Source organism: Ramlibacter sp. AN1133 (genome assembly GCF_037890035.1).
Lineage (GTDB): Bacteria > Pseudomonadota > Gammaproteobacteria > Burkholderiales > Burkholderiaceae_C > Ramlibacter.
In genome coordinates this window covers 56244-113914 of the sequence record NZ_JBBKTQ010000003.1, presented here as the reverse complement: position 1 = coordinate 113914, position 57671 = coordinate 56244, and the positions used below count along the sequence as shown (strand labels likewise).

The following is a 57671-nucleotide window of genomic DNA, read 5'->3' as shown; positions in this document are numbered from 1 at the left end:
GCGCTTGATCTGGGCGAGGGCGCGGATGATCTCGCGCGGCTGGCGCTCGCCGGAGATGTCGAAGTTCTGCAGCGAGCGCTGCGTCTGCGCGCCCCACAGGCGCTCGGCCGGGACCGCGATGGGCCCGAAGGTGTCGTGTTCGATGCGGGTGGCCATGGAGCCACCGTAGCAGCTTTGGCCGCCGCCGTGGCTCGACCGTTCCGGCGTGCCGATCCTGACGAGCATCAAACAGGAGTGCGGGCCTCCTCCGTTTGGGTCAAGCGCCGCCGGAGCTGCTTGCGTACCGTGCTCCAATCGGAGTCGGGGTGGAAGAGTGGACGAAAGAACGCATTCGATGGGCCGGCAGCTGCCCGGGACGGCAGCCGTGCGCGGCGCATGGGGCCTGGCGGTGGTGCTGGGCCTGGGCGCGTGCGCCGAGGGCGAGATCCACCGCATCCCCCGCCCGTCCCACCCCACCTTCAGCGGCGCCGGCACCCTCGCCCGCGCCGAGCGCGAATCCGAGATGAACCGCCAGTGGCAGAACAAGCCGCTGGCCGAGCTGCTGGACGCCTACGGCCGTCCCAGGATGGTGATGAACATCCCGGGCGGCGGCATGCCGCCCAGCTTCGCCGTGGTCTACGGGACCGATCCGGGCAGCGGCTGCATCGACGCGTTCGCCGTCAGCTCCCGGGGAAACCCGGTCGTGCGCATCTATCACTGCCGCTAGCTCAAGCGGACCCCGGTTCAAAGCCCCCACGGCCGGGCACGGGTCATTTTCCCCAACGCTGGGGGATTCGCCCACCCAGCCCCGGGCCTAGGTGCCGTCCCTAAGGCCCTTTGGTGCCGTCGGGGCAGCACTTTCGCACTGTTTCGCCGCGCAACAAGTTGGCACGTCCTATGCACCTTTGCTTGCACATAAGGAGCGAGGACGATGAAGAGGAGCCGCCTGGACGGGGCCTTGAACATTTTCAAGGCCACCGCGCTTTTGATCGGGGTTGCCGGGGCGCTCGCCACTCAGGCGGGCGCCCTGGATTATTTCGGCCCGCCCCCCGCCGATGATCCATCCGCCTACCGCGACCCGCCGCCGGACCCCGACGCCGCGCTCAAGTCGCTGTATGTGCTGCCGGAGACCAACCTGGGGGCGTTCGCGCTTCCGGGCGGGGCGTTCAGCGGCAAGGTGGAACAGCGCGCCGAAAACGTGCTGCCCCCTTCGCTCCAGAGCTCCATCATGTACCCGACCAACGGGTACGCGAGCCCCATGTTCGGCGCGCAGCCCTGGACGCAGAAGCTCCTGATGTTCGAGGAGTTCGGTCCCGAGAAGCTGGACGCGGCCGCCGAAGCGGGCACCGCGCCCTTCCCGGTCCCGAGCACCGGCGCCGCGCCGGAGCAGGACCCGGACGACGTGTACCGCAGCGGCCCTGCGAGCACCTCGCTCGACGGCTTCCTCAAGCAGCCGAGCATCTTCCCCTTCCCCACGCGCCAGGCCAACATCACGGCCCTGAACCCGTGGAAGTCGCTGGTGGAGACCTTCCTCGAGCGCCCGCTGGACAAGCCGCCGGCCGAAGGCCGCCCGCCCGGGGAAGGCTGGGCCCACCAGCGCTGGAACGAGTTCTACCCGCAGAACTTCTTCAAGACGGTGCAGGCCGGCGCCCGCGTCAACGGCGGGGTGCGTGACAGCAAGCAGCTGCACCAGTACAAGTATGGTGAGTTCGGCCCCGGCGGCCTGTACCACAACACGACCGGCCTGCCCGGCTTCGACGGCACGACCCGGGGGATCCCGATCAAGATCCACCCGAACATGCCGGTGCAGGACCACAAGTCGGTGTGGACCTTCGACGGCACGCTGCCGCCCAAGCTGCTGATGGCGCGCTACGGTCAGCCGATGCTCATGCGCCACTACAACGCGCTGCCGATCGACCCCGCCGCCAACCGCGGGTTCGGCCTGCACACGATCACGACCCACGAGCACAACGGCCACAACCCGGCGGAAAGCGACGGCTTCGCCAACGCCTTCTTCTTCCCGGGCCAGTTCTACGACTACCGCTGGCCCCTGCAGCTCGCCGGCTACGACACGATCAACACCTCGGCCACCGACCCCCGCGCGGGCTTCCCCTGCGCCGAAGGCGAGACGCTGTGGGTGAACGATGCCAACCCGGGCGTCAAGACCTGCCAGAACGGCAGGATCGCGATCCGCGGCGACTGGCGCGAGACGATGTCCACGCACTGGTTCCACGACCACATGGTCGATTTCACGGCGCAGAACGTCTACAAGGGCAACGCCGTGATGATGAACTACTACTCGGCGCTGGACCGCGGCAACGAGGCCATCAACGACGGCGTGAACCTGAAGATGCCCTCCGGCTCCGCCATGCCCTGGGGCAACCGCGATTACGACGTCAACCTGGTCGTGGCCGACAAGGCCTGGGATGCCGAGGGCCAGCTGTGGTTCAACCCCTTCAACACCGACGGCTTCCTGGGTGACCGGATCACGGTGAACTGGCAGTACGCGCCCTACCTCGACGTGCGGGCGCGCCGCTACCGCTTCCGCATCCTCAACGGCTCGGTCTCGCGCTACTTCAGCATCGCGATCGTGCGCGAGGTGCAGGGCACGGGCGGCGAGCTGCCCGGACCGGCCGGCTCCGGCGTGTCGTACCAGCGCGTGCCGTTCCACATGGTCGCCAACGACGGCAACATCCTGGAGCACGCGGTTCCCTTCGACGGCTCCATGGACCTCATGGGCGACGGCAACCCCGGCAAGTACAACGGCCAGCTGCCCACGCACGCGATCGCCGAGCGCTACGACATCGTGGTCGACTTCGCGCGCCACGGCATCCAGCCGGGCGACAAGCTGTACATGGTCAACGTGAAGGAACACGCCGACGGCAAGGGCAGCAAGCGCGACGTGCCGCTGGGCGAAGTGCTTTCCGGCTCCTACCAGGCCGTGACCACGACCGACAGCAACGGCAGGGAGATCTGGACCAGGGGCGATCCCACCGTCGGCAAGTTCATGGAGCTGCGCGTGCAGGCCTACGCCGGCACCGACCAGTCCATGGACCCGTACGAGTTCGAGCCGCCCAAGCCCTCCAAGGCCGCCGGCAAGAAGATGATCCCGCTGTGGCTGGATCGCTCCAACCCGGCCGACATCGCCAAGCTGCAGAACGCGCGCCGCCGCGACTTCCACTTCGGCCGCTCCAACGGCACCGACCTGGCGCCGTGGACGATCAAGACCGACGGCGGTGCCGGCTTCGGCGCCGACATGCGCCGCATCTCCGCCGCGCCGCAACTGGCCAACGGCCCGACCGACGCCGGCTACAGCGGCGCCGGCACGCTCGAAGTGTGGACGCTCAGCACCGGCGGCGGCTGGGGCCACCCCGTGCACATCCACTTCGAGGAAGGCATCATCCTCAAGCGCGGCGGCAAGGCGCCGCCCGAATGGGAGAAGTGGGCCCGCAAGGACGTCTACCGCATCGGCAACGAGCCGGAGAGCACGTCGACCGTCGAACTGGCCATCCAGTTCCGCGAATTCGCCGGCACCTACGTGGAGCACTGCCACAACACGCAGCACGAGGACAACTCCATGCTGCTGCGCTGGGACATCGAGAAGCCGGGCCAGTTCCAGCTGATGCCCACCCCGCTGCCCACCTGGGACGGCGTGACCTACGCGCCCTCCGTCGGCCTGCCGACGTTCCGCACCGGCCAGGGCAGCGCGCTGCAGCCGATCCTGCCGCCGGCGAACATCGAGACCTTCGGCGCGATCATCCGCCCCGAGATCAAGGAGCCCCTGGTGTCGCTGCCGGCGATGTCGCTGAAGAACGTGCCGCCGCCGGCCCCGCCGGAGACCGCCCTGGCCGAATTCGTGGCCGACAGGAAGGCGCTGGTGGAGCTGGGCAAGGCCCTGTTCTGGGAAACCAAGGTCGGCAGCGACAACAAGATGGCCTGCGCGAGCTGCCACTTCAACGCCGGCGCCGACAAGCGTTCGCGCAACGAAGTCAATCCCGGCCTGAACCGCCGGACCGCGGACCTGCAGCTGGGCGACGCGGACTTCAGCTTCCAGCTGATGCCCGGTCCCAACTACCAGATGCAGCCGACGGACTTCCCGTTCACCAGGTTCGTGGCGGGCTTCAGCGGCAACGACCCGGCCAAGCGCAGCGGCCACAACGACGTGGCGGGCTCCGCGGGTGTGTTCAACGCCGACTTCACGGCCCCCAACGTGGACAAGACCAAGAGCGGCGGTGCGCAATCCGACGTGTGCAGCACCAATGCCGACGCGGTGTTCCACTCCGGCTCGGTCAACACGCGCCAGGTGACGGGCCGCAATGCCCCGAGCGTGATCAACGCGGTGTACAACTTCCGCAACTTCTGGGATGGCCGCGCCACCAACGTGTTCAACGGCGGCGACCCGTTCGGCGCCAAGAACCCGAACGCGATGATCTGGAAGATCGACAACGGCGTGATGAAGCAGGTGGCGGTGGCGCTGCCCACCGGTGCCCTGGCCTCCCAGGCCGTCGGCCCCGCGCTGTCCTCGGTGGAAATGAGCTGCGCCAACCGCACGTTCATGGAACTCGGCGAGAAGCTGCTGAACCAGCCGATCCTGGCGGCCCAGACGATCTCCGCGAGCGACAGCGTGCTGGGCGCCTACGCCACGACGGACCTGGCGAAGCGGCCCACCTACCGCGCGCTGGTGCAGCAGGCCTTCAACCCGGCCTTCTGGATGTGGCCCACCGTGGACATCACCGAGTTCGATGCCAAGAAGATCGCCTCCATGGACCTGCGTGCGAAGCCCTTCAAGCGCAAGTTCAAGAAGTCGACCGGCCAGATGGAAGCGAACTTCTCGCTGTTCTTCGGTCTCGCGATCCAGGCCTACGAGCAGACGCTGGTCTCCGACGACACGCGCTTCGACCAGTACGCCATCGGCGACGCGACCAAGCTCACGGACAGCGAGAAGCGCGGCTTCGACATCTTCATGAACAAGGGCAACTGCCACGCCTGCCACACCGGCGCGGAAACGACCGGTGCCTCCTTCCGCAACGTCACGGCGGTGCGCCTGGAGCGGATGGACATGCGCGACGGCCGCACCATGACCTACGACAACGGCTTCTACAACATCGGCGTGAGCCCGACCAGGGAAGACCTGGGCATCGGCGCACGCGACCCGTTCGGCAAGCCGTTGTCCGAGTCGATGTTCATGACGGAAGCGCTCGACAAGGACGCCGCCGCCGCGACGCTGGGCAACGAGCTGTTCGCGTGGCAGTACATGATCCCGGAGCGGACCAACCGCGTGAACGTCCAGGGCGCCTTCAAGACGCCGGGCCTGCGCAACGCCGAACTGACCGGGCCGTACTTCCACAACGGCAGCAAGGCGACGCTGATGCAGGTGGTGGACTTCTACAACCGCGGCGCCGACTTCGGCCGGGACAATGTGTTCAACCTGGCGCCGGCCATCGTTCCCCTGGGCCTCACGGAGCAGGAGAAGATCGACCTCGTGAGCTTCCTGCTGTCGCTGACCGACGACCGGGTGCGCATGGAGCGGGGGCCGTTCGACCACCCGTCCCTGTGCGTGCCGAAGAGCCACGTCGAGAGTTCGCTGGTCACGACCGCATCGTCCGTGAGCAACGCGGCCGACGACATGATGTGCCTGGATGCGGTGGGCTCGGAGGGTCGCACGACCCCGCTCACGCCGTTCCTGGAACTCTCGCCGTACCAGCATTGACATCGCAGGGTGCCGGCCTGCCCCGCCCGGGCCGGCCGGCACGTGGATCAAGGATTGATTGGATTTGGAGGCAGCTATGCGTTTGACGGGAAAAGCTCTCATCGGGATTCTCGTTCTGGGTGCAACGGGCCTGGCGTGCGCCGACGGCCTGAAGTGGGAACCGAAGGCCACGCGCGCCACGCTCGTTCCGGCCGGTGTGGTCGGTGGCCAGGCGTTGAACGTGTGCCGCGCCACCATCGGCACGCTGGTGGCGGTGGGTGAATTCGGCAGCGACCGTTCCGGCGAGTGCCGCGTCGCGGTGGCGGGCCAGCAGCAGTCGGTGCTGGAGTTCGAGGTGCTGGCGCAGGCCTTGAAGCCGGACGTGGGTTTCAGCTGGGTTCCGGGCCACGCCACGGGCTATCCCATGGGTTCGGTGATCGGGGGCGTGGCCGGCGACGGCCGGCGCACCCTGGTGTGCGCGGCGGTGCAAACCTCCGACGGCACCGTGCACCCGGGCTTCATCGCCGACGACAACTGCGTCTACACGGCCGACGGCGTCGCGCGGATGTCGGAGAACTACCTCGTGCTGGTGAGCGACGACCCGGACGTCACCACCAGCGCGGAAGCGCAGCCGGCCATGGAAGGCTTCGATCCGGGCGCCATCCTGGCGATCGGCGGCGTCACCAGCCTGTGCGGCCTGGCCGAAGGGATCTGCGCGCAGCCGTTGCCGCGCTGAGCGATTTCTTGTGATGGGGGAAGAGGCGCGCCGCCGGTAACGACCGGCTGGCGTGATCGCGGGGGCGCAGTCGCCCCCGCCTTTTTTCGCCCGCGTCTGTCAACGCGTGAACATTTGACACCGGCAACTGTCGCTGGCGCAGCTTCTTTCCAATTGACCCGACGCAATCGGATCGGGATGCCGGCTCCTACGCATGGCCATCGGCAAGGACCCCCGCCATGTTGACGCTCACCCGTGACGCCTTCCGCATCCGCGCCTCCAGCTTCGACCTCACGCAGACTCACACCCTGCTGCGCATCATGGTCGGGCGCTGATGTTCCCGCACGCCGCGTCCAAGTTCGCCGCCGGCGGCCAGCGCCGGCACGATCGGCTTCTTCGCCAAGGCCGGCATCCAGCCCGCGGAATTCATGGTCGGCTTCGCGGCGTTCTCCGACATCGCCATCGGCATCGCCCTCGTCCTCGGCATCTGCATGCGCTTCTCCGGCATTGCCGCCGCCGCGGTGCTCGCGATCGCCAGCTACGCCTTCGTGGCCGTCAAGGGCATGGCTGGACGTGGAACACGGGCGGCATCGAATACGACGTGTTCTGGGCGGCGTGCGGCCTGCTGGTCGCGCTTGACGCCTGGAAGGAGTACGCGAAGAACGCCCGCCCGGCGGGCCGGCACGGCCTGCGCCCCGCGCACGCCTGAGGCTCGATCTCCCCGCAGGCCAGGGCGCCCGATGGGCGCCCTTGTCGTTTCGGCACGCGGTCGCGCGAGGCCGTGATCACGGTCCATGTAAGGGCCACTGCTTCACCCCCTCAAAGCCATGACCCCGACCATCAAGGCCGCCCACCTGATCGAATCCGTCGCCGCGGCGCTGCAGTACATCTCGCAAGTTGCGCGTCGGGGAAAGCGTCAACTCAGGGTCTGTCCAGCACTTGCGACGGCGTGCGTACCGGCGAGGAAGCGAGATGACGATCGCCGCATCAGGAGCCGGTCGCCGATCTCGATGCATGGGGCTTCGACGAACCTGTACGCGACTGCGGCCATTGCGCACACGACAAGCATGGACACGAAGGCGCAGAGTGCGAAGGCCGTGCCTGCAGCCGAAACATGCGCCGAAATCCAGGCGAACAAGCCGTGATGGGAGAGCTGCCAGAGCGCGAAAGGATGAAGAAGATAGATGCCGAAGCTGTGCCGGCCGAGCCAGAATGTCAGGGGATTGTTCAGAATCCTGGGCAACCCCGCGACGGCGAGGCAGATCCAGAGGACGCACGCATACGCGACGAGGGGCTCGAGCGGGAGCAGCGCCAGAACTCCTTGTGGAAGGAAGATTCTCGACACGAACAACAGCGCGGATGCGAACAGAATCGCAGGAGAGTGACGTCCTAGGAACGCTATGGTCGTGGCAACTTCGGAGCGGCTGCGAAGATGCCGGACGAGGACAAACGCGAACACTCCCGACTGGAAGAAGACAAGGTTACGAGGAAAGTTCATCACCGTGTAGCCATCCTTGTGCAACCCTGTGCTTGCCACGAGGTGACGAGATGCGACGGCCAGGATGCACAGCACCAGCAACACCACCAGGCTGAGCCGCTGCCGGGAGGCGATTAAGGCAAAGAAGGGGAAAAGCAAATAGAAGCCCCACTCCACTCCGAGCGACCACCCGCCCCAGACGAGACTTCCATGCTTGCCCGGAAAGAAGGGGAACATGAAAAGCAGGTTGACGACGAGTTCAGACGTCCAGAGCGTAATCGAGCTCCCGTAAACAAAGAGCACCAGGAGTACGAGCACAAAATAGAACAGAGGCAAGATTCGGAAGGCGCGCCGCACATAGAAGCGCAGCAGACCTTCCTCGCTCCAGACCTTCGCGTGGTATCCCCAAAGCAAGGAAAACGCGCTCAGGGCGAAGAAGAAGGGCACCGCCCATCCAAAACTCAAGATGACCGATCTGGCTACCCCCTCCGGCAAAGGAACGTAGAGCGCCAGGAGGTGAAAGATCGCCACGGCGGTGGCGGCAACTCCCCGCAGCGCTTCCAGGCCTCGCACTCGGCCTTCTCCCATGGATTTCAATCCACCCCCCAAATGATGAGCTTAGATTGTGCCGGGCGTCAGGCGCAAACAGATGGCAGTGACCTGCTTTCCTTCCCGGGCTGAGGCGCGATCGCAACGGCCGCAGTCACTGGCCCAGGAGCCATTGGCAGTGGTGACGCCTCGGCGAACAGCCCTGCAGGTCGTTGCGTGCGGAAGCAAGCGTTGCCAACGTGGCGGGCAGAGTGTAAGGGCCTGCTCAGCAGGGGTGGGATAATGCCGAAAGCACCTGCTTCACCCCCTCAAAGCCATGACCACGACCATCAAGGCCGCCGACCTGATCGAATCCGTCGCTGCGGCGCTGCAGTACATCTCGTACTACCACCCCGCCGACTACATCGCCCACCTCGCCCGCGCCTACGAGCGCGAGCAGAGTCCCGCGGCGAAGGACGCGATCGCGCAGATCCTGACCAACAGCAAGATGAGCGCGACGGGCCACCGCCCGATCTGCCAGGACACCGGCATCGTCAACGTGTTCCTCAAGATCGGCATGGACTGCAGGCTCGAAGGCTTCGCCGGCAGCCTGGAGGACGCCGTCAACGAGGGCGTGCGCCGCGGCTACCTGCACCCGGACAACACGCTGCGCGCCTCGGTGGTCGCCGACCCGCAGTTCGAGCGCAAGAACACCAAGGACAACACGCCCGCGGTGGTCAACGTGGAACTGGTCCCGGGCAACAAGGTGGAAGTGACGGTGGCGGCCAAGGGCGGCGGCAGCGAGAACAAGAGCAAGATGGTCATGCTCAATCCCAGCGACTCGATCGTCGACTGGGTGCTCAAGACCGTGCCGACGATGGGCGCCGGCTGGTGCCCGCCCGGCATGCTGGGCATCGGCATCGGCGGCACCGCGGAAAAGGCGGTGCTGCTGGCCAAGGAAGCGCTGATGGAAGACCTCGACATGTACGAGCTGCAGGCCAAGTCGGCCCGCGGCGAGAAGCTGTCGAAGGTGGAAGAGATGCGCCTGGAGCTGTTCGAGAAGGTCAACGCCCTGGGCATCGGCGCGCAGGGCCTGGGCGGCCTGACCACCGTGCTGGACGTCAAGATCAGGATGTTCCCCTGCCACGCCGCCGGCAAGCCGGTCGCGATGATCCCCAACTGCGCCGCCACCCGCCACGCGCACTTCGAGCTCGATGGCTCCGGCCCCGCCTACATCGACCCGCCTAGCCTCGACCTGTGGCCGAAGATCGACTGGGCGCCCGACACGCAGAAGAGCAAGCGCGTCGACCTGAACACGCTGACGAAGGAAGAGATCGCCACCTGGAAGGCGGGCCAGACGCTGCTGCTGAACGGCAAGATGCTCACCGGCCGCGACGCCGCGCACAAGCGCATCCAGGACATGCTGGCCAAGGGCGAGAAGCTGCCGGTGGACTTCACCAACCGCGTGATCTACTACGTCGGCCCGGTCGACCCGGTGCGCGACGAGGTGGTGGGCCCGGCCGGCCCGACGACCTCCACCCGCATGGACAAGTTCACCGAGATGATGCTGGCGCAGACGGGCCTGATCGGCATGATCGGCAAGTCCGAGCGCGGCCCGGAGGCGATCGAGTCCATCCGCAAGCACAAGGCGGCCTACCTGATGGCCGTCGGCGGCGCCGCCTACCTCGTCTCCAAGGCCATCAGGAAGTCGAAAGTGCTGGGCTTCGGCGACCTGGGCATGGAAGCCATCTACGAATTCGACGTGGTCGACATGCCGGTCACGGTGGCGGTGGACGCCAACGGCACCAGCGTGCACACCACCGGGCCGGCGGAGTGGTCGAAGAAGATCGCGACCGGCGAATTCAAGAAGATTCCTGTCGCCGCAGCCTGAAACTGTCTCACAAGCGCCGCCGGAAACCCCGCCGTAGAGTTGCGGGAATGGACCGCGATCGACCCATCGGCGTATTTGACAGCGGCGTAGGCGGGCTCAGCATCCTGCGGGCCCTGCGCGCCGAGCTGCCCCGCGAGGATTTCGTCTACTTCTCCGACGCCGGGCACGCGCCCTACGGCGAGAAGGGCGAGGCCTTCGTCTCCGGCCGCTCGCTGGCGATCGCGGTGGACCTGCTGGAGCAGCACCGCATCAAGGGCCTCGTGGTCGCCTGCAACACGGCGACCGCCGCCGCGGTGCACCTGCTGCGCGCGAAGCACACGCAGTTGCCCGTGGTGGGCGTCGAGCCCGCGCTGAAGCCGGCGGCGGCGCTCTCGAAGACCGGCCGCGTCGGCGTGCTGGCCACGCGCGGCACGCTGTCCTCCGCCAAGTTCCACGCCCTGCTCACCTCCTTGCGCGACGAGGCCGATTTCGTGCTGGTGCCCTGCGACGGCCTGGCCGCCGCGATCGAGTCCGGCGACGAAGCCGAGATCCGCGAGCTGTGCCGCCGCTACACGGTGGAAATCTGCTGCTTCGGCAGCGGCCCCGGCGAGATCGACACGCTGGTGCTCGGGTGCACGCACTACCCGTTCGCGGCGGAGATCTTCCAGGAGCTGCTCGGGCCTTCCATCCGGCTCGTGGAGACCGGCGAGCCGGTCGCCCGCCAGACCCGACGCCTGCTTCAGGCCCAGGGCCTGCTCAATCCGCAGGGCGGCGGCAGGGTCGAGTGGCGCACCACCGGCCGCCCCGAGGCGCTGCAGGCCGCGGCATCGCGCTGGCTGGGCCTGCACGGCGCAGCCGGCGATCCCCCCGCGCACAGGCTGCCGCTCGCCGCCGCTTGCACAGCCGCGGCGCCGGCCCTTTAGGGTCTTCCCGCCCGCGCACTCCGTGCCTCGCAACGAGGCACGAAAGGGCCCAGGCGGATCCCCCAAAGGTTGGGGAGCGCACGCCCCCAACGTAGGGGAATTTCACCCGAGCTTCCGGCCCGAACGGGCCGAATGTCCGCCGTCGCCGGTGGTACGCCATTTGCGTAACCGTTGGTACACCGGCGCAACCATCCGCGCATACGGCCTGAGGAGAAGGGCCTGAAAGAGCCGGCCGGTGGGGCACTTTCGAACAAGAGGGACTCGGAATGAAATTACCCAAACGCAGCTTGGTTTCTGCGGCGGCGCTCCTTGCGTTGGCTGCCGCTCCCGCTCACGCCGTCCTCGAACGCATGGGCCCCATCAACAAGGCGTCCACCGTGGGCGGCTTCCCGGCCTGGTTCCAGGACAAGACCGGCGTGACGCTGGAGTTCTGCGATCCGCTCAACGGAGCGGAGCTCAATGGCGGCTGGTGCACGATCCTCGGCGGCACGCTGCCGGAGGTCTTCCCCACGTCCTACGGCCCCGAGCACTTCTACTACGCGGCGACCAACGACATGCGCGACGCCGGCACCGGCCTGCGCGCGAAGCTGGTGATCGCGATGGAAGCCGCGTTCGCCAACAACGTACCGGTCGATGGCGACCAGGTGACCTTCGGGCGCCTGCGCATCGTGGTGCCCAACCTGCCCTTCGACGGCGACTACCGGGTGATCACGCCCTACTCGGACACGACCTACGTCGACCAGGTCGCGGGCGGCAAGATCTTCGTCACCACCGACATCGGCCTGGCCTGCGTCAACACCTTCGAGTGCACGCTCAAGACCGCCATCGGCCCCTTCCTGCTGCCCGCGCCCTTCCCGGGCGGCAACGAAGTGCCCCCGCTGCCGGACCTCAAGACCGCGCCTCCCGGCACCGATCCGTTCTACGACGCGCTGATCGCCCTGGGCGGCACCACGGCCGACCCCGGCACCGGCAAGAAGTACCTGGCCGACCCCGGCCGCATCGGCCCCGTCACCGGCAGCACACTGCCCGACTTCATCGCCTACGAGACCAACGGCACCTTCGGCCCGCGCAACCACAACACCTTCCGCATCGAGGTGCGCGAGCCCTCCGTCACGCACGACGGCCCGGTGTTCTACACGCTCGAAGGCGCGAACAACTTCACCATCGGCGGCCGCCTCATGACCGGCACGCTGCCGGGCAAGGTCACGCCCACGCGCGCCGCCTACAAGGCCGACGCGGTGGGTACCCTCACGGTGCTGGACGTGTTCGCCAGCGCCTCGCCGACGACCCAGGCCCGACTGCCGGCCCAGCCCGTGCTGCCGCCGGCGATGCCCGTGCTGTCCTATTTCGACGTGCCGTGCGCCGGCGCCGTCACCGTCGACGGCGACGGCATGGTCGTCCATCCGCCGCCCTACGGCGCCCCCGCCGGCACCTCGCATGCGATGGCGCAGCAGGGCACCACGTTCTGGGCGCAGAGCCAGCCGGGCGGCGTGCCGCCCACGCACGTCTGCATCATGGACTCCTCGGCCCGCGATGCGACCGGCCAGACGGTCCCCGCCTACTACCTGCAGCGCGTGACGGACACCGTGACCATCAGCGCCGCCGGTTTCGACGGCCCGAACAACGGCACGCTGTCGGTCAACGCCATGTCCAGCGACCCGACCGCAGTGCTGACGCTCGTCGGCTACGGCCCGGCCGACGCCACGACACCCGGCGTGGCCACCGCCGCGGCCGCGGGCACCGGCCTCGACCTCGCCAACAACGCCGCCATGGTGACGGGGCTGATGGCCTCTCCCGCCACGCTGCAGGTTTCCTCTTCCAAGGGCGGCGCCGCCCTGCTGGCGACCGACACGGCGCTCGGCATGCCCGCCGGCACCGGCGGCACCGGCGGCACGGGTGGAACCGGCGGCGGCGGTGGCACCCCGCCCCCGCCCACCATCGGCACGCCGGTGGCCGTGAACGACACGGCGACGATGTTCGAGGACTGCTCGCCCACCACCTCCGACATGTGCGGCGCCGGCCAGTCGCTGCAGGTGGACCTGATCGGCAACGACACGATCACGGTCAATGGCCAGGTCACGCTGCTGCGCGACTTCGTGCGCCAGGGCCTCGGCACCGTCACGGTCGCCGGGCAGGCGCCGCGCCTCGGCATCGCCAACCTCACCGCCGACGGCGTGGTGACGTACATCCCGAACCCGAACGTCAACGGCGCGGACTCGATCCCGTACACGGTGACCGTCAACGGCAAGGTGTCGAACCAGGGCCTGCTGACCATCAACATCACCCCGGTGAACGACCTGCCCTTCGCGGCGAACGTCGCCGGCGGGGCGGTGCTGAACAAGGTGAACTCGATGAACCTGATGTCGGCCTCCACCGACCCGGACGGCGCCGCGGACCTGACGGACGCCGTGATCGTGAGCTGGCCGACGCAGCTGGGCGCGCGGCCGACGCCGGTCAACGGCCGCGTCACGTTCACGCCGACGGCCACGGGGACGTACAACATCGTGTTCCAGGTGAAGGACGCAGCCGGCGCGCTGTCGCCCAATACCGCGAGCGGCAGCGTCTCGGTGCTGACCGCGGAGACGATCTCGTTCACCAAGTCCGACTACACGGCGGCGCAGGCGCGCTGGGTCGTGAGCGGCGCCGACACGGTGCGCGAAGGCCAGACGCTGACGGTGGTCTACGCCGACGGCAAGACGCGCGCGAGCGGCATCACCTGCAACGGCACGGCGACCATCCCGGAGTGCGTGCTCGGAACGGTCACCCTCGACGGCGCGGGCAACTTCCTGTTCGACCAGATCTTCGCGGCCGGCACCGCGAAGGACCCGACCAGCACGAGCTACTGGTTCAAGGTCCCGACCTCGGTGAAGGTGTTCTCCAGCTCGCCGGTCCTCGGCGGCGCGGGCACGGCGACGATCCTGAAGAAATAAGCGCCTGTGGCGCCCTGTGCCATGACGCCGTCATGGCATCGCCGCGAAGAGCGGCGACCCGGAGGCACCGGCCGCAAGGCCGGTGCCTTTTCTCATGGCGCGGCCAGGGCCGCCGCGCGGCCCCGGGCCACATCGACTTTCAGCAGCAGCACCAGGCCGATGACGAACAGGACGGCGGTGCTCAGGATGGCGAGGCGCTGGTTGCCCTGCGTGGCCCAGGTGATGGCGCCGTAGCTCAGGGGCCCGACGATGCTGGAGAGCCGGATCGCGAAGGTCCATAGCCCGTAGAACTCGGCGAGCTGCCGCGGCGGCGCGAACATGCCCGCGAGCGCGCGGCCGGCCGACTGGCTCGACCCCATGCACAGGCCGGCGATGGCGGCGGCCCACCAGAACTGCCCCTTGGTCTGCGAAAGGGCCGCGATCACGCAGGTGGCGACCCAGCCCACCAGCGTGCTGCCCAGCGCGATCTTGTGGCCGATGCGGTCCTGCAGGTAGCCCCAGGCGAAGGCGCCGCCGGCGGCCGCGAGGTTCAGCACGAAGATCAGCACCATCGTCTCCTGCTGCTGGAAGCCGATCACGCTCTCGGCGTAGATCGCCGCCAGCGTGATCGCGACCGCCACCCCGCCCTGGTAGAACACGGCGCAGGCCAGCAGCCACATGAAATCGCGGTAGCGGCGGGCCGCCGCGAAGGTGCGCCGCAGCTGGTGCAGCGAGGCCGCGAAGCCGCCCTCGCGCAGCGCCTGCGCTTGCGGCCGCGCGCGTTCGGTGAGCAGCCGGAAGGTGGCGATGGAGGCCAGCCCGTAGAGCGCCGCCGTGACCAGCATCGTGACCGGCACGAACTGCGACGCCGGGATGCCGTGCCCCTGCGCCCACAGCACGTACGCCAGGCAGATGCCCAGCGCCAGCATGCCGCCGAAATAGCCGAAGCCCCAGCCCCAGCCGCTCACCTTGCCGAGCGACTCGGGCCGCGCCAGCTCCGGCAGGAAGGCCGCGGTGAGCGATTCGCCGTAGCTGTAGAAGACGTTCGAGACGACGATCAGGACCATCGCCAGCCCCACCGCGCCGGGGCGGGCGAGCGCGAGCGCCGCCGTGCTCACCACGCAGCCGAGCGTGACCACGGCGAGGATGCGCTTCTTGGCCGCCCGCAGGTCCGCGTAGGCGCCCAGGCTGGGCATCGTGACCATCACGATGAAGTAGGAGATGCTCAGGGCGAGCGTCCAGGCGAAAGTGGCCCATTCCGCCTTCTGGGCGATGCCGCCGACGAAATAGGCGGCGAAGACGGCGGTGATGACCACCGTGGTGTAGCCGGAGTTGGCGAAGTCGTACATCGCCCAGCCGAACACCTCGCGCTTGCGCACCCCGGGGTTCAGGGCGTCCTGGGAGAACAGGGCCATGGGCGGCAAGCATAGCGGAGCCTTGATCTCCATCAGTATCGCCGCCGGCGCCGGGTCTAAGTTGATCCCTGCGGCGCCCCCATGGCGCCCGCAGGACACGGACATGCAGGAGGCCGACCGCCACCCTTCCACCTTCGATCCGATCGCGTTCGCGGAGGCGCCGACGCTGCCGCTGCTGTTCGCGCGCCGCTGCGAGCGCTCGCCGGACACCGAGGCCTATCGCCAGTTCGAGGCCGCCACCGGCGGCTGGCGCAGCGTCAGCTGGGGCGAGACGCAGGCGCTGGTGGGCCGCTGGCGCGCCGCGCTCGCGCGCGAGGGGCTCGCGCCCGGCGAGCGCGTGGCGGTCCTGCTGCGCAACAGCCTCGAGTGGGTGTGCTACGACCAGGCGGCGCTGTCGCTGGGGCTGGTCGTGGTGCCGCTCTACGCCACCGACAGCGCCGGCAACCTCGCCTACATCCTGGGCCACTGCGGCGCCCGGGTGCTGCTGCTCGAGGAGGAGGCGCGCTGGCGGGCGCTGGAGGCGCTGCGTCCGCAGTTCCCCGCACTGGCGCGCGTCGTGTGCCTGGGTCCCGCCGCGGGCGACGCCACGCTGCGCCACGTGCGCGAGTGGCTGGAAGATGCACCGGAGGCGCCGGCCGCCACGGCGGAGGATCCGGGCGCGCTCGCCACCATCGTCTACACCTCCGGCACCACCGGGCGGCCGAAGGGCGTGATGCTGTCGCACGGCAACATCCTGTCGAACATCGACGGCGTGCTGCGCACGGTGCGCGTGTATCGCGAGGACCTGTTCCTGTCCTTCCTGCCGCTGTCGCATGCGCTGGAGCGCACCGTGGGCTACTACGCCGCGATCGCGACCGGCAGCGCGGTGGCGTACGCGCGCTCGGTGCAGGAGCTCGCCGAGGACCTGCAGGCGATCCGCCCCACCGTGCTGATCTCGGTGCCGCGCATCTACGAGCGCATCTACGCGCGCATGCAGCAGGACCTGCAGGCCCGCGGCGCGCCGGCGCGCCAGCTGTTCGACTGGGCCGAATCGATCGGCTGGCAACGCTTCGAGGCGGGACAGCACCGCGGCGAGCCGCCCGGCCCGCTCGCGGCGCTGATGTGGCCGGTGCTGCGGCACCTGGTGGCCGACCGGCTGCTGTCGCGCCTGGGCGGACGGCTGCGCCTGGCCGTCTCCGGCGGCGCGCCGATGTCGCACAAGCTCACGCACTGCTTCGTGGGCCTGGGCCTGCCGCTGCTGCAAGGCTACGGCCTGTCGGAAGCCGCGCCGATCGTCACCGCCAACCGGTTCGAGGACAACGTGCCGGAGTCCGTCGGCCGCCCGATTCCGGGCGTGGAGCTCAAGCTGGGCGATCGCGACGAACTGCTGGTGCGCGGGCCCAACGTGATGCTGGGGTACTGGCGGGATGCGGAGAAGACGGCCGAGGTGCTCGGCGAGGACGGCTGGCTGCGCACCGGGGACATCGCCCACATCGACGCCGCGGGGCACGTCTCCATCGTCGGGCGCATCAAGGAGATCCTGGTGACCTCCACCGGCGAGAAGGTGCCGCCGGCGGACCTGGAAATGGCGATCGCGGAGGATCCGCTGTTCGAGCAGGTGATGGTGCTGGGGGAGGCGCGGCCCTACGTGGCGGCGCTGGTGGTGCTCAATCGCGAAACCTGGCGCGCACTGGCCGCGAGCCTGCAGGTGGATGCGGACAGCGCCGAGGCGTTGCAGCAGCCGGAGGTGCGGCGCGCCGTGCTGGGGCGGCTGGAGGAGCGGGTGGCGAGCTTCCCCTCGTACGCGCGGGTGCGCCAGGTGTGGCTCACGCTGGAGCCCTGGACCACCGACGAGGGCCTCATCACCCCCACGCTGAAGTTGCGCCGCAGCGCGCTGCAGGAGCGCTTTGCGGCGACGATAGCGACGCTGTACGAAGCGCGCGCTTGAGGCGCGCTCAGTGCAGGTGGCGCGGGCGCCGGCCGCCGCCGTGGCCGGACGGGCCGCCGCCGCTGCCGCGCGGCGGCTTGCCCAGCTCGAGCGAGCTCACCAGCGCGTCGAAGCGCTTGGAGAACAGCTTGTCGATCTCGCCCACCACGCCGTCGAGTTCCGTGGGCTCGAAGTGGCGCTCCATCAGGTTCACCACGTCCTGCACCAGCAGGTCGCGCTGGACCTGCATGATGGCCGCCGGCGTCGGGCCGACGAACAGCATGAGGAAGTCGTCGCGCGACTCGTCCTCGGGACTGGCCTCTTCCTCGTCGAACTCGGCGTCGTAGAAGGTCACCTCGATGGCCGCGCCTTCCTCGGCGAGCTCGTTGAGGCTCATGCACATCTCGTCGAGCTGCTGGCGGAAGTCGAGGTCGCCCGCGACCGTCCAGCACATGGTGAGCAGGCGTTCCGGGGCGTCGAACTTGATGCCGGGCTCTTCCTCGTAGGCGCTCTCGGCGCCGTCGGCCAGCGACTTGGCGCCGGCATAGGTCCACAGGGGTTTCAGCGCCTCCTGCAGCTGGGCGTAGGTCACGCCCGTGCGCAACGGCACATCGCCGTGCACGTGGATTTCGAAGGGGGCGTCGTATTGGGACATGATGCTCTCCGGCCCTATTGTGGACCGAACCGGCAGGGTTTCATCTGGCTGGAGCCGTGAATGGATGGGGCGGCGAGGGGCTCCATGGAACCCCCGTTGGTGCCCCGACCGGGAATCGAACCCGGACGCCGCTATTACACGGCGGCGGATTTTAAGTCCGCTGTGTCTACCGATTTCACCATCGAGGCGGCCCGCCGACTGTAGCGCACGGCGGGCACCTCCGCGGCCTACGGGCAGGCCACGCCGCGCGGCGTCCAGAGGGTGCCGGAGCCGCCGTAGAACAGCTCCGTGCAGGTCGGCATGCCCGCGTTGTGCAGGATGACGCCCTCGGCGGATCCGACGACGTAGTCGACCTCGGTCGTGAAGCCGCTGCTCTGGATGTCGCCCGATAACGGCGCCCCGTTATCCAGGTAGAAGGGCATCACGTTCCACAGGCCGGTGACTCCGTCGCGACTGGCGGTGTTGCGGAAATAGGCGATCACCACGGAGCGCGGTCCTCCCCGTCCCGGGGTGACGAACTTGACCGAGCCATTCGCCACCGACTGCTGCCAGCAGGCCGAGCGCCAGGTGTCGCAGGCGGCGGGCAACTGATGGGCGCCGAACACCTTCGTGCCGACGGGCGCGATCGTGGACGGCGGCCAGCCCGGCGGCGCCGGTTCCAGTTCAGTCGTGACCGACACTGTCACGGTGCCGGTGTTGCCGCTCATGTCCTGCGCCGTGACATTCAGGACCAGCACCCAGTCATAGGGCAGCGGCGGCGCAGGGTTGCTCCACACGAGCGAGCGCCGGTCCGCCGCAAGGGTCACCGTGCTTCCCAGGATGGCCGCCGTGCCGCGCTGTTCGCGCGCATAACCCACGGCCTCGACCCGAAGCGCGTCGGCAAGTGGTTCATCGGCGGCGATCGTTACCGAAGAAGTGACAGAGATCGGGGAACTGGTCACCAGGCTGAGCGTCGGGGGGGTGACGTCGGCCGGAGTGACGTCCGGAGGAACACCCACCACGTCGCCCCCTCCACCGCCACAGGCGGCGAGCATCAAGAACGAAACCAGCGCCACGATGCGGGCGCAGCAGCGCAAGAACCTCTGAGCAGACATGGTTCCAACTCCCTGGGTAGCCAGCCTGTTCAGTATGGTCGGGTCCGTTGCGCCTGCTGTGCCTTGGATCAAGGAACGGACATCAAAAAAGGGAAGCCCTTCGGGCTTCCCTTTGCGATTGGAGCGGGAGACGAGTCTCGAACTCGCGACCTCAACCTTGGCAAGGTTGCGCTCTACCAACTGAGCTACTCCCGCATCGACTTGTCTGGAGGCGCGTACCGGAGTCGAACCGATCTAAACGGATTTGCAATCCGCTGCATAACCGCTTTGCTAACGCGCCCCATTGCCCGAGGACATCAGATGCAAAGGGACGCCGGCTGGCGTCCCTTTGACGAATCTGGAGCGGGAAACGAGGCTCGAACTCGCGACCTCAACCTTGGCAAGGTTGCGCTCTACCAACTGAGCTATTCCCGCGTCGAAGCCAAGATTATAGCCGCAGTTTTCGAGCCTCCTGACTGGAGGCTGAAAAACTGCGCCCCCGCGCAGGCGGGGGCCCAGGGCCATCAACCTCAGTGCTTGACCGCCACCGGCGTCGTCTTCTCCGCCACCGGCGCGGCCGCCTGCACTTCCTCGTCGGTCAGCGGCGTGGGCTGCCGCTCCAGCGCGACTTCCAGCACCTTGTCGATCCACTTCACCGGCACGATCTCGAGGCCGTTCTTCACGTTCTCGGGGATGTCCTGCAGGTCCTTCGCGTTCTCCTCGGGGATCAGCACCGTCTTGATGCCGCCACGCAGGGCCGCGAGCAGCTTCTCCTTCAGGCCGCCGATCGCGGTGACTTCCCCGCGCAGCGTGATCTCGCCGGTCATCGCGACGTCGGCCCGCACCGGGATGCCGGTGAGCGCGGAGACCAGCGCGGTCGTCATCGCGGCGCCGGCGGACGGGCCGTCCTTGGGCGTCGCGCCATCCGGCACGTGGATGTGGATGTCCTTCTTCTCGAACATCTCGTCCTTGATGCCCAGCGCACGGGAGCGGCTGCGCACCACGGTGCGCGCGGCCTCCACCGATTCCTTCATCACGTCGCCCAGCGAACCGGTGCGGCTGATGACGCCCTTGCCGGGCATCAGCGCCGTTTCGATGGTCAGCAGGTCGCCGCCCACTTCCGTCCACGCGAGGCCCACCACCTGTCCGACCTGGTTCTGCGCCTCGGCGCGCCCGTAGGTGTGCTTGCGCACGCCCAGGAAGTCGTTGAGGTTTTCCGCGTTGACCTTCACCATCGGCGTCATCTTCTTCAGCTGCAGGCCCTTGACCACCTTGCGGCAGATCTTGGACAGCTCGCGTTCCAGCGAGCGCACGCCGGCTTCGCGGGTGTAGTAGCGCACGATGTCGCGCACGGCCGATTCCTCGACCAGCAGCTCGGTTTCCTTCACGCCGTTGTTCTTCATCTGCTTGGGCAGCAGGTAGCGCATGGCGATGTTGGTCTTCTCGTCCTCGGTGTAGCCCGAGAGGCGGATGACTTCCATCCGGTCCAGCAGCGCCGGCGGGATGTTCATCGAGTTCGAGGTCGCCACGAACATCACGTCCGACAGGTCGAAGTCGACCTCGACGTAGTGGTCGCTGAAGGTGTGGTTCTGCTCGGGGTCCAGCACCTCCAGCAGCGCCGACGCCGGATCGCCGCGGAAGTCCTGCCCCAGCTTGTCGATCTCGTCGAGCAGGAACAGCGGGTTGCGCGTGCCGACCTTCGACAGCGACTGCAGCACCTTGCCCGGCATGGCGCCGATGTAGGTGCGGCGGTGGCCGCGGATCTCCGCCTCGTCGCGCATGCCACCCAGGGCCTGGCGGACGTACTTGCGGCCGGTCGCCTTGGCGATCGACTGGCCCAGCGAGGTCTTGCCGACGCCCGGAGGGCCGACCAGGCACAGGATCGGCGCCTTGACCTTGTCCACGCGCTGCTGCACCGCGAGGTATTCGAGGATGCGGTCCTTGACCTTCTCGAGGCCCCAGTGGTCCTCGTTGAGCACCTGCTCCGCGTAAGCGAGGTCGTGCTTGATCTTGGTCTTCTTCGCCCAGGGCAGCGCGGTCAGCACGTCGATGTAGTTGCGCACGACGGTCGCTTCCGCGGACATCGGCGACATCAGCTTCAACTTCTTGAGTTCCGCGTCGGCCTTCTTCTTGGCCTCCTTGGGCATCTTGGCGAGCTTGATCTTCTTCTCGATCTCCTCGATGTCGGCACCTTCCTCGCCTTCACCGAGTTCCTTCTGGATGGCCTTGACCTGCTCGTTCAGGTAGAAATCGCGCTGGTTCTTCTCCATCTGCCGCTTCACGCGGCCGCGGATGCGCTTGTCGACGTTGAGGATCTCGACCTCGCGCTCGATCTGCTCGAACAGGTTCTCGAGGCGTTCCTTGACGTCGGCCAGGTCCAGCACGACCTGCTTGTTGTCCAGCTTGAGCGGCAGGTGCGCCGCGATCGTGTCCGCCAGCCGGCCCGGATCGTCGATCGATGCGATCGAGGTCAGGATCTCGGGCGGGATCTTCTTGTTCAACTTCACGTACTGGTCGAACTGCTGCAGCACCGCGCGGCGCAGCGCCTCGATCTCGGCCGACTTGGCGTCCGTGCCGCCGGATTCCACCGGCATCACGGTGGCCGTGAAGTGGTTGTTGCCGTCCACGATCTTGGCGACGCGGGCCCGCTGCTGGCCTTCGACGAGCACCTTCACGGTGCCATCGGGCAGCTTGAGCATCTGCAGGATGGTGGAGATGCAGCCGACCTCGAACATGTCGGACACGGAAGGCTCGTCCTTGGCGGCGGCCTTCTGCGCGACCAGCATGATGCGGCGCTCGGCCTCCATCGCGGCTTCCAGCGCCTTAATGCTCTTGGGGCGGCCGACGAACAGCGGGATGACCATGTGGGGGAACACCACCACGTCCCGCAGGGGCAGGAGGGGCAGGTCCATCGGGTCAGAAGGCAAGGGGGTATGTCCTGACATGGCAATCCTCATAGTGACCAGCCATAGATGGCCGGTTTCGGGACATTTTCAACCCGGCAGCGCCACCATGGGGGCCGCAAGGTCGCATCGTAAGGAAAAAAGCGAAGCGGGCCGGCGTGCGATCGTTGCGAAAGCGCCCGGCCCGGGTCATCAGGCCTTCTTGGCCGCTTCGCGGTACACCAGCAGCGGAGGCTTGTTTTCCTCGATGGTGTTCTCGTCGACCACCACCTTCTCGACGTTGCTGATGTTCGGCAGTTCGAACATCGTGTCGATCAGCGACTGCTCCAGGATCGAGCGCAGGCCGCGCGCGCCGGTCTTGCGGTTCAGCGCCTTGCGGGCGATCGCCTTGAGCGCGCTGGGCCGCACCTCCAGCTCGACCCCTTCCATCGACAGCAGCTTGGCGTACTGCTTGACCATGGCGTTCTTCGGCTCGGTCAGGATCTGCACCAGCGCGTCTTCGGACAGCTCGGTCAGCGTGGTGACCACCGGCAGGCGGCCCACCAGTTCGGGGATCAGGCCGAACTTGATCAGGTCTTCCGGCTCCACCTCGCGGAACATGTCCGAGAGGCTGCGCTCCTTCTTCGTCTTGACGGTGGCGGAGAATCCCATGCCGGAGGTTTCGGTGCGCTGCTCGATCACCTTTTCCAGGCCCGCGAACGCGCCGCCGCAGATGAACAGGATGTTGGTCGTGTCGATCTGCAGGAAGTCCTGGTTCGGGTGCTTGCGCCCGCCCTGCGGCGGCACGCTGGCCATCGTGCCTTCGATCAGCTTGAGCAGCGCCTGCTGCACGCCCTCGCCCGAGACGTCGCGCGTGATCGAGGGGTTGTCGCTCTTGCGCGAGATCTTGTCGATCTCGTCGATGTACACGATGCCGCGCTGCGCCCGCTCCACCTCGTAGTTGCAGTTCTGCAGCAGCTTCTGGATGATGTTCTCGACGTCCTCGCCGACGTAGCCGGCTTCCGTCAGCGTGGTGGCGTCGGCCATCACGAAGGGCACGTCCAGCATGCGCGCGAGCGTCTGCGCCAGCAGCGTCTTGCCCGAACCGGTGGGGCCGATCAGGAGGATGTTGCTCTTGGTGAGCTCGACTTCGTCCTTCTTCGCCTTGTCCTTGTGGCGCAGGCGCTTGTAGTGGTTGTAGACCGCCACCGAGAGCGCGCGCTTGGCGGGCTCCTGGCCGATCACGTAGTTGTCGAGGTTGGCCTTGATCTCGGCGGGCGTCGGCAGGTCGCCGCGGGCCTCGCGCTGTTCGTCGCCCGCGGGAAGCTCGTCGCGGATGATCTCGTTGCACAGGTCGATGCACTCGTCGCAGATGAAGACCGACGGCCCCGCGATGAGTTTCTTGACCTCGTGCTGGCTCTTCCCGCAGAACGAGCAATACAGCGTCTTCTCGCTGGAGGAGCCTTTTCGGTCGGCCATTTTGTGTAACAGGTGAGTTGCGTCAATGATAAGGGGAAAGGGGCTAGGGCCTAGGGGTTAGGGGCCAGGGGTGTTGTAAGACCGGGGCGATCCCCCGGTTTTCCCCTAGTCCCTGGCCCCTAGGCCCTAGCCCCTGCGAAGCGGCCGTCGGGCCGCCGCCAGCGGCCTTACGGCCGCTTCGCGATGACCTGGTCCACCAGGCCGTAGGCCTTCGCTTCTTCGGCTTCCAGGAAATAGTCCCGGTCGGTGTCGCGTTCGATCTTCTCCAGCGGCTGCCCGGTGCGCTCCGCCAGGATCTTGTTCAGGGTGCCCTTGGTCCGCAGGATGTCGCGGGCGTGGATCTCGATGTCCGTCGCCTGGCCCTGCATGCCGCCCAGGGGCTGGTGGATCATGATCTTGGAGTTGGGCAGCGCGAAGCGCTTGCCCTTCTCGCCGGCCGCCAGCAGGAAGGCGCCCATGGAGGCGGCCATGCCGGTGCACAGGGTGGAGACCGCCGGCTTGATGAAGTTCATCGTGTCGTAGATCGCCATGCCGGCGCTGACGCTGCCGCCCGGGGAGTTGATGTACAGCGAGATGTCCTTGTCCGGGTTCTCGGATTCCAGGAACAGCAGCTGGGCGACCACCAGGTTGGCGGTCTGGTCGTTGACCGGGCCCACCATGAAGATCACGCGCTCGCGCAGCAGGCGCGAATAGATGTCGTACGACCGCTCGCCGCGGCCGGACTGCTCGATGACCATGGGGATCAGGCCCAGGCCCTGGGTATCAAGTGCGCTCATGGGGGGAATTTGGCTCCGTTGGTTGGCTGTACTTTAGCCTGAATGGAGTTGGGGCCTGGCAGGGCTTTGACAAGCCCCCCAGGCCCCGCCAGGACGCGGCCTGCAGGCCGCTTCTGGTCCGTTTACGCCGCCGGCGGCGCTTCGGGCGCCTCGACGGCCGGCGTCTGCTGGCCCATCAGCTCGTCGAAGTCGACCTTCTTCTCCGTGACCTTGGCCTTCGTGAGGATGAAGTCCGTCACGTTATTCTCGATCACGATCGCTTCCACCTCGGCCAGGCGGCGATTGTCGCTGTAGTACCAGCGCACGACGTCCGCCGGGCGCTCGTAGCTGGCGGCCAGTTCCTCGATGTGCTGCTTGATCTGTTCCGGCTTGGCTTCCAGGCCGTTGGCGCGCACCAGTTCGGCCACCACCAGGCCCAGGCGCACGCGGCGCTCGGCCTGCGGGCGCACGATGTCCTCGGGGATCGGCAGCTTGTCGGCGTCCTTCAGGCCACGCTGCTTGAGCTCGTTGCGCTGCATCTCGATCAGGCGGTCGATCTCGTTCTTGACGATCGAGTTCGGCAGGTCCAGCTCGGAGCGGGCGATCAGCGCGTCCATCGCGGCCTGCTTGTTGCGGGCCAGCAGGCGGAACTTCACTTCGCGCTCGAGGTTGCGGCGGATGTCGGCGCGCAGCGCCTCGACGGTGCCGTCGGCGATGCCCAGCGCCTTGGCGAAGGCCTCGTTCACCTCCGGCAGGTTCGAGCCCTCGATCTTCCTGACGGTGACCATGAAGTCGGCCGTCTTGCCCGCCACGTCCTTGCCGTGGTAGTCCGCCGGGAAGGCGAGCGGGAAGGTCTTGCTCTCGCCGGCCTTCATGCCGCGCACGGCCTCGTCGAACTCCTTGAGCATCTGGCCTTCGCCGACCATGAACTGGAAGGCTTCGGCCTTGCCGCCCTCGAAGGGCTCGCCGTCGATCTTGCCTTCGAAGTCCACGGTGACGCGGTCACCGGCTTCGGCGCCGGCGTCCTGCGGGCGCTGGGCGAAGGTGCGGCGCTGCTTGCGCAGGATGTCCAGCGTGCGGTCGATGGCGGCGTCGCTCACGTCGCTGCTGATGCGCTCGATGTCGGCTTCGGCCAGCTCGCCGATCTTCACCTCGGGGTACACCTCGAACACCGCGTCGAAGGCCAGCTCGCCCTCGGGGGCGCCTTCCTTCTCGGTGATCTTCGGCTGGCCGGCCACGCGCAGCTTGGCCTCGTTGGCGGCGGCGGCGAAGGCCTCGCCCACCTTGTCGTTCATGACCTCGTAGTGCACCGAATAGCCATAGCGCTGCGCCACGACCGACAGCGGCACCTTGCCGGGGCGGAAACCGTCCATCTTCACGGTGCGCGCCAGCTTCTTCAGGCGCTGGTCGACTTCCGACTGGATCGCGTTGACGGGCAGGGTCAACGTCATCTTGCGTTCCAGCTTGTCCAGGGTTTCTACGGTCACGGCCATGATCAATCTCGGTTGGAAAAAACGCGTGGTGCGCGGGGTCGGACTCGAACCGACACGCCCGTGAGGGCGTCAGGACCTAAACCTGGTGCGTCTACCAATTTCGCCACCCGCGCAGGTCACTGAAAGGGAAAGCGGACGGCGAGGATCGACCTCGACCGCCCGCTCGAATCCGGTCAACCGGTGATTTTAGCCGTATGCAGGTGCTACGGCCGCAGCCGGTGCGGCAGGGCGGGAATCCTCCCGCTTCACCCGGAACCACGCCGCATACATCGCCGGCAGCGCCAGCAGGGTCAGCAAGGTGGCCACCACCAGCCCGCCCATGATCGCCACCGCCATCGGCCCCCAGAACACCGAGCGCGAGAGCGGGATCATCGCCAGCACCGCGGCGGCCGCCGTCAGCACGATGGGGCGCAGCCGCCGCACCGCCGCTTCGACGATGGCGTTCCAGGCCGGCACGCCGCGGCGGCGGTCCTGCTCGATCTGGTCGATCAGGATCACGGAATTGCGCTGGATCATGCCCATGAGCGCGATCACGCCCAGCAGCGCCACGAAGCCGAACGGCCGGTTCAGCACCAGCAGCGAGCCGGCCACGCCCGCGATCCCGAGCGGCCCGGTCAGGAACACCAGCATCGCGCGGCTGAAGCTCTGCAACTGCAGCATCAGCAGCGTGAACACGATGAACAGCATCACCGGCACGCCCACCGCGATGGACGACGATCCCTTGCCGCTTTCCTCCACCGCGCCCGAGACCTGGATGCGGTAGCCCTGCGGCCAGCTGGCCTCCAGCGCCTTCAGCTTCGGCAGCAGTTCCGCCGTCACGGTGGCGCCCTGCAGGCCCTCGACGATGTCCGACTGCACGGTGATCGCGTAGTTGCGCCCCTCGCGCCAGATCACGCCCGGCTCCCAGGTGAACACCGGCCGCGCGATCTGCGTCAGCGGAATCGACTTGCCCGAGGCGGTCGGCAGGTAGGCATTGGCGATGTCGCTGATCGCGTTGCGCTCCTCCAGCGGCTGGCGCAGCACGATGTCGATCAGCTTGTCGCCCTCGCGGAACTGGCCGACCGGCGTGCCGCTCAGGATGGTGCGGCTCGCCTGCGCGATCGACTGGCTGGTCACGCCCAGCGCGCGCGCCTTGGCCTGGTCGATGTCCAGGCGCATCACCTTGACCGCCTCGTTCCAGTTGTCGTTCACGCCGCGCGTGTTGGGGCTGGCGCGCATGGCCGCCTTCACTTCGTCGGCGCGCTCGCGCAGCGCCAGCGGCTCGGGCCCGACGACGCGGAACTGCACCGGGTACGGCACCGGCGGCCCGGTGGCCAGCAGCTTCACGCGGGCGCGCACCTCCGGGAACTCCTGCGCCAGCAGGGCCGGCAGCCGCACGCGCAGCGCCTCGCGGGTGGCGAGGTCGCGCGGCTGGATGATCATCTGCGAGACGTTGCTTTGCGGGAAGATCTGGTCCAGCGGCAGGTAGAAGCGCGGCACCCCCGCCCCCACCCAGCTCGTCACGTCCACCACCTCCGGCATCGCCAGCATGCGCTTTTCGAAGCGCTTGGCGACTTCCTCGGTGGCCGCGTAGGAGGTGCCCTCCGGCGCCCACAGGTCGACCAGGATCTCCGCGCGGCTGGAATCGGGGAAGAACTGCTGCTGCACCAGCCGCATGCCGCCCACGCCGAGCGCGAACGTGAGCAGCGTGGCGGCGATCGTGATCCAGCGGTGCTCCACGCACCAGTCCACCGTGGCGCGGAAGCGCCGGTAGAAGGGCGTGTCGAAGTGCTCGCGGTGCTCCGCCGACACCGGCTTTTCCTTCAGCAGCACGGTGCCCAGGTAGGGCACGAAGAACACCGACACGAACCAGCTCAGCACCAGCGCCACGACGGTCACGCCGAAGATCGCGAAGGTGTATTCGCCCACCGTGGACTTCGCCATGCCGATCGGCAGGAAGCCGGCGGCGGTGATCAGCGTGCCGGTGAGCATCGGCATCGCGGTCACCTCGTACGCGAAGGTGGCGGCGCGGACCTTGTCGTAGCCCTCCTCCATCTTGCGCACCATCATCTCCACGGCAATGATGGCGTCGTCCACCAGCAGGCCCAGCGCGATGATCAGCGAGCCCAGCGAGATCTTGTGCAGCCCGATGCCCCAGTAGTGCATCGCCAGGAAGGTCATGGCCAGCACCAGCGGGATCGTGATCGCGACCACCAGGCCCGGACGCATGTCCACGTACCAGCGCTTCCACAGCGGCAGGCCGGTGCCGGCGCGGCGATGCAAGCCCAGGCTGATGAAGCTCACGCCCAGCACGATCACCACGGCCTCGATCAGCGTCTTGATGAACTCGTTGACGGAGGTGGAGACGACCTTCGGCTGGTCCTGCACCTGCACCAGGCGGATGCCGGCGGGCAGGCTGTCGTCGATGCGGCCCACCGACGCCTTGAGCGACTTGCCCAGGCGGATGATGTCGCCGCCCTTGGCCATCGAAACGCCGAGCGCGATCACCTCCTTGCCGCCGTGGCGCACCTTCACCTGCGGCGGGTCGACGTAGCCGCGCCTGACTTCGGCGATGTCGGCCAGCCGGAGCTGGCTGCCCGAGGTGCCGCGGATCGGCATCGCCTTGAGCTGGTCGACGGCCTCGAACTGGCCGCCCACGCGCACCTGCACCACTTCCTGCGGCGTCTGCACGGCGCCGGCCGATTCCACCGCGTTCTGCTGCCCGAGCTGCGCCAGCACCTGGTTGAAGTCCAGCCCGAGCTGCGCCAGGCGCTTCTGGGAGATCTCCAGGTAGATCTTCTCGTCCTGCACGCCGAACAGTTCGACCTTCGCGACGTCGGGCACGCGCAGCAGCTGCTGCCGCACGTCGTCCGCGAAGGTCTTCACCTCCGCGTAGCTGTAGCCTTTGTCCGCCTCCAGCGCGTAGATCACGCCGAACACGTCGCCGTATTCGTCATTGAAGAACGGCCCGATCACGCCGCCCGGCAGCGTGGCGCGCATGTCCCCGATCTTCTTGCGCACCGTGTACCAGACCTGCGGCACTTCGGCCGGCGGCGCGGATTCGCGCAGCACCAGCACCACCAGCGCCTCGCCGGGCTTGGAGTAGCTGCGGATGATGTCGGCGTGCGGCACCTCCTGCAGCGTGCGTTCGAGCTTGTCGGTGACCTGCTCGGCGACCTGCTGCGCGGTGGCGCCGGGCCAGAACACCCGCATGATCATCGCGCGGAAGGTGAACGGCGGATCCTCGTCCTGCCCGAGCTGGAAGTAGGCCGCCACGCCCAGCACCATCAGCACGATCATCAGGTAGCGCGTGAGCGCGGGCCGCCGCAGTGCCCAGCGCGAGAGGTTGAAGCGCTCCCGGTTCGGAACGTCGCTCATGCAGTCCTCAGCGCGTCGCGGAGGTCAGCGTGGCGGTCGCCAGGGCCGGCGCGCTGGCGCCGGCTCCCTGGGTGGCCAGCGCCGGCAGGGCCGAGGTCTTGTCCTGCCAGACCGTGACCTTCTGCCCCGGCGCGAGCACGTGCACGCCGGCGGAGACGACCACCATGCCCGGCGCCAGCCCGGAGGCGATCACCGCCTCGTTGCCGTCGGCGGACGCGACCTGCACTTGCTGCGACCTGATCGTCATGGTCTGCCGGTCCAGCACCCACACCGCGCTGCCCCGCCCTTCCTGGCGCAGCGCGCTGGTGGGGATGCGGATCACCTGCGCCACGGAGGGGATCGGGGCCTGCGGCAGCACGGCCACCGTGGCGCCCAGCGGCGGCTGGCGCGCCCCCTCCAGCAGCACCTTCACCGAATACGTGCGCGTGACGGGATCGGCGCTGGCGGCGATTTCGCGCACGCGGCCGGCGAGCGTCTCGCTGCCCGCCCACACCCGCACGACAACCTCGGTGCCGGCGCGCACGGCCGCCAGCTTGTCCTCCGGCACGGCGAACACCACGTCGCGCGGGCCATCCACCGCGATGCGGACCACCGGCGTGCCGGCGGCCACGACCTGCCCGGGCTCGGCCTCGACGGCCGTGACGACGCCCGACACATCCGCCACCAGGTTCGCGTAGCGCGCCTGGTTGCCTTGCGCCGAGAGCTGCGCCTGCGCCTGTTCGAGCTGGGCCTGCGCCGCCTTCAGCGCCGTCTCGCGCCGCTCCAGTTCGGCACCGCTGATGAAATTCTGCTCGCGCAGCGTCACGTAGCGCTTGTAGTCGGCGGCGGCCAGGTCGCGGTTGGTGGCGGCGGCCGCGACCTGCGCGCGCGCCGCATCCGCGGCCAGCCGGAAGTCCTGCGGGTCCAGCTGGGCCAGCAGCGCGCCGGCCTTGACGTGCTGGCCGGCCTCCGCCTGGCGCCGGACGATCTTGCCGCCCACGCGGAAGCCCAGGCGCGCCTCGACGCGTGGCCGCACCTCGCCCGCGAACTCCTGCTGCAGCGTGGGGCCGGAGGCACTCACCGTGAACACCTTCACGGAGCGCAGCGGTTCCGGCGCGGCCTGGGGCCGCGAACAGCCGGCCACGGCCGCGGCCGCCAGCATGGCGGCGCACCAGAGGGTCAGTCGGGAAGAGGAAACGAGGTGCATGCGGCGGGATGGGCGTGGGCGAAGAGACGGTAGAGGGCCTTACTGACTGACCGGTTAGTAATCTAGAAAAAAGGCTCAGCCACGTCAAGCGACAATCCGCGGCGTGACCACAGCGCCCGACGGCCGGCTCCGCCCGGTCGAGCATTACGAAAACTTCCCCGTTGCCTCATGGCTCTGCCCTCCCGGGCTGCGCCCGCCGGTCGCCGCGATCTACTGGTTCGCCCGCACCGCGGACGACCTGGCCGACGAGGGCGACGCCCCCGCAGCACGACGGTTGGCTGATCTTGAAACATATAGAAACGATTTGCAAGCCTGCTTCTCCGGCCGGCCCGGTTCCGGGCGCTGGCCGGCGGTTTTTGCTGCGCTCCGTGACGCAATCGACGCGTTCGCCCTCCCGCCGGAGTTGCTGGCACGCCTGCTCTACGCCTTCGAACAGGATGTGCGCAAGACGGCGGCGGGCGAAGGTTACGCCGACCGCGCGGAGCTGCTCGCGTACTGCAGCCGCTCCGCCGATCCGGTGGGCCGCCTCCTGCTGCACCTGTACGGCGTGCGGGACGCGCAGGCGCTCGTGCAAAGCGATGCGATCTGCAGCGCGCTGCAGCTGGTGAACTTCTGGCAGGACCTGGGCGTGGACGTGCCGCGCGGGCGCTACTACCTGCCCGCGCAGGACTGCCGCGCCTTCGGCCTCGACCCGCAGGCGCCGCACACCTGGGCCGCACACCCGCGCGCGCCGGATCTGGTGGCGCAGCTGTGCACGTGGGCGCGCGAGCTGATGCTCTCCGGCGCGCCACTGGTGCACCGGGTGCCGAGCCGGGCCGGCTGGGAGCTGCGCCTGGTGGTCCAGGGCGGCCTGCGCGTGCTGCAACGCATCGAGCGCCTGCACTTCCGCACGCTGCAGCAGCGCCCGAAGCTCGGCCCCCTGGACGTGCCCGCCATGCTGTGGCGGGCCGCGCGGATGTGAGAATCACGGCCCGAACCCCATCGACCATGACGCCGGAACAGTACGTCCAGCAGAAGGCCGCCGCTTCCGGCAGCAGCTTCTATTACGCCTTCCTCTTCCTGCCGGCGCCGCGCCGCGCGGCGATCACGGCCTTCTATGCCTTCTGCCGCGAGGTCGACGACGTCGTCGACGAGGTGAACGATCCCGCCGTGGCGCGCACGAAGCTCGCGTGGTGGCACACCGAGGTGGCGCGCGCCTTCGCGGGCGAGCCTTCGCATCCCGTGATGCGCGCGCTGATGCCCAGCGTGCCCGTCTACGGCCTCGAGCAGGAGCAGCTGCAGGCGGTGATCCGCGGCTGCGAGATGGACCTGGAGCAGACGCGCTACCTCGATTTCCACGGGCTGCAGCGCTACTGCCACCTGGTGGCCGGCGTCGTCGGCGAGGTGTCGGCGCGCATCTTCGGCCAGTCGCGGCCCGAGACCACGGACTACGCGCACAAGCTCGGGCTCGCCTTCCAGCTCACCAACATCATCCGCGACGTCGGCGAGGACGCGCTGCGCGGGCGCATCTACCTGCCCGTCAACGAACTGCAGCAGTTCGAGGTGAAGGCGCACGAGATCCTGCAGCGCAAGTACTCGGAGCGCTTCACCGCGCTCATGCGCTTCCAGGCGCAGCGCGCCCACGCGCTGTACGAGGAAGCGCTGGCCCTGCTGCCGGCGCAGGACCGGCGGGCGCAGAAGCCGGGCCTGATGATGGCGAACATCTACCGCACGCTGCTGCGCGAGATCGAGGACGAGGACTTCCGCGTGCTGAACCAGCGCATCAGCCTCACGCCCCTGCGCAAGCTCTGGCTCGCCTGGAAGGTGCAGGCGCTGGGACGCATGGAGTGAAGGTCGCCGTCGTCGGCGCCGGCTGGGCGGGCCTCGCCGCGGCCGTGGCGGCCACGCGGGGCGGGCACGCGGTGACGCTCTTCGAAGCGGCGCGCACGCTGGGCGGCCGCGCGCGTTCCCTCGCGGTGCCGCTGCCTGGCGGCGGCACGGCGCTGCTCGATAACGGCCAGCACATCCTGGTCGGCGCCTATGTCGAGACCCTGCGCCTGATGGAGTTCGTCGGCGTGGCGCCGCAGGAAGTGCTGTGGCGCATGCCGCTGGTGCTGCGCCACCCGGACGGCAGCGGCCTCGCGCTGCCGGCCTGGCCCGCGCCCTGGGATGCCGCGGCGGGCATCCTCCTCGCGCGCGGCTGGCGCTGGCAGGACAAGCTCTCGCTGCTGCGCGCGTCGCAGGCGTGGCAGCGCGCGCGCTTCCGGTGCGACCCGTCGCTGTCGGTGGAGCAGCTCGCGGCCGATCTCACGCCGCGCGTGCGCGAGGACCTCATCGAGCCGCTGTGCGTGTCCGCGCTCAACACGCCGGCTGCGCGCTCCAGCGCGCAGGTGTTCCTGCGCGTGGTCGGCGATGCGCTGTTCGGCCGCGGCCATCGCGGCTGGGGCGGCTCCAACCTGCTGCTGCCGCGGCAGGATCTCGGGCGCGTGCTGCCCGATCGCGCGCAGGCGTGGCTCGTTGCGCACGGCACGCAGGTGCGCGTGGGTCGCCGGGTCGAATCGCTGCGCAGCGACGACGGGCACTGGTCGCTGGATGGCGAAGCCTTCGACGCCGTGGTGCTGGCCTGCCCGCCCACCGAGGCCGCGCGCCTCGTGGCGGCCAGCGGCACAGCCGCGCACGCGTGGCTGGCGACGACGCAGGCGCTGGCCTTCGAGGCGATCGCCACCGTGTACGTCACCGGCGGGCCGCGGCTGCCCCTGCCGCTGCTGGCGCTGCGCAGCGGCCCGGGCGCGCCGGCGCAGTTCGTGTTCGACCGCAGCCAGCTCGGAGGCCCGCCGGGCCTGCTCGCCTTCGTGGTGAGCGCGAGCCCCACGGAGAAGGACGCGCTGGAGCGCGCCGTGCTGGCGCAGTCCGCGGCACTGGGCTGGCCGGTACAGGCGCTCCAGACCGTGGTGGAAAAGCGTGCGACCTTCGCCTGCACGCCCGGCGTGCAGCGGCCGCCGGCCGCGATCGCACCCGGCCTGTGGGCCTGCGGCGACTACGTGCAAGGCCCCTACCCCGCCACGCTGGAAGGCGCGGTGCGCTCGGGGCTGGAGGTTGCCGGTTTGCTGGAAGGCGGATCGTAGGCCGGGGTGACGCACCACCGCCGCGGCTTCGTAGGCTGGGGTGACGCGCGCCAGCGCCGGAACCCCAGCGCTTCACGCCGCCGCCCAGCGCTGGGCTTCGCGCGCTGGCGCGGCTCAGCGCCAGCCTACGGAAACAAGTCCGTCAGCTCGGACAGATGCGTCACCGTCACGTGCGGCTCCAGCTCGTGCGGCCACGCCGAGTCTCCGCGGTTCACCCATGCGGCCTGCATGCCCGCATTGAGCGCGCCCAGCGCATCGAGCGTCGCGTCGTCGCCGATGTGCAGCACGCGGTCGGGCCACAGGTCCACCACGCCGGCGGCGGCGTGGAAGATCCTCGGGTCCGGCTTGCCGATGCCGAACTCGCGCGCGCAGACGCAGCCGCGGAAATAGCGGGCCAGGCCGATGCGCTCCAGGTCCGCATTGCCGTTGGTCAGGGCCACCAGCGGATAGCGGGCGGACAGGAATTCCAGCGCCGGCAGCGCGTCCTCGAACAGCATCACGCGCTGGCGCTCGGCGAAGAACACCTCGAAGGCCGGGTCGGCCAGGCGCGTGTCCTCGCCGGCGCGGTGGAGCGCGAGCCGGATCGATTCGCGCCGCAGCGTGCTCATGTCGTGCTTGAGGTCGGGCCGGGAGCGGCCCATCTCCTCGCGGATCTCGCGCAGCGCCGGCGGGCTGGAGAACAGTGCCGCCGTCATGGGCGCGTGGAGGGTGAGCCAGTCGTGCAGCGCCTTCTCGGCCCGCTCGATGGTGGGCCAGATGGGCCAGAGCGTGTCGTCCAGGTCGATCGTGACCGCGCTGATTTTCCCGGGGTCGAGCATGGCGGCGAGAATACCGCATGCCCGTGACCGATCGTCCCCTGCAAACGCCCGCCCACCAGCACGGGCAGGCGCCCTTCACCGCCGTCCTGCTGTGCAACCTCGGCACGCCCGATGCCCCCACGCCCGAGGCGGTGCGCCGCTACCTGGCCGAATTCCTGAGCGATGCGCGCGTGGTGGAGATCCCGCGCGCGGCCTGGCTGCCGATCCTGTACGGCGCGATCCTGCCGCTGCGCTCGCGCCAGTCGGCGCAGAAGTACCGGAAGATCTGGACGCCGGAAGGCTCGCCGCTGAAGGTGTGGACCGAGCGGCAGGCCAGGCGCCTGCAAGGTTGGCTCGGCGAGCACGGCCACCGCGTGCGCGTGGCCTACGCGATGCGCTACGGCAGCCCCGCGATCGGCCGGGAGCTCGATGCGCTGGCCGATGCGGGCGCCAACCGCATCCTGGTGCTCACGGCCTATCCGCAATATTCCGGCACCACCACGGCGAGCGTGATCGACGCGGTGGCGGACTGGACGCGCACGCGCCGCAACATCCCCGAGCTGCGCTTCGTGAACCGCTACCACGACGACCGCGGCTACATGCAGGCGCTGGCGCATCGCATCGAGCGCCACTGGCGCGAGAACGGGCGGCCCGACCACCTGGTCATGAGCTTCCACGGCGTGCCCGAGCGCACGCTGCACCTGGGCGACCCCTACCACTGCGAATGCCGCAAGACGGCGCGGCTGCTGGCCGAATGGCTGCAGCTCGCGCCCGACCAGTACACGCTGAGCTTCCAGTCGCGCTTCGGCAAGGCCAAGTGGCTGGAGCCCTACACGCAGCCCACCGTCGAAGCGCTCGCGCGCAAGGGCGTGGAGCGCCTCGACGTGGTCTGCCCCGGTTTCGTGGCGGACTGCCTGGAGACGCTGGAGGAGATCGGGATGGAGGTGCGCGACGCCTTCCTTGCCAACGGCGGCAAGGAGTACCGCTACATCCCGTGCCTGAACGACGAGACGGAGTGGATCGCGGCGCTGGGGAACATCACGGTGCAGCACCTGGGGGGATGGGACACCCGGGCGGTCGCCGAGCCGAAGGAGCTGGCGGCGCAGAAGGAGCGCGCGATGAAGCTGGGGGCGTCGGCGTAGGCTTGGGGGCGTCCGCGTAGGCTGCGGGCGTCCGCGTAGGCTGCGGGCGTCCGCGTAGGCTGGGCGCGTCCGCGTAGGCTGGGCGCGTCCGCGTAGGCTGGGGGTGACGAAGGAACCCCAGCGTTTGCGCGAGCGCAGCGAAGCGGCGTTCCCTCCGGGGCGCCGCAGCCAAGCTGGCGTTCCCTCCGGGGCGCCGCAGCCAAGCTGGCGTTCCCTCCGGTCACCACCAGCCTACGAGACCGCGGTTCCCTGCGCCACCGCCGACTCCGCCTGCTCGATGAACCCCTGCACCAGCTCCAGCTGCTCCGCCACGTTCAGCGCCGGCGCATGCCCGCAGCCGGGCACTTCCACGACACGCGCCAGCCCCAGCACGCCGGGCCCGCGCGTCAGCATCTCCGCGGCCGCGTCGGGCAGCACCAGGTCCGACTCCGCTCCGCGCAGCAGCAGCACCGGGATGCGCAGCCGGTCGTAGTGCTCCCACAGGTCGTAGTCGCGCGGATGGTCGATGAACTGGCGGACCATCGCAGGGTCGTAGTGCGGCGTCACGCGCCCGTCAGGCAGGCGGCGCATCGAGGTCTCGGCCAGCCGGCGCCACTGCGCGTCGCTGAGCCACCCGTACGGCTTGTACACCTGCCGGAAGAAGGCCTCGAGTTCCGCCATGCTCGCGAAGGCCGGCGGATTGCCGGCATACGCGCGGATGCGCTCGATCGCCGCCTGCGCCAGCCGCGGCGCGTTGTCATTGAGCACGAGGCTCTGGATGCGCCCCGCGAGCTGCGGCTGCAGCACGCCCGCCGCGCACACGGTGCCGATCGCGCCGCCCATCGAGGTGCCCACCCAATGCGCCCGCGCGATCCCCAGCCGCTCGAACAGGTCCGCCGCCAGGCGCGCGTAGAAGGCGAGGCAGTACTCGTTGCCGGGGTCCGGGCTCCACTGGCTCAGGCCCCGCCCGAGCGTATCCGGGCAGATCACCCGGAAGCGCCCGCACAGGGCCTGCGCGAGTTCGTCCATGTCCCGGCCGGTGCGCGCGAGGCCGTGCCACGCGATCACCGTCGGTGCATGCTGCGCGCCCCACTCGGTGAAGTGGATCTCGCGCCCCGCGCAGGTGACGTAGTTGGATGTGCAGTGCATGCGGGTCCTCCTCCCGGGGCGGCGAGCCGCCCCTTCTCTATTGCGGCACCGTCAGCGTGGTGCCGGTGAAGCCGATGCGGTCACCGGCCGCGGGGGTCGCGCTGATCGGGGGGATGTTGGTCGCGGTCAGGGCCGGTGCGGGAACCACGAGGCTCGGCGTGCCGCCCCGAGGCGTGGTGCGCACCACCTGGCTCGGCGGCAGAGCGGCGCCGTTGCGCAGGTGCGCATACATCATGTCCATCGCCTGGTTGAAGTACACGTGCAGCGGCACGAAGCGGTTGTCGAAGCCTGACAGGGGAATGAAGGTGTCGAAGTGCTGTGCATTCGTGGCCTCCACGTACCGCAGGTTGCTCTTGCGCCCTTCGCGGGACCGGTTCAGCGCCGCGTACGCCCGCGCGTTGTTGTTCACCGGCACCAGCGCATCGCTGCGGCCGGCGACGATCACCGTGGGCGTGCCGCGGAGATCGCCGTCCACGTGGACCTCCGCGATGCCGGCCTGCACAGCCTGGCTTTGCGCGAGCGTGGGCGTGCTGCTGGCGGTGAGCGGTGCCCCGGTGACCGGATCGGCTCCCGTGACCAGCGCCCGCTGGCACAGCGCGGTGTCCAGGCCGAAATCGAGCGCCCCCGTCGAAGCCGAGCGCGCCAGCTGCCAGGCCTTGGGGCCGCCCGGCGAGGCGTCGTACACCGGCGTCACCGGCGTCCCGTTGGCGGTGCCGTTGGCGGTGGCGAAGCTCTGCGCGACGGCGGTCGCCGACGCGGCGACGGGGTCGCCCAGCCCGTTCACCGCCGCGAAGCTGGTGTCGCACACCTTGTCCAGGACGGAGAAGCGGCCATACGCGACGGGATACATCGCCGACAGGATCGGGCCGTTGCCGAGGCCCCAGTGGGCGTTGTGCATGCGGTCGTGTTCCACCGTCCAACCGTAGGCGTGCAGCCTCGCGAGCGCGTCGGCTGCCTGTTCCTGCGTCGTCGTGCCGCTGACCAGGCCCTTCGCCGCCAGGCCGGCGCAACGCGCCTGGGCGCGCGCGTTCATGCCCGCGATGAGCATGAAGTTGAAGACCGAAACCTCGTTCATCGCGGCATCGGGCGCCAGCGCGGCACAGGGCTGCAGCAGGTTGCCGTAGGTGACGTAGTCGGCGAGGGTCTTGAACCCCTCCACCGGCGCGCCGCCCAAGGCCACGCCGAAGCCGGAGGCCCCGGCGATCTCGGTGACGGGCTCCGATGCGACCACCCCGTCGATGATCCCGCTGCGATCCAGTTCGGCCGCACGCAGCACCGCGGCGCCGCCATTGGAGGCGGAGCCCGCGATCACGAGCGTGTTGGACTTGTCGAAGCGCATCGACTTGCCACGCTGGGCGAAGTGGTCTTCCAGCGCGAAGAAGGCGTACTGGGCGGCCGCCAGCGTGTCGCTGCCCCAGTCCTTCTCCGGGTTCTGCTGCGAGTGCACGTGCTTGAGCGCAAAGCGGTTCGGCAGCACGGCGTTGAACGCGGCCAGTGCCGCGTCGCCGACGTCGGCGGCGAACTGGGCCAGCGATCCCGCCGCCGCCCGCGTGGCCCGCGTGCCGTCCACCTTGTTGACCGTGTCGTTCTGCAGGTCGTGCAGGCCTACCCCCTTGCCGGCGTCAGTCAGCGCCACCGCGCAGCCGTGCTTCAGGCCCCACTCGCCCGACGTGCCGATCGCGCCGTAGACACCGCGCGAGCCCGACGACGGCCCGAGCACCAGGCAGGGGGCCGCGGTATCGAAGCTGTCCGGGATCTGCACCGCCATCACGACGCGCTTGCGTCCACCGCCGTCATCGAGGGACGCCAGGTATTCGACGCCGGGGATCAGCCCTTCCCCCGTGGTGACGGTTCCGTCGACACTGATGTTCGGGCCATAGAAGCGACCGTAGCCGCCGGCGGCCGAGGGATCGAGGATGGCACGGTAATTCCCATGCAGCGCGTTGCGACGCAGCTCCGCCGCCGTGGGGTTCGCCGCGTCGGCGTACCCAGGAGGCAGGGCCGCTCCCAGCCCTGTCTTGCCGAGGCCGCCAGTGAGCAGGTCCTGCTCGGCCGGCGTCGCGCCGCTGCCGACCGAAGTGGCCGGATACACGGTGACGCTGTGCTGCGTCACCTGCAGCGGCTTACCCCGTCCCGGCACCTCGATCAGGATCGGCGACCTGCCGCGTGGCGAGGAACTCAGGAGCGAAGCCGCGCCGCTGTCGTCGGTGGCAGAGGAGCCGCCGCCACATCCGGCCAGGACGGCGGCCGTGATGGCACAGAGCGGAACGAGGCGGCGCACGGCCGCGCGGGCAGGATCAGTTGTTCTCAACGTAGTCTCCTTGCTTGCTCTTGGTGGGGTGGGATGCGGCCGCAGCGGCCGCGGTGGGGGAAGGAGGGGAAGTCGGAGTGGTGGCGCGCAACGCGCGCAGCCGTCCCACCACGCCGGTGGGAAAGTAGTAGACCGAGAGCACGAACAGCAGCCCCAGCCACAGCAGCCAACGGTCCGGCGAGAGCAGCGCGGCGAGCCAGGGCAGGCCCGCAACCGCGCCGCTGGCCAGCCGCAGCAGGTCCTGCAGGTAGCTTTGCGCGACGAGGAACAGGCCCGAGCCGATGGCCGCGCCGTAGATCGTGCCCATGCCACCGATCACCACGATCAGCAGCACGTCCAGCATGATCTCGAAGGAGAGCGTCGTGTCCGGCCCGTTGTAGCGCAGCCAGATGGCCAGCATCGCGCCCGCCAGCGTGGCGAACAGCGCCGACAGGATGCTGGAGACGGTGCGGTACACGACCACCCGGTAGCCGATCGCCTCGGCGCGGAACTCGTTCTCGCGGATCGCCTGCAGCACGCGGCCGAAGGGCGAATTCACGATGCGCAGCAAGGCCAGGAACAGCACCACGCAGGTGGCGAACAGCAGGTAGTAGCAGACGATGCGGCCGTCGAGCGTGAGGCCCAGGACCGGCGTGTCGGAGAGCGTGAATCCCGGCGACAGCACCTCCGGCATCTTGAAGGTCAGGCCGTCCTCGCCGCCGGTGAATTCGGACAACTGCGAGGCGAGCGTCTGGAACGCCGCCGCGAACGCCAGCGTGATCATCGAGAAGAAGATCGCGCGCACGCGCAGCGAGAACAGGCCGATCGCCGCCGCGAGCACGAACAGTGCCAGCGCCGCCAGCGTGCCGAGCAGGATCGCACCCCAGCCCGCTCCCATGCGGGTGGACGCGATCGCCACGCCATAGGCGCCGATGCCGAAGAACATCGTGTGCGCGAAGCTCACGATGCCCGTGTACCCGAGCAGCAGGTCGAAGCTGGCCACCAGCACGATGAATACCAGGATCTTGGCCGCCACGTTCAGCGCCTTGATGCCGGGAACCAGGAAAGGCTGGAAGGCCAGAGCGAGGAACAGCAGCACGAGGATCGCGCCCAGCACGCGGCTGCGCGGGTAGTCGTTGGACAGCAGGCGGTTCAGCATCGCGGGTTCACTTGCTCAGGGCGTACACGCCCTGCGGCCGCCACAGCAGGATGGCCATCATCAGCAGGATGTTGGAGAACAGCGCCGCCTTCGGCACCAGGAAGCCGGTGTAGTTCGCCATCAGGCCCACCAGCAGCGCGCCGACCAGGGCACCCGTCGTGGAACCCAGCCCGCCGATGATCAGCACGATGAAGATCAGCACGTTGACCTGCGCGCCCATCTGCGGAGTGACGTTCTGCTGGTACAGGCCCCACATCACCCCGCCCAGGCCGGCCAGCGCGCTGCCCACCATGAACACGCCGACGAACAGCACCCGGATGCGGTAGCCGAGCGCCTCCACCATCTCGCGGTCCTGCACGCCGGCGCGGATCAGGAGGCCGATCTTGGTGCGCGTGAGCGTCCACAGCAGCGCGCCGAAGACGACGACGCCCACCACCACGGCGATCAGCCGGTACTTCTCCACCGCCGCATCCCCGAGCAGCAGGGTGCCGCGCATGCCCTCCGGCAGCGGCAGCGGGATCTGCAACGGACCCCAGATCACCTTGATCAGCTCCTCGCCGATGATCATCCCGCCCATCGTGATCAGGATCTGCTTGAGGTGGTTGCCGTACACCGGGCGCACGATGAAGCGCTCGAACGCGAGGCCGATCGCGCCGGCCACGAGCATTGCCACCACCATCGCGGGCAGCACCGCCAGCAGGTTCATCCAGAGGCTGGCGGAGTTCGTGTAGTCGCCCATCGCGCCCAGCACGCTGGTGGCGACGAAGGCGCCCAGCGCGATGAAGACGCCGTGGCCGAAGTTCAGCACGTCCATGAGGCCGAACACCAGCGTGAGGCCCGAGGCGATGATGAACACGATCATGCCCATCGCGAGGCCGGCGATCGTCAGCGTGAGCCAGGTCGAGGTCGAGCCGATGAAGGGGAACACGAGCAGCGCCAGCACCGGCACCAGCGCCAGCGGTTTCCAGTCGAAGTCTTTCCAGTTCACAGGGCCAACCCCAGCAGCGCGTGCTGCAGTTCCTCGTCCTCGGCCAGCGCCTGCATGGGGCCCGCATGCACCACGACGCCGTTGTCCATCACGGCCACCGTGTCGCCCAGCCGCCGGGCGAAGTTGATGTTCTGTTCGACCAGCAGGATCGTCACGCCGCTCGCCTTGAGCTGCGCGAAGGCCTCGATCATGTTGTTGATGATGGCGGGCGCGAGGCCCTTGCTCGGCTCGTCGATGATCAGCAGTTCGCGCGGCTCCACGATCGCGCGCGCGACGGCCAGCATCTGCTTCTGGCCGCCGGAGAGCTTGCCCACCGGGTGGTTCCAGAACTTCTCCACCGCCGGGAACAGCGAGAAGATCCATTGCAGGCGCCTGGCGTCCATCTGCTTCGCGTGCCGCGCGCCGCGGGCAGCGAGCAGCATGTTCTCCTTGACCGTCAGGTCGGCGAAGATGCCCATGTTCTCGGGCACGTAGGCGATGCCGCGGCCGGCGATCTGCGGGGTGGCGGCCTGCGTGATGTCCTGCCCGTCGAAGGTGATGCGGCCGGCGGATGCGCGCCAGAGGCCCATGATCGTCCGCAGCGTCGTCGTCTTGCCGGCGCCGTTGCGGCCCAGGAGCATGGTGAGCTGCCCGCGCGGCACGGCGAGGTCGACGCCGTGGAGGATGTGGTACGCGGCGATGTGGGTGTGGACGCCTTCGAGGGTGAGGAGGTTCATGGTCTTGCTCCTCCCCCCTCCGGGGGGAGGTCGGGAGGGGGGCGCCCCCACCCCTGCCCTCCCGCGGAGGGGGAGGGAGAAACACCCAGGTAGGCCTCTTGAACAATGGGCGAGGCGATCACTTCCGAGGGCTTGCCGTCAGCGACGAGCGCCCCGTTGTGCAGCACCACGATCCGGTCCGCCAGTTCCCGCACCACGTCCATCTTGTGCTCCACCAGCAGGATCGTCTTGCTGCGGTCTTCCTTGAGCTTGCGGATCAGGTCCAGGATCACCGGCGCTTCCGCGTGGTTCATGCCCGCCGTGGGCTCGTCGAACATGTACACCTGCGGTTCCAGGGCCATCAGCAGCGCCACCTCCAGCTTGCGCTGGTCGCCGTGCGGCAGGTTCGCCACCAGCTCGTTCTCGCGCGCCTTCATCGCCACCGCGTCCAGGATCGCGTCGGCGCGCGCGACCAGGTCCTCGTGGTCGCTCCACACGCTCCAGAGGTTCAGGCCGCGCCGGTGCGCGCCCTCGCGCGTGGCCTGCACCGCCAGGCGCACGTTCTCCAGCACCGTCAGGCGCGGGAACAGGTTGGTGAGCTGGAAGGCGCGGCCCAGGCCGGCGCGGGTGCGCTGCGAGGCCGATGCGTTCGACAGGTCGCGCCCGCCGAGCGTCACCGTCCCGGCGTTCGCCTTCAGCTGGCCCGAGATCAGGTTGAAGTAGGTCGTCTTGCCGGCGCCGTTCGGCCCGACGATCGCGGTGAGCGTGCCCGGCTCGAAGGTGCACGTCACCGCGTTGACGGCCACGTGGCCGCCGAAACGGATGGTCAGGTCGCGCGTCGCCAGCTGCGTCATGAACAGGTGCCGATCACGTAGTAGTTGGTCCCGGTCTGCTTCAGCGTGGTCACGACGAAGGTGTTCCACAGGCCCATGTTCTGGTTGGATCCGTTGGCGTAGGTGATGCCGCCGAGCATGTGCGCCCGCCCCGCCGCCGTGTGGTTGTAGTTGCTGGCCGTGTAGCAGGTGGCCACGGCACCGGTCGTGGTGCCGCTCACCGGCGCGGAAAGGGCACCCTGCGCACCGTTGGCATCGACGCCCGCTACCGTCCACGCATACGTGGTGCCGGAGCTCAGCCCTGTGTCGGTGTAGCTGGTGGCGGTGACGCCCAGGGCGTTGACCTTGGTGCCGTTGCGAAAGACGTTGTAGCTGGCCGCGCCGGTCACGCCGGCCCAGGCGATGGCCATCGAGGTGCTGGTCGCGCCGGACACGGTCACGCCGGTGGGCGCCGGCAGCGCGGTGCCTCCGCCGCCGCCCGACCCCGCACCGGAGGACAGGCGGTCCACCATCGCCTTCAGGGCCGAGACCTGCGCGCCGGACTTCTGCGCGAAGTTGCTGCCGTACCAGCCCGTCCAGTCCCAGCACGCATTGGGGTTGGACAGCAGGCCGCTTGCCGCCGTCTGCCGCACCGTGTTGTCCACCTGCGTCTGCGGGAACAGCACGATGATGCTGTTGGTGTCCGCCCAGCGCGTGTAGCCCGTGTTGCGGATGAACTTGTCGCCGATCTGGCCGTAGCTTTGCTGGCAGCCGTGCAGCGCGACGTGGACGCGGCACTGCGCGCCGCCGGCGCAGTTGGCCGGCACGTACACCCATCCGCTGGCCGCCATGCCCGGGTTGGTGGTGAAGGCGCGCTGGTCGAACTCGATGTAGTTGCCGGCCGCGGGCGCGTCGTTGCGCGGGTTGAGCGTGCCGTAGAAGCGCGACAGCACCGCCTTCGCGCCGTCGTAGCCGCAGTTGGAGATGTAGGGCGAGGCCGTGCTGCTGCACGCGTTGTTGCCGGTGGCGTCGAAGTCGGTCGGGAACACGTGCGCGGTGGCCGCCCGCTGCACGTACTGCAGGTTGGCCGCCGGCACGCCGTTGTTCCCGTACTGCGCCTGCACCGCATTCATCGGGTTCGGCCCCACGGTGGTGTCGCTGGTGCCGACGAACATGAACACCTGCTGCGCCGCGACGCCGGCCTTGGGATCGATGCCGCCGTTGCCGCTGTACGTATTGATGCTGTTCTGCATCCCCGCCAGCTGCGTGCTACTGATCGTGGCGTTGTACATGCACGCCGTGTAGTTGCTCAGGGCGGCGCAGGGGTACGGACCACCGGCGAAGAGGCCCACGCCCCTGAACAGCGACGAGTGCGCCCACCCGAGCTGGCTGGCCATGAAGGCGCCGGAGGACAGGCCCGAGACGGTGGTCTGGGCACGGTCCACGTTGTAGGCCGGAAGCGCCACCACGGCCTGCGCCGCGGCGCAGGCGAAGGCGGCGGCCGCCGCGAACAGGCGGAGGGCGGGGTGCATGTCGTGTCTCCTTGGTCGTGCGGAATGGCGCAGCCGGGTCCCTCTGGCGGGGACCTCCTCGATCACTGTGGAGCCGGGCGCGCGGCGGCGCCCCGTCGTCGTCCCTAGCGCTTGTTGCGGATCGGGACCTGCATTTCTTCCGGCTTGATCTCGCGCACCAGTTCCGGCACGCCCCAGGCGAAGGCCGGGTCCACCTTGATCCGGAAGTGGTACATGCTCTGCAGGGCCTGGTGGTCTTCCTTGCGGAAGGTCATCTTGCCCTTGGGCGTGTCGAAGGCCATGCCCTCCATCGCCGGGATCATCTTGTCGGCGCTCGGGTCACCGTTGGTCTTCTTCAGCGCGGCGACCATCGCCATCGCAGCCGAGAAGCCGCCCGCGGTGAAGAAGTCCGGCGGCGCCTTGAACTGCTTGTAGTGCGTGGCCACCAGCGCCTCGTTCACCGGGTTCTTCGGGATGCCGAAGTAGTAGTAGGTGGCGCCTTCCATGCCCGGGAACTGCTTGTACGAAGCCATCGCCGGCAGGATGTTGCCCCCGGTGAAGACGTCGATGCCGTAGCGCTGCTTGAGGTTCTGCGCCGCCAGCGCGTTGAAGGGCGGCGTGCCGCCGGCCCAGATCACCTCGATCACCTTGCGGCCCGGCTGGTCCTTCATCTTGTCGACGATGCGCTGGATGCCGGCGGTGAAGTCGGTCGTCGTCTGCGGCAGGTATTCCTCGTGGACGATCTTCGCGTTCTTCAGCGCATCCTTGAACGCCTTCACGCCATCGCGGCCGAAGGCGTAGTCCTGCGCCAGCGTGGCCACCTGGGTGCCGGGCTTGTCCATCGCCACCGCGTTGGAGATCGCGTCCTGCGAGCTGTTGCGGCCGGTGCGGAAGATGTACTTGTTCCACTTGTCGCCGGTGATCGAGTCCGCCACCGCGGGCTCCACCAGCAGGATCTTCCTGTATTCCTCCGCCACGGGCAGCATCGCCAGCGCGACGCCCGAGGAGGTGGGGCCGATGGCGACGTCGGCCTTGTCGTCGGAGTAGGCGGAGGCGAGCAGCGACTTGCCGAGGTCCGGCTTGCCCTGGTCGTCCTTCTCGATCACGACGATCTTGCGGCCGGCCACCGTCATGGTGCCGCCGGTGGCGTACTCCAGGCCCATCATCAGGCCGGTCTGGGTCTGCTTGCCGTAGGCCTCGAGCGGGCCGGTGCGGCTGTAGACGTGGGCGATCCGGATTTCCTTGGCCTGGGACCAGGCGAGCGGCGTGGCGAGCCCGCCGGCGGCCAGGGCGGCCACCGCCACCCAGATGCGTCTTTGCATTGATTGTCTCCTGCTTGTACTTCGAACCGGCCCGATGATGCAGGACCCGTGCCAGCGCGCAAGTGCTTGTCGGATCAGGACTTTCCCGCTGGCGGAAAACCAGATGTCCGAGAATCAGGCAAATAGAGTGTCTGATTTTCAGGCATTTGTCTCGATTCCAGTCGTAGGCTGGCGCTGAACCGCGAAGCTTGAAGCCCAGCGCTGGGCTTTCGCTGCGCTCCAGCACCAGCCTACGGAATTGCCAGCTCCAGTCGTTCGTACAGCTTCGCGCGCGAAATGCCCAGCAGCTTCGCCGCCGCCACCTTGTTGCCGCCGGTGGCCTCCAGCGCCGCCTGGATGGCCCGCCGCTCCACTTCCGCCACCTGCTCGGCGAGCGGCCGCAAGGCCTGCGCTGCCACGCCGCGCGCCGGCACGGGCTGGGGCGCGGGAGGCAGCCGCTCGATCCCGGCATCGTGCAGCACCTGCTCGATGTCCTGCGCCTCGATGTGCTGCGAGTCGCCGCGCATGGCGGCCTGCTCCAGCACGTTGCGCAGTTCGCGGATGTTGCCGCGCCAGACCTGCGAGGCCAGCGTCGCGAGCGCCTGCGCATCGAGCTCGAAGGGCGCCGTGCCGTTGCGCAGCGCGATGTCCTCCACCAGCACCTCCGCCAGCGCCGGGATGTCGCCGCGGCGCTCGCGCAGCGGCGGCACCTTCACCGGCAGCACGTTCAGGCGGTAGTACAGGTCCTCGCGGAACCTGCCTTCGCGCACCAGCGCGCCGAGGTCGCGCGAGGTGGCGGCGATCACGCGCGTGTCGAAGGGCACCACCTTGTTGGAGCCCAGCGGCTCGATCTCGCCTTCCTGCAGCGCGCGCAGCAGCTTGGGCTGCAGCGCCAGCGGCATGTCGCCGATCTCGTCGAGGAACAGCGTGCCGCCGTCGGCGAGCTTGAACTTGCCCTCGCGCCCCTTGCGGTCGGCGCCGGTGTAGGCGCCGGGCGCCACGCCGAAGAACTCCGCTTCGAGCAGCGTGTCGGGCACGGCGGCGATGTTCACGCTGACGAAGGGCGCGCGCGCCCGGGCCGACGCCGCGTGGATCGCGTGCGCCAGCAGTTCCTTGCCGGTGCCCGTCTCCCCCAGCAGCAGCACGGGGCTGGACGACTGCGAGGCGCGGCGGGCCTGCCGCTTCACTTCCACGGCCGCCGGGCTGCTGCCGATGAAGCTGGCCAGGGTGTACTTGCTGCGCCGCTGCGTCGCCAGCTCGCGCCGCGCGTCCTCGAGGTCGCGCTGCAGCGCCGCGAACTTCTGGATCAGCGGCTGCAGCGTGGTCTCGGGATGGTCGAACAGCACGATGCCCAGCACGCCGATCACCTTGCCGGCCTCGTCGCGCAGCGGGATGCGGCTGACGACGAAGGTGCCGGCGCGGTTGGACAGCAGGTCGATCAGGATCGGCTTGCCCGTCTCCAGCACGCGGTGCATCTGGGTGTTCTGCACCACCTTCGAGACCGGCTGGCCGACGAAGTCCTCCACGCGCTCGAAGCCCAGCGCTGGCAGGAAGCGCTTGTACTGGTCGTTGATCCACACGACGCGCGCGTGCTTGTCCACCAGCAGCATCCCTTCGCTGGCGTTCGCGAACAGCTCGAACATCGAGCGCGCGGCCAGCTCCAGGATGCGCTGGCCGTCGAGGGGCAAGGAGGCGTCTGGGCTCATCCGGCGATGGTAGCGCCCGGTGCCCGATTTCTTGATCCGCCGCAACCCTTGTGCGTTTGCGCGGGCCGGCTCTCTTGCGTGCGACTGAACGCAGATTCATTCTTGCGCCCACAACAAGTGCACCGCTGTCGGCAAAGGCAGTCCCGCCGGCGGCGGCAGACCATCCACAGGAGACAGACAGTGAAGCGTTCGATCGTTCGCGGGGCCGCGGCCCTGGCGGCAGCACTCGCGTGCACCTGCGCCCTTGCCGCGGGCAACACCATCAAGATCGGCGTGATCGCCGAGATGTCCGGCACCTTCGCCGACTTCGGCCAGCAGATCACCAACGGCGCCAAGGCCTACATGAAGGCCAACGGCGACACCGTCGCCGGCAAGAAGATCGAACTGATCGTCAAGGACGTGACCGGCCCGGCGCCCGACGTCGCCAAGCGCCTCGCGCAGGAACTGGTGGTGAAGGACGAAGTGGACTTCATCGTCGGCTTCGGCCTCACGCCGAACGCGCTGGCGGTCGCCTCGGTCGCGACCGAGGCGAAGAAGCCCACCGTGATCATGAACGCGGCCACCTCCATCATCACCACCAAGTCGCCCTACATGGTGCGCACGTCGATGACGCTGCCGCAGGTGACGGAGCCGATGGCGCAGTGGGCCTACAAGTCCGGCGTGCGCAAGGTCTACACGGTGGTGGCGGACTACGGGCCCGGCCACGACGCCGAGAAGGCCTTCCGCGGCGCGTTCACGAAAGCGGGCGGCGAGATCGTCGGCGACGTGCGGGTGCCGCTGAAGAACCCGGAGTTCGGCCCCTTCGTGCAGCGCGTGAAGGATGCGAAGCCGCAGGCCGTGTTCGTCTTCATGCCGGCCGGCGAGCTGGCGCTGGGCTTCATGAAGGCCTACAGCGAGCGCGGCCTCGACAAGGCCGGCATCAGGCTGCTGACCACCGGCGACCTGACCGAGGACGGCATCCTCGAGGCGCTGGGCGACCACGCGCTGGGCGTGATCTCCACCCACCACTACTCCATGGCGCACGATTCGCCGGAGAACAAGGCCTTCCTGGCCGCGTATGCGCAGATCAGCCCGCAGCGGCCCAACTTCATGGCCGTCGGCGCCTGGGACGGCATGGCCGCCATCTACGAGGTGGTGCGCAAACTCAATGGCAACATCGACGGCGACAAGGCGATGCAGGCCTTCAAGGGCATGAAGATCAAGAGCCCGCGCGGACCGCTGGAGATCGACGCCGACACCCGCGACGTCGTGCAGACCGTCTACGTGCGCGAGGTGAAGAAGGTCGGCGGCAAGCTCTACAACGTCGAGTTCGACCAGTTCCCGCACGTCAAGGATCCGGGCAAGTAAGGCCGGCCCGCGAGGGCGCACGCCATGGCCACCATCCTCTTCGACGGCATCGCCTACGGCATGCTGCTGTTCCTCATCTCGGTGGGGCTGTCGGTCACGCTGGGCATGATGGGGTTCATCAACCTGGCCCACGGCGTGTTCGCGATGATCGGCGGCTACCTTCTGGTCACGTTCATGGGCAAGGCAGGCATGCCCTTCTTCCTCGCCCTGCCCCTCATCTTCGTGGCCACGGCCGCCTTCAGCCTCGTGCTGGAACGCACGCTGTACCGCCAGCTCTATCGCAGCACGCATTTGAAGCAGGTGCTGCTCACCGTCGGCATCATCCTGGTCGCCGTGGCTGCCGCCACCTATGCCTTCGGGCCGGCGCAGCAGCCGGTGAAGCTGCCGCAGGCGCTGGCCGGGCAGGCGGCCATCCTCGGCATGGAGCTCTCGCGCTACAAGCTGTTCCTGGTCGGCATCGGCATCGCCGTCACGCTGGCGCTGGTGTTCGGCCTGGAGCGCACGCGCTTCGGGGCGCGCATCCGCGCCTCGGTGGACCGCCAGTCGACGGCGGAAGCCATGGGCATCCCCGTCGGCCGCGTGTTCCAGCTCACGCTGGCCATCGGCAGCGGCCTGGCCGGCCTCGGCGGCGCGCTGGGCGTCAACATCCTGGGGCTCGATCCGCAGTTCCCGCTGAAGACGCTCGTCTACTTCCTGCTGGTCGTGGTGGTGGGCGGGGCCGGTTCGATTCCCGGCACGCTGCTCGCGGCGATGGTGCTGGGGATCGCCGACACGGCCGGCAAGTACTACCTGCCGGAGGTCGGCGCCTTCATCATCTATGCGGCGATGATCGCGCTGCTGCTCGCCTTCCCGCACGGGCTGCTCGGGCGGCGGAGGCTCGCATGAAGGCGCCGCCCGTGATCCCCCGTCACCTGCTCGGCGCTCCCCCCTACCTGCTCGCGCTGCGGGCGCGCGAGCGCTGGGGCAAGGGCGAGGTCGTGTTCTGGATCGCGCTCGCCGCAGCCTACTTCCTGTTCCCCAAGAACCTGCTGCTCGGCTCGCAGATCCTGATCGCGGGCCTGTTCGCGCTGTCGCTGGACCTGATCCTGGGCTATGCGGGCATCGTCACGCTGGGGCACGCGGCCTTCTTCGGGCTGGGCGCGTACACGGCCGGGCTGATCACGCGGGTCGGCGTGCACGATCCGCTGCTGGGGCTGGTCGCGGCGGCGGCCGTCGCGGCCGCGGCCGGCTGGCTCACCAGCTTCCTGGTGCTGCGCGCCAACGACCTCGGCCGGCTGATGATCACGCTGGGCATCGCGATGCTGCTGTACGAAGTGGCGAACCGCGCGAACGACATCACCGGCGGCGTCGACGGCCTGCAGGGCGTGGAGGTCGGCCCCGTGCTGGGCCTGTTCCGCTTCGACCTGCTGGGGCGCACCGCCTACCTGTACGTGCTGGCCGTCACCTTCGTCCTGTTCCTGCTGGTGCGCGCGCTGATCGTCTCGCCCTACGGCCTGTCGCTGCGCTGCATGCGCGAGAACAGCCGGCGCGCCCAGGCGATCGGGGTGCCGATCCGCGCGCGCCTGACGAACATCTACACCTTCTCGGCGCTGCTGGCAGGCGTGGCGGGCGCGCTGCTCACGCAGACGACGCAGTTCGTCGGCATCGACGTGCTGGGCTTCCAGCGCTCGGCGGACCTGCTGATCATGCTGATCGTGGGCGGCACGGCCACGCTCTATGGCGGCTTCGTCGGCGCCGCGGTGTTCATGCTGGCCCAGGACCGCCTCGCCAACCTCAGTCCGGAATACTGGCTGTTCTGGCTCGGGCTGCTGCTGATCTTCGTCACCCTGTACCTCGATGGCGGCGTGGTCGGCGGGCTGAAGCGGCTCGCGGCGTGGGTGGAGCGCAGGCGATGACCACGCAACCGGTGTTGAAGACCGTGGACCTGTGCATGGCCTTCGGCGGCCTGAAGGTCACCCAGGACGTCAACCTCGCGCTGCTGCCCGGCGCGCGCCACGCGCTGATCGGGCCCAACGGCGCCGGCAAGACCACGCTGGTGAACCAGCTCACGGGCGTGCTGCGGCCCTCCAGCGGCTCGATCTGGCTGGCCGGCGAGGACGTCACGGCGCTGCGGCAGGACCAGCGCGTGCGCCGCGGCCTCGCCCGCACCTTCCAGATCAACACGCTGTTTCCGCAGCTCACGCCGCTGGAGGCCGTGGCCAACGCGATCTGCGAGCGGGAACGCGAGCACCTCACGGTGTTCCAGCGCCGCCTGTTCGCGCTGACGCGCCGCCGCGAACAGCTCGACGAGGCCTACGTGCTGCTGGAGCGCCTGAACCTCGGCCCCGATTGCCTGCGCGAGACGCGCGAGCTGGCCTACGGCAAGCAGCGCCTGCTGGAGATGGCGCTGGCGCTGGCGGTGCGGCCGCGCGTGCTGCTGCTGGACGAACCCGCCGCGGGCGTGCCCGAGGGCGAAAGCGACGAACTGTTCACCGTGCTGGCCGAACTGCCGGACGACATCGCCATCCTGCTGATCGAGCACGACATGTCGCTGGTGTTCCGCTTCGCCGAACGCATCACGGTGATGGCCGGGGGCGCCGAACTCGTCACCGGCGCGCCGGCCGACATCGCGGCCGACGAGCGCGTGCGCGAGGTCTACCTCGGGAGGGCGCGGCATGGCTGAGCGCCGCACGGGCGCCCGAAGGCGCGAAAGCCCCCTCGGGGGGCAGCGAGTACACGAAGTGACGAGCGTGGGGGTACCGTGATGCTCGAACTGGAACGCGTCACCGCCGGCTATGGCGACGCGATCGTGCTCGATCGCTGCACGCTCTCGATGGCCGAAGGCGAGAGCCTCGCCCTGCTCGGTCGCAACGGCGTGGGCAAGAGCACGCTGCTGGCCACGCTCATGGGCCAGACGCGGGTGCGCGAAGGCACGCTGCGCTGGTGCGGACAGGACCTGGCGCGCATCCCGCGCCATCGCCGCGCCGCGGCGGGCCTCGGGTGGGTGCCGCAGGAGCGCGAGATCTTCGCCTCGCTGACGGTGGAGGAGAACCTCACAGTCGCGGCGGTGCCGGGCAAGTGGGACCTGGAGCGCGTCTACGCCCTCTTCCCGCGCCTGCGCGAGCGCCAGCGCAACTGGGGCAACGAGCTCTCCGGCGGCGAGCAGCAGATGCTCGCGATCGCCCGCGCGCTGATGCTCAACCCGCGCCTGCTGCTGCTGGACGAGCCGCTGGAAGGCCTCGCGCCGGTGATCGTGGAGGAACTGTGCGCGGCGCTCGAGCGCATGGTGCGGCAGGAGGGCCAGTCGCTGCTGCTGGTGGAACAGCAGGTGGCGCAGGCGCTCGCGCTCACGCAGCGCTGCGTGGTGCTGGAGCGCGGGCGCGTGGTGCATGCCGCGCGCAGCCGCGAGCAGCTGGAGGATGTGGGCGCGCTCGACCGCTGGGTCGGCGTGCGACTGCAGGGAGCCGGCACACCGGCCCCGCTTGCCAAGGAGGAACCATGAACGCTGCCGAAACCCTGCTGGCCGCGGGATGCGACGAGCACCTGGCGCTCCAGTGCTGCGACCAGCAGATCACCTACCGCGTCCTGCGCCGGCTGGTGCGCCAGATCGCCGGCGCCTGGCAGGCACGCGGGCTGAAACCCGGCGACCGGGTGTTCGTCATCGCTCCCGACAGCGTGGACTGGGTGGTGACCTACCTGGGCGTGATCTGGGCCGGCGGCGTCGCGGTCGGCGTCAATCCGCGCCTGCCCGCGAGCGAGCTGGAGCCCATCCTCGCCGACAGCGAGCCGCGCTTCGTGTGGTGCGACGAGGACGTGGCGCACGCGGTGGAGCAGATGAAGGGCGTGTCCGTGCCGGTGGTGCGCAACGGGGCGGCCTGGGCGCTGGAAGTGGCGGGGGCACGCCTGGTGCCGGCGCTCAAGCGCGACGCGGAGGATCCGGCGCTGTGGGTGGGCACCTCGGGCACCACGGGCATCCCCAAGGGCGTGATCCACGCGCACCGCACGGTGGTGGATGCGCACTCCTTCGCCTGCGGCGTGCTGGGGGCGGACTCGTCGGACCGCTTCTATGCGACGTCGAAACTGTTCTTCGCCTATGCGCTGGGCAACAGCCTGTTCGCCGGGCTGCGCGCCGGCGCCACCGTGATCCTGGATGCGGAGTGGCCGACGCCGGAACGGGTGGAGGCGGTGATCGAGCGCTTCCGTCCCTCGCTGGTGTTCTGCGTGCCCACGCTGTACCACCAGATGCTGCAGACGGGCGTCGCGAAGCGGCTCGCGCACAGCGGCGTGCGCCACTACGTGTCCGCCGGCGAGTCGCTGCCGCCGGCGACGCGCAAGGCCTGGCGCGAAACCACCGGCATCGCGCCCACCAGCGGCTACGGCACCAGCGAGACCATCGCGCTCGTGCTCTATTGCGACGACGACAGCGGGCTGCTGCGGCCGACGCCGCTGACAGAGATCACGTACGCGCCGGGGGCGGACGCGGGCGTGCCGCAGCGCGTCTGGATCCGCCATGGCGCCGTCGCCCTGGGCTACTGGCGGCGACCCGAGGCCCAGGCCGACAGCTTCCGCGCCGGCGGCTGGTTCTCGCCCGGTGACCTGTTCCGGCGTCATCCGCACGAGCGCCTGGAATTCACCGGCCGCAACGACGACATGCTGAAGATCGCAGGGCAGTGGGTCAGCACCCTGTGGGTGGAGCAGCGGCTGGCGGCCACGGCGGGAGAGACGGTGCAGCAGCTGGCGGCGGTGGGCGTGACCACCGAGGAAGGGCTCACGGCGCTGGCGCTGCTGGCCGTCGCGGCGCCGGGCCAGCGCGAAGAGGCGGACCGCCGGATCGCGGCCGCCGTGGCGGCGCTGCCGCGGCATCGGCGGCCGCGGTGGGTGCATTGGGTGGATGCGTTGCCGCTGACCGCCACCGGCAAGCTGCAGCGGGCGGCGTTGAAGGGCCTGCATGCGCAGGCGCTGGAGCGGATGGCGGTCCCTGCGTAACCGCGCAGGGCAACTTCGTAGGCTGGGGTGAGCCGCGCAGCGCGACTTCTTGGGCTGGGGGGAGCCGCGCAGGGCAACTTCGTAGGCTGGGGTGAGCCGCGCAGCGCGACTTCTTGGGCTGGGGGGAGCCGCGCAGGGCAACTTCGTAGGCTGGGGTGAGCCGCGCAGCGCGCGAACCCCAGCGATGCGCGCAAGCGCTGGGGTTCCCGGCGCGCGCTGCGCGCGGTCACCGCCAGCCACGACGCCGGCGCGACCGACGCGAAGGTGCTCAGGGCTCCACGCCCCCGTGCGGCAGCATCGCCGGCCCCTGCCTGCGCGCCTGCACCACGCGATACAGCCGCGGCAGCGCCAGCACCCCCACGATGACCGCGATCAGCGTCAGCGACATCGGCCGCTCGAAGAACACCCGCGCGCTGCCCTCGCCGATCGACACCGCGTTGCGCAGCTGCGCCTCGGCCAGCGGGCCGAGGATCATGCCCACCACCACCGGCGCGGTGGGGAAGTCGAAGCGGCGCATCACCACGCCCACCAAGCCGATGGCCCACAGCAGCACCAGGTCGAACGCGCTCTGGCGCATGCCGTAGGCACCCACCGTCGCGAAGATCAGGATGCCCGCATAGAGCTGCGGCTTGGGGATCTTCAGCAGCTGCACCCACACCTTCACCAGCGGCAGGTTCAGGATCAGCAGCATCACGTTGCCGATGTACAGCGACGCGATCAGCGCCCACACCAGTGCGGCCGAGGTCGTGAACAGCTGCGGCCCCGGCTGGATGCCGTAGTTCTGGAAGGCGCCCAGCAGGATCGCCGTGGTGTTGGAGGTCGGGATGCCCAGCGTCAGCAGCGGGATCAGCGCCGTGGTCACCGTGGCGTTGTTGGCCGCTTCCGGACCGGCCACGCCCTCGATGGCGCCCACCGTACCGAACTCCTCCTTGTCGCTGCCCTTGGCCAGCTTCTTCTCCACCGCGTACGACAGGAAGGTCGGGATCTCGGTGCCGCCGGCAGGGATGCAGCCGAAGGGCGCGCCGATGAAAGTCGCGCGGATCCACGCCGGCACGGACCGGGCCCAGTCGCGCTTGGACATGTAGACACGGCTCATGCTGTTGCGCGTCTCGACGGTCCTGCCTTCGTAGAGCGCGAAATACAGCACTTCGGCCACCGCGAACAGGCCCACCGCCACGAGCACGATCTCGATGCCATCGAGCAGCTCGGGCACGCCGCCGGTGTAGCGCGCCTGCCCCGAGATCTGGTCCATGCCGACCAGCCCCATCGCCAGCCCGAGGAACAGCGAGGTCATGCCGCGCAGCGTGCTCTGCCCCAGCACCGCGCTCACGGTGGTGAAGGCCAGCACCATCAGCAGGAAGTACTCGGGCGGCCCGAGCTTGACGGCGAAGTCGGCGACCGTCGGCGCGAACAGCGTGACGATCACCGTGGCGATGGTGCCGGCGACGAAGGAGCCGATGGCGGCGGTGGCCAGCGCCTGGCCGGCCCGGCCGCTCTTGGCCATCTTGTTGCCCTCCATCGCGGTGACCATGCTCGCGGTCTCGCCGGGCGTGTTCAGCAGGATCGAGGTGGTCGAGCCGCCGTACATCGCGCCGTAGTAGATGCCGGCGAAGAAGATCATCGAGGCGGTGATTTCCACCTTCGCGGTGATCGGCAGCAGCATGGCGACGGCGACGGCCGGGCCGATGCCGGGCAGCACGCCCACGGCGGTGCCGAGCACGCAGCCGACGAAGGCCCACAGCAGGTTGACGGGGCTGATCGCGGTGGCGAAGCCTTGCAGCAGTGCGGAGAAGATGTCCATGTCAGATCCAGCCGCTGCCCGTCAGGCCCGGGAGGTTGATGGCGAGGAACTTGGTGAAGGTCCAGTACACGGGCGCGGCGATCGCCAGGCCCGAGACGAGGTCCATCGCCAGCACGCCGGGCGCCGAAGCGCGCTGCCCTTGCGCGCGGCGCAGGCCCTGCACCGCGAGCAGGTAGCACAGCCCGCAGCTCAGGATGAAGCCGATCGTGGTGATCAGCGCCGCGTTCAGCAGCAAGCCGGCGGAGACCCATACCAGCCCCGGCCACCAGCCCCGCTCGGAGCCCGACGGGGGCTCCATGTCCTTGAAGCCGCCGGCCAGCGCCTCGCGCACGATCAGCGCGCCGCACAGCGTCAGCACCACGGCCACCACCCAGGGCAGGAAGTTCGGGCCGACGCCGCCGTAGCCGGCCTCGGCGGGAATCGGGATCGCGCCGGCGGCGAGGCCCAGCCCGGTGAGCGCCACCGCGGCACCGACGGCCGCCTCGACGCGGGAAGATGGTTGTTGGTTCATGGTTGTCGCCCTCCGCGCCACTCGCACAAAGAAAAACGCCCGGCCTTGCACCGGGCGTGGGCCGCGCCGGCGGCCTCAGAGCATGCCGGCCTTGGCCATGGTGGCGCGCAGCTTGGCGAACTCCTCGTCGACGAAGTGCGCGAAGGCGTCGCCCGTCAGGACCGCGGGGGTCCAGTCGTTCTTCTCCATCGCTTCCTGCCACGACTTGGTCTTGATCGCGCGCTCGACCATCGTGATCAGGTTCTTGCGCTGGTCGGCGGAGATGCCCGGCGCGCCGTACACGCCGCGCCAGTTGCCCAGTTCGACGTTGATGCCCTGCTCCTTCAGCGTGGGCACGTCGATGCCCTTCAGGCGCGTGGGCGACGTCACGGCGATGGCCTTCATCTTGCCGGTCTTGATGTACTCGGCGAACTCGCTGTAGCCCGAGCCGCCCACCGTGACGTTGCCGCCCAGGATGGCCGCGGTGGCCTCACCGCCCCCACGGAAGGCCACGTAGTTGATCTTGGCCGGATCGACACCCACTTCGCGCGCCAGCATCGCCGCGGCGATGTGCTCGGTGGAGCCGCGCGAGCCGCCGCCCCACTTGACGCTGCCCGGGTCCTTCTTCAGCTGCGCGACCACGTCGGCCATCGTCTTGAAGGGCGAGTTGGCCGGCAGCACGTACACGTTGTACTCGCTGGTCAGGCGGGCCAGGGGCGTGGCCGTCTTCAGGTCCACCGGCGGCTTGCCGGTGATGATGCCGCCCACCATCACGGCGCCCATCACCATCAGCGCGTTCGGGTCGCCCTTGGCGGAGTTGATGAACTGGGCCAGGCCCAGCGCGCCGGCGGCGCCGCCCTTGTTGTCGTAGGTCACGCTGTCGGCGGCCTTGGCGTCGATCAGCGCCTTGCCCAGCGCGCGGCCGGTCGTGTCCCAGCCGCCGCCCGGGTTGGCCGGGATCATCATCTTCAGGTTGGAAGCGGCGCGGGCCGACAGCGGCAGCGTGCCGGCGGCCGCCAGGGCTGCCATGGTCTTCAGGAAATCATTGCGACGCACGGTTCTTGTCTCCTTGGTTGGACCCTGCGATGGTCGGTCGCCACGCTGTCATTCGGCTGTCCAAAGGATCAGGGATAACACTAATAGTGCAGCCGGGTTATGGTTCCGCCCATGAAGCTCCTCCTGGTCGAAGACGACCCGTCCATGCAGACGGCACTGCAGCGCACGCTCACCAAGCGCGGCATGGAGGTGGAGCTGTGCGGCGACGGCCGCGTGGCCCTGGAGCGCTGGAAGAAGGCCCCGCCCGACGTGGTGATGCTGGACCTCACCCTGCCCGGCATGGACGGCCTGCTGGTGCTGGAGGAGGCGCGCAGGAGCGGCCTCGCCACGCCGGTGCTGATCCTCACCGCGCGCGGCACGGTGGGCGACCGCATCATGGGCCTCAACAGCGGCGCCGACGACTACCTGCCCAAACCCTTCGACCTCGACGAGCTGGAGGCGCGGCTGCGCGCGCTGCACCGCCGCCGCGCGCCCGCGGGACAGCCCGCGGCGTCCGACCCGGGCATCGGCGGCCTGCACTGGGACCGGCAAAGCGGCGCCATCCACTTCGGCCACGAGATCCTGGAACTCGCGCCGCGCGAGACCGCACTGCTGCAGGCGTTGCTGGCCCGCCCTGGCCATGCGGTGCCCAAGGAGCGGCTGTTCGAACTGGTCTTTCCCGGCGAGGCGGACGTGCAGTACGAAGCCATCGAGGTGGTGGTGTACCGCCTGCGCAAGAAGCTCGCGCACACCGGCGTGAAGCTCGTGACGCTGCGGGGGCTGGGCTACCTGCTCAAGGCCGGCGAGTGAAGCGGGGGGTTTCGCTGCGTCGCGTGCTGCTGGCCGGCATCCTGGTGCCGGTGGGCATCGTCATCGCCGTCAACGCGGCCTCCCTGTACCGCAAGACGCTGGACGCGCTGAACACCGCGTACGACCGCACGCTGCTCGCCTCGGCCAAGTCGATCGGCGAACAGCTCGACGTGCAGGGCTTCGACGACGACGCGGTGCTGCGCGCCACCGTGCCCTATTCCGCGCTGGAGGCCTTCGAGGCGGACCTGCAGACGCGCATGTACTACCGCGTCTCGGACCTCAAGGGCCGGCTCGTCTCC

The 57671-nt window shown here is 69.1% G+C and carries 45 protein-coding genes and 5 tRNA genes (2 of these 50 cut by a window edge); 20 read left to right on the top strand and 30 right to left on the bottom strand.

Annotated features, from left to right (window positions below):
* A protein-coding gene (gene fumC / locus WG923_RS05195) for a class II fumarate hydratase (RefSeq protein ID WP_340349875.1) crosses the window boundary here: on the bottom strand, nt 1-156 show its 5' portion. Its footprint begins 1233 nt before the window's first position; only the first 156 of its 1389 coding nucleotides appear in the window; the start codon lies at nt 154-156; its stop codon lies off the left edge, out of view.
* Nucleotides 157-313: 157 nt separating this feature from the next.
* Here fumC and WG923_RS05190 point away from each other — a divergent pair, with 157 nt between their 5' ends.
* The 3 genes from WG923_RS05190 (at nt 314) to WG923_RS05180 (ending at nt 6404) form a co-directional block, all read left to right on the top strand.
* Nucleotides 314-706, top strand: a complete 393-nt coding sequence (locus tag WG923_RS05190; RefSeq protein WP_340349874.1) for a hypothetical protein — start codon at nt 314-316, stop codon at nt 704-706.
* A gap of 204 nt (nt 707-910) precedes the next feature.
* Entirely contained in the window at nt 911-5689 is a 4779-nt protein-coding gene (locus tag WG923_RS05185; RefSeq protein WP_340349873.1) for a cytochrome c peroxidase, read from the top strand.
* A gap of 76 nt (nt 5690-5765) precedes the next feature.
* Entirely contained in the window at nt 5766-6404 is a 639-nt protein-coding gene (locus WG923_RS05180) for a DM9 repeat-containing protein (protein WP_340349872.1), read from the top strand.
* Between the two features lie 280 nt (nt 6405-6684).
* Here the strand turns inward: WG923_RS05180 and WG923_RS05175 are convergent, their stop codons facing one another.
* Complete coding sequence (locus tag WG923_RS05175) at nt 6685-6891, bottom strand: hypothetical protein (protein ID WP_340349871.1); 207 nt, start codon at nt 6889-6891, stop codon at nt 6685-6687.
* Here WG923_RS05175 and WG923_RS30400 point away from each other — a divergent pair.
* Nucleotides 6812-7168, top strand: a complete 357-nt coding sequence (locus WG923_RS30400; protein WP_445322896.1) for a hypothetical protein — start codon at nt 6812-6814, stop codon at nt 7166-7168. The two genes, WG923_RS05175 and WG923_RS30400, sit on opposite strands and share 80 nt — an antisense overlap.
* Before the next feature lie 131 nt (nt 7169-7299).
* Here WG923_RS30400 and WG923_RS05170 read toward each other — a convergent pair whose 3' ends face one another.
* Nucleotides 7300-8433, bottom strand: coding sequence for an acyltransferase family protein (locus WG923_RS05170; RefSeq protein ID WP_340349870.1), 1134 nt, complete (start codon nt 8431-8433; stop codon nt 7300-7302).
* A gap of 292 nt (nt 8434-8725) precedes the next feature.
* Between WG923_RS05170 and WG923_RS05165 the strand changes: the two genes are divergently transcribed.
* From WG923_RS05165 to WG923_RS05155, 3 genes are all read left to right on the top strand, one after another.
* Nucleotides 8726-10279 (top strand): fumarate hydratase, encoded by a 1554-nt coding sequence (locus WG923_RS05165; RefSeq protein WP_340349869.1) that lies wholly within the window; start codon nt 8726-8728, stop codon nt 10277-10279.
* A gap of 47 nt (nt 10280-10326) precedes the next feature.
* Nucleotides 10327-11181, top strand: coding sequence for a glutamate racemase (gene murI, locus WG923_RS05160; protein WP_340349868.1), 855 nt, complete (start codon nt 10327-10329; stop codon nt 11179-11181).
* A gap of 350 nt (nt 11182-11531) precedes the next feature.
* The gene (locus tag WG923_RS05155; protein WP_340349867.1) at nt 11532-14111 is read left to right on the top strand and encodes an Ig-like domain-containing protein; all 2580 of its coding nucleotides are present in this window, start codon (nt 11532-11534) and stop codon (nt 14109-14111) included.
* A gap of 92 nt (nt 14112-14203) precedes the next feature.
* Here WG923_RS05155 and WG923_RS05150 read toward each other — a convergent pair whose 3' ends face one another.
* Nucleotides 14204-15505: an MFS transporter gene (locus tag WG923_RS05150; RefSeq protein WP_340349866.1), complete on the bottom strand. Its 1302-nt coding sequence runs from the start codon at nt 15503-15505 to the stop codon at nt 14204-14206.
* A 103-nt stretch (nt 15506-15608) separates the two neighbouring features.
* On the opposite strand from WG923_RS05150, the gene WG923_RS05145 reads away from it, so the two are divergent.
* The gene (locus WG923_RS05145; RefSeq protein ID WP_340349865.1) at nt 15609-17432 is read left to right on the top strand and encodes an AMP-dependent synthetase/ligase; all 1824 of its coding nucleotides are present in this window, start codon (nt 15609-15611) and stop codon (nt 17430-17432) included.
* A 7-nt stretch (nt 17433-17439) separates the two neighbouring features.
* Here WG923_RS05145 and WG923_RS05140 read toward each other — a convergent pair whose 3' ends face one another.
* From WG923_RS05140 to WG923_RS05080, 13 genes are all read right to left on the bottom strand, one after another.
* Nucleotides 17440-18066 carry a DUF6806 family protein gene (locus WG923_RS05140; RefSeq protein WP_340349864.1) on the bottom strand — a complete coding sequence of 209 codons (627 nt, stop codon included), beginning with the start codon at nt 18064-18066 and terminating at the stop codon, nt 17440-17442.
* Between the two features lie 97 nt (nt 18067-18163).
* Nucleotides 18164-18254, bottom strand: a tRNA-Leu gene (locus WG923_RS05135).
* 39 nt (nt 18255-18293) lie between these two features.
* Nucleotides 18294-19160 (bottom strand): hypothetical protein, encoded by an 867-nt coding sequence (locus tag WG923_RS05130; protein WP_340349863.1) that lies wholly within the window; start codon nt 19158-19160, stop codon nt 18294-18296.
* Between the two features lie 119 nt (nt 19161-19279).
* Nucleotides 19280-19355, bottom strand: a tRNA-Gly gene (locus WG923_RS05125).
* A gap of 11 nt (nt 19356-19366) precedes the next feature.
* A tRNA-Cys gene (locus WG923_RS05120) sits at nt 19367-19440 on the bottom strand.
* 58 nt (nt 19441-19498) lie between these two features.
* Nucleotides 19499-19574, bottom strand: a tRNA-Gly gene (locus tag WG923_RS05115).
* Nucleotides 19575-19669: 95 nt separating this feature from the next.
* Complete coding sequence (gene lon / locus WG923_RS05110) at nt 19670-22084, bottom strand: endopeptidase La (protein ID WP_340349862.1); 2415 nt, start codon at nt 22082-22084, stop codon at nt 19670-19672.
* Between the two features lie 150 nt (nt 22085-22234).
* Nucleotides 22235-23500: an ATP-dependent Clp protease ATP-binding subunit ClpX gene (gene clpX, locus WG923_RS05105; RefSeq protein ID WP_340349861.1), complete on the bottom strand. Its 1266-nt coding sequence runs from the start codon at nt 23498-23500 to the stop codon at nt 22235-22237.
* Between the two features lie 167 nt (nt 23501-23667).
* On the bottom strand, nt 23668-24276 hold the full coding sequence (clpP, locus tag WG923_RS05100) for an ATP-dependent Clp endopeptidase proteolytic subunit ClpP (protein WP_340349860.1): 609 nt from the start codon (nt 24274-24276) through the stop codon (nt 23668-23670).
* Nucleotides 24277-24398: 122 nt separating this feature from the next.
* Entirely contained in the window at nt 24399-25748 is a 1350-nt protein-coding gene (gene tig, locus WG923_RS05095; RefSeq protein ID WP_340349859.1) for a trigger factor, read from the bottom strand.
* A gap of 26 nt (nt 25749-25774) precedes the next feature.
* A tRNA-Leu gene (locus WG923_RS05090) sits at nt 25775-25861 on the bottom strand.
* A gap of 73 nt (nt 25862-25934) precedes the next feature.
* Complete coding sequence (locus tag WG923_RS05085) at nt 25935-29105, bottom strand: efflux RND transporter permease subunit (RefSeq protein ID WP_340349858.1); 3171 nt, start codon at nt 29103-29105, stop codon at nt 25935-25937.
* Nucleotides 29106-29112: 7 nt separating this feature from the next.
* Nucleotides 29113-30291, bottom strand: coding sequence for an efflux RND transporter periplasmic adaptor subunit (locus WG923_RS05080; protein ID WP_340349857.1), 1179 nt, complete (start codon nt 30289-30291; stop codon nt 29113-29115).
* 103 nt (nt 30292-30394) lie between these two features.
* Between WG923_RS05080 and hpnC the strand changes: the two genes are divergently transcribed.
* The 3 genes from hpnC to hpnE are packed head-to-tail and all read left to right on the top strand — an operon-like array spanning nt 30395 to nt 33395.
* Entirely contained in the window at nt 30395-31252 is an 858-nt protein-coding gene (hpnC, locus tag WG923_RS05075) for a squalene synthase HpnC (RefSeq protein WP_340349856.1), read from the top strand.
* A gap of 26 nt (nt 31253-31278) precedes the next feature.
* Entirely contained in the window at nt 31279-32121 is an 843-nt protein-coding gene (gene hpnD, locus WG923_RS05070; RefSeq protein ID WP_340349855.1) for a presqualene diphosphate synthase HpnD, read from the top strand.
* The gene (hpnE, locus tag WG923_RS05065) at nt 32118-33395 is read left to right on the top strand and encodes a hydroxysqualene dehydroxylase HpnE (protein ID WP_340349854.1); all 1278 of its coding nucleotides are present in this window, start codon (nt 32118-32120) and stop codon (nt 33393-33395) included. Before hpnD ends, hpnE begins: the two co-directional genes overlap by 4 nt.
* 125 nt (nt 33396-33520) lie before the next feature.
* On the opposite strand, the gene WG923_RS05060 is transcribed toward hpnE, so the two are convergent.
* Complete coding sequence (locus WG923_RS05060) at nt 33521-34213, bottom strand: HAD family hydrolase (RefSeq protein WP_340349853.1); 693 nt, start codon at nt 34211-34213, stop codon at nt 33521-33523.
* 17 nt (nt 34214-34230) lie between these two features.
* Here WG923_RS05060 and hemH point away from each other — a divergent pair, with 17 nt between their 5' ends.
* Nucleotides 34231-35334 carry a ferrochelatase gene (gene hemH, locus WG923_RS05055; protein ID WP_340349852.1) on the top strand — a complete coding sequence of 368 codons (1104 nt, stop codon included), beginning with the start codon at nt 34231-34233 and terminating at the stop codon, nt 35332-35334.
* Nucleotides 35335-35565: 231 nt separating this feature from the next.
* Here the strand turns inward: hemH and WG923_RS05050 are convergent, their stop codons facing one another.
* From WG923_RS05050 to WG923_RS05010, 9 genes are all read right to left on the bottom strand, one after another.
* Complete coding sequence (locus WG923_RS05050; protein ID WP_340349851.1) at nt 35566-36462, bottom strand: alpha/beta fold hydrolase; 897 nt, start codon at nt 36460-36462, stop codon at nt 35566-35568.
* 37 nt (nt 36463-36499) lie between these two features.
* Complete coding sequence (locus WG923_RS05045) at nt 36500-38773, bottom strand: 3-hydroxybutyrate oligomer hydrolase family protein (RefSeq protein ID WP_445322895.1); 2274 nt, start codon at nt 38771-38773, stop codon at nt 36500-36502.
* Nucleotides 38760-39911 carry a branched-chain amino acid ABC transporter permease gene (locus WG923_RS05040; protein WP_340349850.1) on the bottom strand — a complete coding sequence of 384 codons (1152 nt, stop codon included), beginning with the start codon at nt 39909-39911 and terminating at the stop codon, nt 38760-38762. The genes WG923_RS05045 and WG923_RS05040 overlap by 14 nt, the downstream gene beginning before the upstream one ends.
* Nucleotides 39912-39918: 7 nt before the next feature.
* Nucleotides 39919-40899, bottom strand: coding sequence for a branched-chain amino acid ABC transporter permease (locus WG923_RS05035; protein ID WP_340349849.1), 981 nt, complete (start codon nt 40897-40899; stop codon nt 39919-39921).
* Nucleotides 40896-41615 carry an ABC transporter ATP-binding protein gene (locus WG923_RS05030; RefSeq protein ID WP_340349848.1) on the bottom strand — a complete coding sequence of 240 codons (720 nt, stop codon included), beginning with the start codon at nt 41613-41615 and terminating at the stop codon, nt 40896-40898. The genes WG923_RS05035 and WG923_RS05030 overlap by 4 nt, the downstream gene beginning before the upstream one ends.
* Entirely contained in the window at nt 41612-42448 is an 837-nt protein-coding gene (locus WG923_RS05025; RefSeq protein ID WP_340349847.1) for an ABC transporter ATP-binding protein, read from the bottom strand. Before WG923_RS05025 ends, WG923_RS05030 begins: the two co-directional genes overlap by 4 nt.
* Complete coding sequence (locus tag WG923_RS05020; protein WP_340349846.1) at nt 42445-43938, bottom strand: extracellular catalytic domain type 2 short-chain-length polyhydroxyalkanoate depolymerase; 1494 nt, start codon at nt 43936-43938, stop codon at nt 42445-42447. Before WG923_RS05020 ends, WG923_RS05025 begins: the two co-directional genes overlap by 4 nt.
* 104 nt (nt 43939-44042) lie before the next feature.
* Nucleotides 44043-45239 carry a substrate-binding domain-containing protein gene (locus WG923_RS05015; RefSeq protein WP_340349845.1) on the bottom strand — a complete coding sequence of 399 codons (1197 nt, stop codon included), beginning with the start codon at nt 45237-45239 and terminating at the stop codon, nt 44043-44045.
* 230 nt (nt 45240-45469) lie between these two features.
* A complete protein-coding gene (locus WG923_RS05010) occupies nt 45470-46924 on the bottom strand; it encodes a sigma-54 interaction domain-containing protein (protein WP_340349844.1) in 1455 nt (484 codons plus the stop codon).
* Nucleotides 46925-47104: 180 nt separating this feature from the next.
* Between WG923_RS05010 and WG923_RS05005 the strand changes: the two genes are divergently transcribed.
* The 6 genes from WG923_RS05005 to WG923_RS04980 all read left to right on the top strand — a co-directional run bounded on the left by WG923_RS05005 (nt 47105) and on the right by WG923_RS04980 (nt 53236).
* Entirely contained in the window at nt 47105-48271 is a 1167-nt protein-coding gene (locus tag WG923_RS05005; RefSeq protein WP_445322894.1) for an ABC transporter substrate-binding protein, read from the top strand.
* Nucleotides 48272-48295: 24 nt separating this feature from the next.
* Complete coding sequence (locus tag WG923_RS05000; protein ID WP_340349843.1) at nt 48296-49156, top strand: branched-chain amino acid ABC transporter permease; 861 nt, start codon at nt 48296-48298, stop codon at nt 49154-49156.
* Entirely contained in the window at nt 49153-50166 is a 1014-nt protein-coding gene (locus tag WG923_RS04995; protein ID WP_340349842.1) for a branched-chain amino acid ABC transporter permease, read from the top strand. Before WG923_RS05000 ends, WG923_RS04995 begins: the two co-directional genes overlap by 4 nt.
* Entirely contained in the window at nt 50163-50933 is a 771-nt protein-coding gene (locus tag WG923_RS04990) for an ABC transporter ATP-binding protein (RefSeq protein ID WP_445322893.1), read from the top strand. The genes WG923_RS04995 and WG923_RS04990 overlap by 4 nt, the downstream gene beginning before the upstream one ends.
* Before the next feature lie 81 nt (nt 50934-51014).
* On the top strand, nt 51015-51752 hold the full coding sequence (locus WG923_RS04985) for an ABC transporter ATP-binding protein (RefSeq protein WP_340349841.1): 738 nt from the start codon (nt 51015-51017) through the stop codon (nt 51750-51752).
* Nucleotides 51749-53236: a class I adenylate-forming enzyme family protein gene (locus WG923_RS04980; RefSeq protein ID WP_340349840.1), complete on the top strand. Its 1488-nt coding sequence runs from the start codon at nt 51749-51751 to the stop codon at nt 53234-53236. Before WG923_RS04985 ends, WG923_RS04980 begins: the two co-directional genes overlap by 4 nt.
* Before the next feature lie 268 nt (nt 53237-53504).
* On the opposite strand, the gene WG923_RS04975 is transcribed toward WG923_RS04980, so the two are convergent.
* The 3 genes from WG923_RS04975 to WG923_RS04965 form a co-directional block, all read right to left on the bottom strand.
* Nucleotides 53505-55037: a tripartite tricarboxylate transporter permease gene (locus tag WG923_RS04975; RefSeq protein ID WP_340349839.1), complete on the bottom strand. Its 1533-nt coding sequence runs from the start codon at nt 55035-55037 to the stop codon at nt 53505-53507.
* A 1-nt stretch (nt 55038) separates the two neighbouring features.
* The gene (locus tag WG923_RS04970) at nt 55039-55548 is read right to left on the bottom strand and encodes a tripartite tricarboxylate transporter TctB family protein (protein ID WP_340349838.1); all 510 of its coding nucleotides are present in this window, start codon (nt 55546-55548) and stop codon (nt 55039-55041) included.
* 75 nt (nt 55549-55623) lie between these two features.
* Nucleotides 55624-56583, bottom strand: coding sequence for a Bug family tripartite tricarboxylate transporter substrate binding protein (locus WG923_RS04965; RefSeq protein ID WP_340349837.1), 960 nt, complete (start codon nt 56581-56583; stop codon nt 55624-55626).
* A gap of 99 nt (nt 56584-56682) precedes the next feature.
* Here WG923_RS04965 and WG923_RS04960 point away from each other — a divergent pair, with 99 nt between their 5' ends.
* Together WG923_RS04960 and WG923_RS04955 are read left to right on the top strand one after the other, a co-directional pair.
* Nucleotides 56683-57372: a response regulator transcription factor gene (locus WG923_RS04960; protein WP_340349836.1), complete on the top strand. Its 690-nt coding sequence runs from the start codon at nt 56683-56685 to the stop codon at nt 57370-57372.
* Nucleotides 57369-57671: the 5' portion of a sensor histidine kinase gene (locus WG923_RS04955; RefSeq protein WP_340349835.1), read on the top strand. The gene runs 1107 nt beyond the window's last position; 303 of the gene's 1410 nt are visible here — the first part of the coding sequence; the start codon lies at nt 57369-57371; the stop codon falls past the right edge of the window. Before WG923_RS04960 ends, WG923_RS04955 begins: the two co-directional genes overlap by 4 nt.

Coding starts and splice junctions, on each gene's coding strand:
- WG923_RS05185 (WP_340349873.1), top strand. CDS start 911: ATGAAGAGGAGCCGCCTGGACGGGGCCTTGAACATTTTCAAGGCCACC.
- WG923_RS05180 (WP_340349872.1), top strand. CDS start 5,766: ATGCGTTTGACGGGAAAAGCTCTCATCGGGATTCTCGTTCTGGGTGCA.
- WG923_RS30400 (WP_445322896.1), top strand. CDS start 6,812: ATGGTCGGCTTCGCGGCGTTCTCCGACATCGCCATCGGCATCGCCCTC.
- WG923_RS05175 (WP_340349871.1), bottom strand. CDS start 6,891: ATGCCGGAGAAGCGCATGCAGATGCCGAGGACGAGGGCGATGCCGATG.
- WG923_RS05165 (WP_340349869.1), top strand. CDS start 8,726: ATGACCACGACCATCAAGGCCGCCGACCTGATCGAATCCGTCGCTGCG.
- murI (WP_340349868.1), top strand. CDS start 10,327: ATGGACCGCGATCGACCCATCGGCGTATTTGACAGCGGCGTAGGCGGG.
- WG923_RS05155 (WP_340349867.1), top strand. CDS start 11,532: ATGGGCCCCATCAACAAGGCGTCCACCGTGGGCGGCTTCCCGGCCTGG.
- WG923_RS05150 (WP_340349866.1), bottom strand. CDS start 15,505: ATGGCCCTGTTCTCCCAGGACGCCCTGAACCCCGGGGTGCGCAAGCGC.
- WG923_RS05145 (WP_340349865.1), top strand. CDS start 15,609: ATGCAGGAGGCCGACCGCCACCCTTCCACCTTCGATCCGATCGCGTTC.
- WG923_RS05140 (WP_340349864.1), bottom strand. CDS start 18,066: ATGTCCCAATACGACGCCCCCTTCGAAATCCACGTGCACGGCGATGTG.
- WG923_RS05130 (WP_340349863.1), bottom strand. CDS start 19,160: ATGTCTGCTCAGAGGTTCTTGCGCTGCTGCGCCCGCATCGTGGCGCTG.
- lon (WP_340349862.1), bottom strand. CDS start 22,084: ATGTCAGGACATACCCCCTTGCCTTCTGACCCGATGGACCTGCCCCTC.
- clpX (WP_340349861.1), bottom strand. CDS start 23,500: ATGGCCGACCGAAAAGGCTCCTCCAGCGAGAAGACGCTGTATTGCTCG.
- clpP (WP_340349860.1), bottom strand. CDS start 24,276: ATGAGCGCACTTGATACCCAGGGCCTGGGCCTGATCCCCATGGTCATC.
- tig (WP_340349859.1), bottom strand. CDS start 25,748: ATGGCCGTGACCGTAGAAACCCTGGACAAGCTGGAACGCAAGATGACG.
- WG923_RS05085 (WP_340349858.1), bottom strand. CDS start 29,105: ATGAGCGACGTTCCGAACCGGGAGCGCTTCAACCTCTCGCGCTGGGCA.
- WG923_RS05080 (WP_340349857.1), bottom strand. CDS start 30,291: ATGCACCTCGTTTCCTCTTCCCGACTGACCCTCTGGTGCGCCGCCATG.
- hpnD (WP_340349855.1), top strand. CDS start 31,279: ATGACGCCGGAACAGTACGTCCAGCAGAAGGCCGCCGCTTCCGGCAGC.
- WG923_RS05060 (WP_340349853.1), bottom strand. CDS start 34,213: ATGCTCGACCCCGGGAAAATCAGCGCGGTCACGATCGACCTGGACGAC.
- hemH (WP_340349852.1), top strand. CDS start 34,231: ATGCCCGTGACCGATCGTCCCCTGCAAACGCCCGCCCACCAGCACGGG.
- WG923_RS05050 (WP_340349851.1), bottom strand. CDS start 36,462: ATGCACTGCACATCCAACTACGTCACCTGCGCGGGGCGCGAGATCCAC.
- WG923_RS05040 (WP_340349850.1), bottom strand. CDS start 39,911: ATGCTGAACCGCCTGCTGTCCAACGACTACCCGCGCAGCCGCGTGCTG.
- WG923_RS05030 (WP_340349848.1), bottom strand. CDS start 41,615: ATGAACCTCCTCACCCTCGAAGGCGTCCACACCCACATCGCCGCGTAC.
- WG923_RS05025 (WP_340349847.1), bottom strand. CDS start 42,448: ATGACGCAGCTGGCGACGCGCGACCTGACCATCCGTTTCGGCGGCCAC.
- WG923_RS05020 (WP_340349846.1), bottom strand. CDS start 43,938: ATGCACCCCGCCCTCCGCCTGTTCGCGGCGGCCGCCGCCTTCGCCTGC.
- WG923_RS05015 (WP_340349845.1), bottom strand. CDS start 45,239: ATGCAAAGACGCATCTGGGTGGCGGTGGCCGCCCTGGCCGCCGGCGGG.
- WG923_RS05010 (WP_340349844.1), bottom strand. CDS start 46,924: ATGAGCCCAGACGCCTCCTTGCCCCTCGACGGCCAGCGCATCCTGGAG.
- WG923_RS05000 (WP_340349843.1), top strand. CDS start 48,296: ATGGCCACCATCCTCTTCGACGGCATCGCCTACGGCATGCTGCTGTTC.
- WG923_RS04995 (WP_340349842.1), top strand. CDS start 49,153: ATGAAGGCGCCGCCCGTGATCCCCCGTCACCTGCTCGGCGCTCCCCCC.
- WG923_RS04990 (WP_445322893.1), top strand. CDS start 50,163: ATGACCACGCAACCGGTGTTGAAGACCGTGGACCTGTGCATGGCCTTC.
- WG923_RS04985 (WP_340349841.1), top strand. CDS start 51,015: ATGCTCGAACTGGAACGCGTCACCGCCGGCTATGGCGACGCGATCGTG.
- WG923_RS04980 (WP_340349840.1), top strand. CDS start 51,749: ATGAACGCTGCCGAAACCCTGCTGGCCGCGGGATGCGACGAGCACCTG.
- WG923_RS04975 (WP_340349839.1), bottom strand. CDS start 55,037: ATGGACATCTTCTCCGCACTGCTGCAAGGCTTCGCCACCGCGATCAGC.
- WG923_RS04970 (WP_340349838.1), bottom strand. CDS start 55,548: ATGAACCAACAACCATCTTCCCGCGTCGAGGCGGCCGTCGGTGCCGCG.
- WG923_RS04960 (WP_340349836.1), top strand. CDS start 56,683: ATGGTTCCGCCCATGAAGCTCCTCCTGGTCGAAGACGACCCGTCCATG.